General features: G+C 59.1%; 64 protein-coding genes, 1 tRNA gene and 1 pseudogene (1 of these 66 cut by a window edge). 37 read left to right on the forward strand and 29 right to left on the reverse strand.

Features of this window, described 5'->3' with window-relative positions:
* Positions 1–34: 34 nt before the first annotated feature.
* From BP846_RS03015 to BP846_RS03025, 3 genes are all read right to left on the reverse strand, one after another.
* Positions 35–358: a hypothetical protein gene (locus BP846_RS03015; RefSeq protein WP_292392566.1), complete on the reverse strand. Its 324-nt coding sequence runs from the start codon at positions 356–358 to the stop codon at positions 35–37.
* Between the two features lie 157 nt (positions 359–515).
* Positions 516–677, reverse strand: a complete 162-nt coding sequence (locus BP846_RS03020) for a hypothetical protein (RefSeq protein ID WP_292392567.1) — start codon at positions 675–677, stop codon at positions 516–518.
* A 162-nt stretch (positions 678–839) separates the two neighbouring features.
* The gene (locus BP846_RS03025; protein WP_292392628.1) at positions 840–1,085 is read right to left on the reverse strand and encodes a hypothetical protein; all 246 of its coding nucleotides are present in this window, start codon (positions 1,083–1,085) and stop codon (positions 840–842) included.
* Positions 1,086–1,266: 181 nt separating this feature from the next.
* Here BP846_RS03025 and BP846_RS03030 point away from each other — a divergent pair, with 181 nt between their 5' ends.
* From BP846_RS03030 to BP846_RS03065, 8 genes are all read left to right on the forward strand, one after another.
* The gene (locus BP846_RS03030) at positions 1,267–1,776 is read left to right on the forward strand and encodes a hypothetical protein (protein ID WP_292392568.1); all 510 of its coding nucleotides are present in this window, start codon (positions 1,267–1,269) and stop codon (positions 1,774–1,776) included.
* A gap of 76 nt (positions 1,777–1,852) precedes the next feature.
* Positions 1,853–2,989: an AAA family ATPase gene (locus BP846_RS03035; RefSeq protein WP_292392569.1), complete on the forward strand. Its 1,137-nt coding sequence runs from the start codon at positions 1,853–1,855 to the stop codon at positions 2,987–2,989.
* Positions 2,990–3,290: 301 nt separating this feature from the next.
* Positions 3,291–3,557, forward strand: a complete 267-nt coding sequence (locus BP846_RS03040) for a hypothetical protein (RefSeq protein ID WP_292392570.1) — start codon at positions 3,291–3,293, stop codon at positions 3,555–3,557.
* On the forward strand, positions 3,554–3,895 hold the full coding sequence (locus BP846_RS03045) for a hypothetical protein (protein ID WP_292392571.1): 342 nt from the start codon (positions 3,554–3,556) through the stop codon (positions 3,893–3,895). Before BP846_RS03040 ends, BP846_RS03045 begins: the two co-directional genes overlap by 4 nt.
* A complete protein-coding gene (locus tag BP846_RS03050) occupies positions 3,892–6,816 on the forward strand; it encodes a hypothetical protein (RefSeq protein ID WP_292392572.1) in 2,925 nt (974 codons plus the stop codon). Before BP846_RS03045 ends, BP846_RS03050 begins: the two co-directional genes overlap by 4 nt.
* Positions 6,817–6,993: 177 nt before the next feature.
* Positions 6,994–7,197 (forward strand): DUF234 domain-containing protein, encoded by a 204-nt coding sequence (locus tag BP846_RS03055; protein ID WP_292392573.1) that lies wholly within the window; start codon positions 6,994–6,996, stop codon positions 7,195–7,197.
* Between the two features lie 189 nt (positions 7,198–7,386).
* Positions 7,387–7,953 carry a nucleotidyltransferase domain-containing protein gene (locus BP846_RS03060; RefSeq protein ID WP_292392574.1) on the forward strand — a complete coding sequence of 189 codons (567 nt, stop codon included), beginning with the start codon at positions 7,387–7,389 and terminating at the stop codon, positions 7,951–7,953.
* Positions 7,946–8,356 (forward strand): HEPN domain-containing protein, encoded by a 411-nt coding sequence (locus tag BP846_RS03065; RefSeq protein ID WP_292392575.1) that lies wholly within the window; start codon positions 7,946–7,948, stop codon positions 8,354–8,356. The genes BP846_RS03060 and BP846_RS03065 overlap by 8 nt, the downstream gene beginning before the upstream one ends.
* 57 nt (positions 8,357–8,413) lie before the next feature.
* Here BP846_RS03065 and BP846_RS03070 read toward each other — a convergent pair whose 3' ends face one another.
* The 4 genes from BP846_RS03070 to BP846_RS03085 all read right to left on the reverse strand — a co-directional run bounded on the left by BP846_RS03070 (position 8,414) and on the right by BP846_RS03085 (position 10,690).
* The gene (locus BP846_RS03070) at positions 8,414–9,205 is read right to left on the reverse strand and encodes an amino acid permease (protein WP_292392576.1); all 792 of its coding nucleotides are present in this window, start codon (positions 9,203–9,205) and stop codon (positions 8,414–8,416) included.
* A 72-nt stretch (positions 9,206–9,277) separates the two neighbouring features.
* The gene (locus BP846_RS03075; RefSeq protein WP_292392577.1) at positions 9,278–9,568 is read right to left on the reverse strand and encodes an SHOCT domain-containing protein; all 291 of its coding nucleotides are present in this window, start codon (positions 9,566–9,568) and stop codon (positions 9,278–9,280) included.
* Positions 9,565–10,014: a DUF6325 family protein gene (locus BP846_RS03080; RefSeq protein ID WP_292392578.1), complete on the reverse strand. Its 450-nt coding sequence runs from the start codon at positions 10,012–10,014 to the stop codon at positions 9,565–9,567. Before BP846_RS03080 ends, BP846_RS03075 begins: the two co-directional genes overlap by 4 nt.
* Before the next feature lie 136 nt (positions 10,015–10,150).
* Entirely contained in the window at positions 10,151–10,690 is a 540-nt protein-coding gene (locus tag BP846_RS03085; RefSeq protein ID WP_292392579.1) for a small multi-drug export protein, read from the reverse strand.
* 251 nt (positions 10,691–10,941) lie between these two features.
* Here BP846_RS03085 and BP846_RS03090 point away from each other — a divergent pair, with 251 nt between their 5' ends.
* Positions 10,942–11,394, forward strand: a complete 453-nt coding sequence (locus tag BP846_RS03090; RefSeq protein WP_292392580.1) for a phosphate-starvation-inducible PsiE family protein — start codon at positions 10,942–10,944, stop codon at positions 11,392–11,394.
* A gap of 123 nt (positions 11,395–11,517) precedes the next feature.
* On the opposite strand, the gene BP846_RS03095 is transcribed toward BP846_RS03090, so the two are convergent.
* Positions 11,518–13,008, reverse strand: a complete 1,491-nt coding sequence (locus BP846_RS03095; protein WP_292392581.1) for an MFS transporter — start codon at positions 13,006–13,008, stop codon at positions 11,518–11,520.
* A gap of 519 nt (positions 13,009–13,527) precedes the next feature.
* Here BP846_RS03095 and BP846_RS03100 point away from each other — a divergent pair.
* From BP846_RS03100 to BP846_RS03120, 5 genes are all read left to right on the forward strand, one after another.
* Complete coding sequence (locus tag BP846_RS03100) at positions 13,528–14,079, forward strand: HdeD family acid-resistance protein (protein ID WP_292392582.1); 552 nt, start codon at positions 13,528–13,530, stop codon at positions 14,077–14,079.
* 217 nt (positions 14,080–14,296) lie between these two features.
* Complete coding sequence (locus BP846_RS03105; RefSeq protein ID WP_292392583.1) at positions 14,297–14,716, forward strand: hypothetical protein; 420 nt, start codon at positions 14,297–14,299, stop codon at positions 14,714–14,716.
* Between the two features lie 212 nt (positions 14,717–14,928).
* Entirely contained in the window at positions 14,929–15,297 is a 369-nt protein-coding gene (locus tag BP846_RS03110) for a DUF5518 domain-containing protein (RefSeq protein ID WP_292392584.1), read from the forward strand.
* A gap of 370 nt (positions 15,298–15,667) precedes the next feature.
* The gene (locus BP846_RS03115) at positions 15,668–15,865 is read left to right on the forward strand and encodes an SPASM domain-containing protein (RefSeq protein WP_292392585.1); all 198 of its coding nucleotides are present in this window, start codon (positions 15,668–15,670) and stop codon (positions 15,863–15,865) included.
* A gap of 340 nt (positions 15,866–16,205) precedes the next feature.
* Entirely contained in the window at positions 16,206–16,598 is a 393-nt protein-coding gene (locus BP846_RS03120; protein WP_292392586.1) for a hypothetical protein, read from the forward strand.
* A 102-nt stretch (positions 16,599–16,700) separates the two neighbouring features.
* On the opposite strand, the gene BP846_RS03125 is transcribed toward BP846_RS03120, so the two are convergent.
* Positions 16,701–16,997 carry a hypothetical protein gene (locus BP846_RS03125; protein WP_292392587.1) on the reverse strand — a complete coding sequence of 99 codons (297 nt, stop codon included), beginning with the start codon at positions 16,995–16,997 and terminating at the stop codon, positions 16,701–16,703.
* 26 nt (positions 16,998–17,023) lie between these two features.
* Here BP846_RS03125 and BP846_RS03130 point away from each other — a divergent pair, with 26 nt between their 5' ends.
* The 4 genes from BP846_RS03130 (at position 17,024) to BP846_RS03145 (ending at position 23,021) form a co-directional block, all read left to right on the forward strand.
* Positions 17,024–17,857 (forward strand): potassium channel family protein, encoded by an 834-nt coding sequence (locus BP846_RS03130; RefSeq protein WP_292392588.1) that lies wholly within the window; start codon positions 17,024–17,026, stop codon positions 17,855–17,857.
* A gap of 342 nt (positions 17,858–18,199) precedes the next feature.
* Positions 18,200–18,739: an LURP-one-related/scramblase family protein gene (locus BP846_RS03135; protein WP_292392589.1), complete on the forward strand. Its 540-nt coding sequence runs from the start codon at positions 18,200–18,202 to the stop codon at positions 18,737–18,739.
* A gap of 432 nt (positions 18,740–19,171) precedes the next feature.
* Positions 19,172–21,955 (forward strand): MGH1-like glycoside hydrolase domain-containing protein, encoded by a 2,784-nt coding sequence (locus tag BP846_RS03140; RefSeq protein ID WP_292392590.1) that lies wholly within the window; start codon positions 19,172–19,174, stop codon positions 21,953–21,955.
* 163 nt (positions 21,956–22,118) lie between these two features.
* On the forward strand, positions 22,119–23,021 hold the full coding sequence (locus tag BP846_RS03145) for an HdeD family acid-resistance protein (protein WP_292392591.1): 903 nt from the start codon (positions 22,119–22,121) through the stop codon (positions 23,019–23,021).
* A 55-nt stretch (positions 23,022–23,076) separates the two neighbouring features.
* Here the strand turns inward: BP846_RS03145 and BP846_RS03150 are convergent, their stop codons facing one another.
* A complete protein-coding gene (locus BP846_RS03150) occupies positions 23,077–24,390 on the reverse strand; it encodes a TolB family protein (RefSeq protein WP_292392592.1) in 1,314 nt (437 codons plus the stop codon).
* 451 nt (positions 24,391–24,841) lie between these two features.
* On the opposite strand from BP846_RS03150, the gene BP846_RS03155 reads away from it, so the two are divergent.
* From BP846_RS03155 to BP846_RS03175, 5 genes are all read left to right on the forward strand, one after another.
* Positions 24,842–25,198: a hypothetical protein gene (locus BP846_RS03155; protein WP_292392593.1), complete on the forward strand. Its 357-nt coding sequence runs from the start codon at positions 24,842–24,844 to the stop codon at positions 25,196–25,198.
* Positions 25,199–25,313: 115 nt separating this feature from the next.
* Positions 25,314–25,562: a hypothetical protein gene (locus tag BP846_RS03160; protein WP_292392594.1), complete on the forward strand. Its 249-nt coding sequence runs from the start codon at positions 25,314–25,316 to the stop codon at positions 25,560–25,562.
* A 654-nt stretch (positions 25,563–26,216) separates the two neighbouring features.
* Complete coding sequence (gene tnpB, locus BP846_RS03165; RefSeq protein WP_292392595.1) at positions 26,217–27,416, forward strand: IS200/IS605 family element RNA-guided endonuclease TnpB; 1,200 nt, start codon at positions 26,217–26,219, stop codon at positions 27,414–27,416.
* 60 nt (positions 27,417–27,476) lie between these two features.
* Complete coding sequence (locus BP846_RS03170) at positions 27,477–28,163, forward strand: molybdopterin-dependent oxidoreductase (RefSeq protein ID WP_292392596.1); 687 nt, start codon at positions 27,477–27,479, stop codon at positions 28,161–28,163.
* An 11-nt stretch (positions 28,164–28,174) separates the two neighbouring features.
* The gene (locus BP846_RS03175; protein WP_292392597.1) at positions 28,175–28,402 is read left to right on the forward strand and encodes a hypothetical protein; all 228 of its coding nucleotides are present in this window, start codon (positions 28,175–28,177) and stop codon (positions 28,400–28,402) included.
* A 75-nt stretch (positions 28,403–28,477) separates the two neighbouring features.
* On the opposite strand, the gene BP846_RS03180 is transcribed toward BP846_RS03175, so the two are convergent.
* The 5 genes from BP846_RS03180 to BP846_RS03195 form a co-directional block, all read right to left on the reverse strand.
* Positions 28,478–28,948, reverse strand: coding sequence for a DUF6114 domain-containing protein (locus BP846_RS03180; protein WP_292392598.1), 471 nt, complete (start codon positions 28,946–28,948; stop codon positions 28,478–28,480).
* A gap of 91 nt (positions 28,949–29,039) precedes the next feature.
* A complete protein-coding gene (locus tag BP846_RS13100) occupies positions 29,040–29,213 on the reverse strand; it encodes a DapH/DapD/GlmU-related protein (protein WP_394339951.1) in 174 nt (57 codons plus the stop codon).
* Positions 29,200–29,589: a sugar O-acetyltransferase gene (locus tag BP846_RS03185; RefSeq protein ID WP_292392599.1), complete on the reverse strand. Its 390-nt coding sequence runs from the start codon at positions 29,587–29,589 to the stop codon at positions 29,200–29,202. The genes BP846_RS13100 and BP846_RS03185 overlap by 14 nt, the downstream gene beginning before the upstream one ends.
* A gap of 214 nt (positions 29,590–29,803) precedes the next feature.
* The gene (locus BP846_RS03190; protein WP_292392600.1) at positions 29,804–30,139 is read right to left on the reverse strand and encodes a hypothetical protein; all 336 of its coding nucleotides are present in this window, start codon (positions 30,137–30,139) and stop codon (positions 29,804–29,806) included.
* Entirely contained in the window at positions 30,136–30,408 is a 273-nt protein-coding gene (locus tag BP846_RS03195) for a hypothetical protein (protein ID WP_292392601.1), read from the reverse strand. Before BP846_RS03195 ends, BP846_RS03190 begins: the two co-directional genes overlap by 4 nt.
* A gap of 141 nt (positions 30,409–30,549) precedes the next feature.
* Here BP846_RS03195 and BP846_RS03200 point away from each other — a divergent pair, with 141 nt between their 5' ends.
* Both BP846_RS03200 and BP846_RS13055 read left to right on the forward strand, forming a co-directional pair.
* Positions 30,550–30,834, forward strand: a complete 285-nt coding sequence (locus tag BP846_RS03200) for a nucleotidyltransferase family protein (protein ID WP_394339952.1) — start codon at positions 30,550–30,552, stop codon at positions 30,832–30,834.
* Between the two features lie 39 nt (positions 30,835–30,873).
* Positions 30,874–31,227, forward strand: a pseudogene (locus BP846_RS13055) (DUF86 domain-containing protein).
* 274 nt (positions 31,228–31,501) lie between these two features.
* Here BP846_RS13055 and BP846_RS03215 read toward each other — a convergent pair.
* Positions 31,502–31,894 (reverse strand): type II toxin-antitoxin system VapC family toxin, encoded by a 393-nt coding sequence (locus tag BP846_RS03215; RefSeq protein ID WP_292392603.1) that lies wholly within the window; start codon positions 31,892–31,894, stop codon positions 31,502–31,504.
* Positions 31,881–32,120, reverse strand: a complete 240-nt coding sequence (locus BP846_RS03220; RefSeq protein WP_292392604.1) for an antitoxin VapB family protein — start codon at positions 32,118–32,120, stop codon at positions 31,881–31,883. Before BP846_RS03220 ends, BP846_RS03215 begins: the two co-directional genes overlap by 14 nt.
* An 81-nt stretch (positions 32,121–32,201) precedes the next feature.
* On the opposite strand from BP846_RS03220, the gene BP846_RS13060 reads away from it, so the two are divergent.
* Entirely contained in the window at positions 32,202–32,471 is a 270-nt protein-coding gene (locus BP846_RS13060) for a Fic family protein (protein ID WP_349680750.1), read from the forward strand.
* The gene (locus tag BP846_RS03225; RefSeq protein ID WP_292392605.1) at positions 32,468–32,773 is read left to right on the forward strand and encodes a methyltransferase family protein; all 306 of its coding nucleotides are present in this window, start codon (positions 32,468–32,470) and stop codon (positions 32,771–32,773) included. The genes BP846_RS13060 and BP846_RS03225 overlap by 4 nt, the downstream gene beginning before the upstream one ends.
* A 73-nt stretch (positions 32,774–32,846) precedes the next feature.
* On the opposite strand, the gene BP846_RS03230 is transcribed toward BP846_RS03225, so the two are convergent.
* Positions 32,847–34,175: a hypothetical protein gene (locus tag BP846_RS03230; RefSeq protein WP_292392606.1), complete on the reverse strand. Its 1,329-nt coding sequence runs from the start codon at positions 34,173–34,175 to the stop codon at positions 32,847–32,849.
* 321 nt (positions 34,176–34,496) lie between these two features.
* Here BP846_RS03230 and BP846_RS03235 point away from each other — a divergent pair, with 321 nt between their 5' ends.
* From BP846_RS03235 to BP846_RS03255, 5 genes are all read left to right on the forward strand, one after another.
* Complete coding sequence (locus tag BP846_RS03235; protein WP_292392607.1) at positions 34,497–34,847, forward strand: nucleotidyltransferase family protein; 351 nt, start codon at positions 34,497–34,499, stop codon at positions 34,845–34,847.
* Between the two features lie 170 nt (positions 34,848–35,017).
* Positions 35,018–35,668 (forward strand): type I restriction-modification system subunit M N-terminal domain-containing protein, encoded by a 651-nt coding sequence (locus tag BP846_RS03240; protein WP_292392608.1) that lies wholly within the window; start codon positions 35,018–35,020, stop codon positions 35,666–35,668.
* Positions 35,658–37,199, forward strand: coding sequence for a helix-turn-helix domain-containing protein (locus BP846_RS03245; protein WP_292392609.1), 1,542 nt, complete (start codon positions 35,658–35,660; stop codon positions 37,197–37,199). The genes BP846_RS03240 and BP846_RS03245 overlap by 11 nt, the downstream gene beginning before the upstream one ends.
* A gap of 525 nt (positions 37,200–37,724) precedes the next feature.
* Complete coding sequence (locus tag BP846_RS03250) at positions 37,725–38,054, forward strand: nucleotidyltransferase family protein (protein WP_349680751.1); 330 nt, start codon at positions 37,725–37,727, stop codon at positions 38,052–38,054.
* 39 nt (positions 38,055–38,093) lie between these two features.
* The gene (locus tag BP846_RS03255; protein ID WP_292392610.1) at positions 38,094–38,414 is read left to right on the forward strand and encodes a DUF86 domain-containing protein; all 321 of its coding nucleotides are present in this window, start codon (positions 38,094–38,096) and stop codon (positions 38,412–38,414) included.
* Between the two features lie 173 nt (positions 38,415–38,587).
* On the opposite strand, the gene BP846_RS03260 is transcribed toward BP846_RS03255, so the two are convergent.
* A complete protein-coding gene (locus tag BP846_RS03260) occupies positions 38,588–39,727 on the reverse strand; it encodes a PDDEXK nuclease domain-containing protein (RefSeq protein ID WP_292392611.1) in 1,140 nt (379 codons plus the stop codon).
* Between the two features lie 799 nt (positions 39,728–40,526).
* Here BP846_RS03260 and BP846_RS03265 point away from each other — a divergent pair.
* The gene (locus BP846_RS03265; RefSeq protein WP_292392612.1) at positions 40,527–41,108 is read left to right on the forward strand and encodes a GrpB family protein; all 582 of its coding nucleotides are present in this window, start codon (positions 40,527–40,529) and stop codon (positions 41,106–41,108) included.
* Positions 41,086–41,481 (forward strand): hypothetical protein, encoded by a 396-nt coding sequence (locus BP846_RS03270; RefSeq protein WP_292392613.1) that lies wholly within the window; start codon positions 41,086–41,088, stop codon positions 41,479–41,481. The genes BP846_RS03265 and BP846_RS03270 overlap by 23 nt, the downstream gene beginning before the upstream one ends.
* Positions 41,482–41,543: 62 nt before the next feature.
* Here BP846_RS03270 and BP846_RS03275 read toward each other — a convergent pair whose 3' ends face one another.
* The 10 genes from BP846_RS03275 to cfbA form a co-directional block, all read right to left on the reverse strand.
* Positions 41,544–42,923: an McrC family protein gene (locus tag BP846_RS03275; RefSeq protein WP_292392614.1), complete on the reverse strand. Its 1,380-nt coding sequence runs from the start codon at positions 42,921–42,923 to the stop codon at positions 41,544–41,546.
* A complete protein-coding gene (locus BP846_RS03280) occupies positions 42,920–45,781 on the reverse strand; it encodes an AAA family ATPase (protein WP_292392615.1) in 2,862 nt (953 codons plus the stop codon). Before BP846_RS03280 ends, BP846_RS03275 begins: the two co-directional genes overlap by 4 nt.
* 129 nt (positions 45,782–45,910) lie before the next feature.
* On the reverse strand, positions 45,911–46,480 hold the full coding sequence (locus tag BP846_RS03285) for a transposase (RefSeq protein WP_292392616.1): 570 nt from the start codon (positions 46,478–46,480) through the stop codon (positions 45,911–45,913).
* Positions 46,416–46,742, reverse strand: a complete 327-nt coding sequence (locus tag BP846_RS13105; protein WP_394339953.1) for a transposase — start codon at positions 46,740–46,742, stop codon at positions 46,416–46,418. The genes BP846_RS03285 and BP846_RS13105 overlap by 65 nt, the downstream gene beginning before the upstream one ends.
* A gap of 588 nt (positions 46,743–47,330) precedes the next feature.
* Positions 47,331–47,403, reverse strand: a tRNA-Glu gene (locus BP846_RS03290).
* 90 nt (positions 47,404–47,493) lie between these two features.
* A complete protein-coding gene (gene ilvE / locus BP846_RS03295) occupies positions 47,494–48,363 on the reverse strand; it encodes a branched-chain-amino-acid transaminase (RefSeq protein ID WP_292392617.1) in 870 nt (289 codons plus the stop codon).
* 170 nt (positions 48,364–48,533) lie between these two features.
* Entirely contained in the window at positions 48,534–49,904 is a 1,371-nt protein-coding gene (gene cfbB, locus BP846_RS03300) for a Ni-sirohydrochlorin a,c-diamide synthase (protein ID WP_292392618.1), read from the reverse strand.
* Entirely contained in the window at positions 49,901–50,965 is a 1,065-nt protein-coding gene (gene cfbD / locus BP846_RS03305) for a Ni-sirohydrochlorin a,c-diamide reductive cyclase catalytic subunit (protein WP_292392619.1), read from the reverse strand. Before cfbD ends, cfbB begins: the two co-directional genes overlap by 4 nt.
* Before the next feature lie 2 nt (positions 50,966–50,967).
* Entirely contained in the window at positions 50,968–52,134 is a 1,167-nt protein-coding gene (cfbE, locus tag BP846_RS03310; RefSeq protein WP_292392621.1) for a coenzyme F430 synthase, read from the reverse strand.
* A gap of 17 nt (positions 52,135–52,151) precedes the next feature.
* Positions 52,152–52,559: a sirohydrochlorin nickelochelatase gene (cfbA, locus tag BP846_RS03315; RefSeq protein WP_292392622.1), complete on the reverse strand. Its 408-nt coding sequence runs from the start codon at positions 52,557–52,559 to the stop codon at positions 52,152–52,154.
* A 75-nt stretch (positions 52,560–52,634) separates the two neighbouring features.
* On the opposite strand from cfbA, the gene BP846_RS03320 reads away from it, so the two are divergent.
* The 3 genes in view from BP846_RS03320 to BP846_RS03330 are tightly spaced (each overlapping or abutting the next) and all read left to right on the forward strand, a layout consistent with a single transcriptional unit that may run on beyond the window.
* Positions 52,635–52,874, forward strand: coding sequence for a hypothetical protein (locus BP846_RS03320; protein ID WP_292392623.1), 240 nt, complete (start codon positions 52,635–52,637; stop codon positions 52,872–52,874).
* Complete coding sequence (locus BP846_RS03325; protein ID WP_292392624.1) at positions 52,796–53,134, forward strand: hypothetical protein; 339 nt, start codon at positions 52,796–52,798, stop codon at positions 53,132–53,134. Before BP846_RS03320 ends, BP846_RS03325 begins: the two co-directional genes overlap by 79 nt.
* Positions 53,131–54,067, forward strand: the 5' portion of a protein-coding gene (locus BP846_RS03330) for a methanogenesis marker 9 domain-containing protein (protein ID WP_292392625.1). The gene runs 200 nt beyond the window's last position; 937 of the gene's 1,137 nt are visible here — the first part of the coding sequence; the start codon lies at positions 53,131–53,133; its stop codon lies off the right edge, out of view. The genes BP846_RS03325 and BP846_RS03330 overlap by 4 nt, the downstream gene beginning before the upstream one ends.

A 54,067-nucleotide genomic window follows, 5' to 3' on the forward strand; every position in this document is an offset into this window, starting at 1 on the left:
CGAAATTAACCTGACGCCGATGGATTGTACTGTATCATCGCCGGAGATAGCGCTCCCAGAACGCTTCCGGCGTCATCGTTTCGGGTTTGAAGAACTTCGCGTCCTGGAGCTCCCGGGGAATCCTGTACCGGGTCAGGCCAACATCGTGCGTCAGGAAGACTGCACAGTCCTGTGACATGGCATACGCCAGGTGCACTTTGTCGGTCTTTTGCCCGATCATCCTCGAATCATCATAATTGGTGCTCATGCTGAAACAGAGCCGGCTTACGCTCTCGTCGGGAAACATGATCTCAGCATCCCAGCGGTTGAGGTTGGCAATGACCGAGATCACGAAGTCTTCAGCCAGGTTACTATCCACATGGCCTTGAAGAGTGTTTCACCTAACACGGTGATCGAGGTGACCAGTTGAAACCCATCACGGTTCGCTGCGTGATCGAGGATCCCCTTACAGCGAGAATCCTCATAGGCCGATATCAGGATGTCGGTATCTAAAAAAACAAGTTTTCTGGGTTGATTCATTCGATTGAGCCCAACCGGCGCATCTTATCATCGAACTGCTCGCGGCTCACAGCATACGTGATCATGCCCTTGCAGTTGACGCGGCCCCCGTATGGCAGCATGCCCTTCTCGTAATGCTGACCAATCACCGATGTGGGGTTAAACTCAGGTTGTGTCATCTGCTCGTCTCCTGACATCCTGATATACTGTTAGTATCCTGATTCAAAGGATATACCTTTCGTTATCCCCTTTACCGCATGCCGCTCGCACCCCTCCTGCGGAGTGGTAATAATGCACCCGAAACACTGCCTGGAACAGTCATTCCTCTAATCTTTCTGAACTTATCCCCCGCCGAGCACCCTCACCAGCACCGCCACCACCCCACCCACAACCCCCCCGGCCCCGGCGCCGAGCGTCGAAACTCTCCGCTCCTCGCCCGCCTTCTCCGCCCGCCAGCCCTCCAGCGCCCGGATCCGCGCCTCGAACGCCTCGTCCTGCGCCTCCATCCGCTGCAGGGTTTTGCAGATCCACTTCACATCCCGGTTCGTCTCGTAGACGAGCTCCCGGGTGGTCTTCTCCCCGGTCATTCCCATAACCCTCCTGGAGAACGATAGGACACCGAACCCAAAAAGCCTGACCGTAACGATTATATTCGAGAATCGGAGCCCAATTCAGGTCCCCCGATAAAGTCAGGCTGATATCCTCCCGCGCCGACCTTATGATCGTCTGTCATATTCCCGGGAAGTCTGGCAGGCAAGGAGAAAACCCATGGCAGACTTCGTGCAGAAGACCATAAACAAATCGGCGGTCCGGGACCTCACCGTCCCCATCGCCAGCGTAACGTCGTTTAACACCCTCATCGAGAGCGTCATCGCCGACAACCCCTTCGGGTGCGTCGACCATACCGGCCCTGACGGCAAGGTCATCGACGCGGTCATCCGGAACCGCGAGCACTACACCGCGAAGGTGAACTTCATCGACGAGAACACCGGCAAGCGGCTCGGGACCGTCTCGCTCCAGTCCCCCTCGATCGCCGCCTTCGATGCGAACGCCGCGGAGGTCCTCGCGAACACCCCCCTCGCAACCGCGATGGGCGGCGTTGCCGAGCGCAACTTCGGCGGCGAGTCCTACTACGCGCAGCTCAAGTGCCACGACCCGTCCGGTGACGACTACTACGTCACCTTCACCCGGCGGACCGTCCGGATCTCGTCCTACCAGGACGACGCGATCAAGACCGCCGTCGAGACCTGGGCCGACGGGGTGCCCGCACTGGCGTGAGAGGGGGCTCATCCCCTTTCACTTTCACCCCGCGCACGGCCACCCATTATACCGTTCCTCTTCTCCAGACTGAAGTATGGCACACCCCCCGTTTCTCCACCACGGCCAGACCCTCTTCCGCGACCCCGAGGTCTTTGAGCCCACGTTCGTCCCCGAGCACCTCCACCACCGCGATGCCCAGATCCGGGAACTTTCCTTCCTCATCCAGCCCGCCCTCCAGGGAGGAAGTCCGATGAACACCATCCTCCGCGGCCCGCCGGGGACCGGGAAGACCACCACCGTCCATCGGGTCTTTCGCGAACTCAAAGAGAGCACCCAGGAGATCGTCCCGGTCTACGTCAACTGCCGGCAGGACCACACCCTGCTCGCGGTCTACCGCTGCATCTCAAGCCACCTCTTCGGCTACACGCCCCCTTCACGGCACCTCGACGACATCAGGGAGGGGATCGCCGCCCGGCTCGGGGAGAAGGATGCACGCCTCCTGGTCTGCCTCGACGACGCAAACTACCTCATCCCGGCGGGCACCTACAACATCCTCCTCTACCAGATCCTCCGGCTCTACGAGAAGTGGGACGTCCGGGGTGCCGGGGTCTTTGCGGTCACAAGCGATCTTCGCCTGAACCTCTACGCCGAGGCCGATGGGCCGGTGCGGTCGATCTTTCGCCCCCACGAGGTGAATTTTCTGCCCTACACGGTCGGAGAGATCCGCGAGATCCTCAGCGACCGCATCCGGCAGGGGCTCTACCTCGGAGTGGTGCCGGCGCCGGTCCTCGACCTTGTCGCGGGGATGGCCGCCGGCGAACAGGATATCCGGGTGGGGATCGCCCTCCTCCGGCAGGCGTGCCTCCAGGCCGAGGGGGACGGCCGCCGCCGGGTCACCCGGAAGGATGTCATGGGCGTGGTCGCCGGGGTCGGGTCACCGGCGCTCGCCGCCCGGACCGCCGCGCTCTCGGAGGGCGAACGCACGCTCCTCTACCGGCTCGCGGAACAGTCGCTCTCCGGCGATGAGATGATGGCGGGGGCGGTCTTTGAGGAGGTGCAGGACTACCTCGCCGTCGGGAAGACGACCTACCATGCCCGGCTGCGGCGGCTCGCCGATGCCGGGATCGTCGACCTCCTCCAGACCGGGAAGGGGTATAAGGTCCTCCTCCGCTACGCTCCCGGCGAGGTCTTTGCGGCGTGTGCCCGGGGCAAAACCCCGTCTCCGGGATGATCCCGGTGAAAAAGGCTGAACAGCTCAACACTCCCAATTTTGCCTGCAATTCATGATCTCGGACTACCCCTCCGGAATTTTCTTTTTCGATAAAGAAACGTTTATATGGGGTCCGCTGCCCAATTCAGGACTTGTGGATTATCCTTTTAACCGGAGGTGCCCGAGAATGATGTATGCGCCGGGAAGAGTCCCGGTGCGAGGTAACGACCATGCAACACAACAGAAGAACCCCTGATGGGGGAGGACCCCGGGCCGCCGGTGGTAAAGTCAGACTGATAACGTTCCAGAGCGAGGAGACAGAATGCAACGCAGAGACAGGATAGACGGCAGCCCACGGGATGAAGCATGCGCCAACATCGATTCACACGGGACTGCCGATAACTCTTCTCCCTCCAGGGCAATAAGGGCAGCTACCGGGGAGCGACGCGCCGGTGTCGTCCCGCTCTACCTGATACCGCAGGCGGTCGCAGACGAGATCCGGCGGCACGGAAGAGCCGTCCGCGAGATCCACATCCACCGGACGCGGAACCACCACTACACGGTCAGCGTCGAACGGGGGCGGCCATGACCCCGGAACCGGGCACCCTTGCCTGCACCGCGGCGGGCGGGCTCATCGTCCACATCGAGGCGGAACGCTACCGAATAGCACCGGAAGACGTAAAAAGCCTGGTCTTTTCCGGCCGGCCGGCCCCGGTCGTCCGGGAGCGGGTGCGGCGAGCGAATGGCACCGTCACGGGGGAGGTCGCGATCGAGGGGCACGCGGCGCTGAACCCCGCAGGACGGGCGGTGGTGATCCGGACCCGGGAGGGTGTCTGGATCGTCCCGTTCGCCTCCTTCCAGCGGGTCGCCCGCGGGGAGGCGGCGAGCGCTCCGCTCTTTCCCCTGGTGCCGGGGGTGACGGGATGAGCGACGACCTGCACCATACGGTGAAGATCCTCGCCCCCGGCGGCGGGGTGGTCGAGGTCCGGGCGCTCGCCGACGGCGCCACGCACTCCGGCTACTTCGACGACTACGCGGCCCTCGCCCGGGCCGTCGAAGCCCTCGACGCCGACCCGGCGGTCGCCGGGGTCTACGTCACCCTGAACGCCGCAAACCCGGCGCTCCTTGCCCGGCGGGCGAACCGGATCAAGATGCGGCTCTCCCGGAAGGATGCCACCACGGCCGACGCCGACATCATCCGTCGGCGCTGGTTCCCGGTCGACATCGACCCGGTCCGGCCGAGCGGGGTCTCGTCGACCGATGCCGAGCACGCGGCGGCGCTCGATGCCGCAGAAAGGATCGCAGCCTACCTCGCCGAACAGGGCTTTCCCGCACCCCTCCGGGCGGACTCCGGGAACGGCGCCCATCTGTTGTACCGGATCGACCTCGAAAACGATGAGGCAGCCACATCGCTCGTGAAAGGAGCGCTCGCGACCCTCGACGCCCTCTTCTCGAACGAGACCATAACGGTCGACACCGCGAATTACAACGCCGCCCGGATCTGGAAACTCTACGGGACCGTCTCACGGAAGGGCGACAACACCCCGGAGCGGCCGCACCGGCGGGCGAAGATCCTCACCGTGCCGGACGAGATCGCCATTGTCCCGATAGATCGGCTCAGACACCTCGCCGGGCTCCTCCCCCGGGAGGAATCTCCCCGGCCGAAGAATACCGCCGGCATCGACCTCGCCTCATGGCTCGCGGAGCACGGGATCGCCGTCCGGAGCACACGGCCCTGGCAGGGCGGCACCCTCTTCACCCTCGATGAGTGCCCGTTCTCGGCGGCCCACAAGGACGGCGCTTTCGCTATCCAGTTCGCGAACGGCGCCGTCTTCGCCGGCTGCCACCACGCGACCTGCGGCGGAGGGGCGCAGCGCTGGCCGGAACTCCGGGGGATGTACGAGCCCCGGGAGAAGCAGAAGAAAAAGCGGGAGGTGATTTCAAGGACGGAGGAGGAGCCAACCCCTCCTCTTCTCCCTCCTGCTCCGGTTCCCGCCGAGGATGAGTGCCGCCGCCGGGCGCTTGCAATCCTCCAGACCGGCGACCCGCTCGTCTTCCTCCTCGACACCTTCAACAAAGCCCACGTCGGCGACCGGACCGTCGCCGAGTGCCTGGTGATGTCTCTTGCCTCCCAGTCCGTCGAGAACACAAATGGCCTCCACGTCGCCGTCTCCGGCAACTCCGGGAAGGGCAAAACTCACGCCTGCACGACGATGCAGAACCTCATCCCCGATGCCTACAAACTCAAGGGCACCGTCTCGGACAAAGCGCTCTACTACGACGACAGCCTCCGGCCCGGCACCGTCCTCCTCTTCGACGACGTCTCGCTCTCCGTTGATCTCCAGGAAGTCCTCAAATCCGCAACCGCGAACTTTCGGGAGCCGATCGAGCACCGGACCCTCACGACCGAGCGGAAGCTCCGGGTCTGCACCATCCCGGAGCGCTGCGTCTGGTGGCTCGCCAAAGTCGAGGAGATCGGTGACGACCAGGTGATGAACCGGATGCTCACCGTCTGGATTGACGACACCGTCGAGCAGGACAAACGGGTGCTCGACCACATGAAGGAGGCCGAGGCGGCCGGCCGCGGCCCGGAACAGGACGATATCCTCACCTGCCGGGCGATCTGGGAGGCCGTCAAAGAGGAGGTCCTCCCCGTCCGGATCCCGTTTGCCCGGCGGATAGGGTTCTCCACGACCCAGAACCGCCGGAACCCGGGCATGCTCTTTGACCTGATCAAGTGCCGGGCCCGGCTCTTCTCCCGCCAGCGGGATCGCGACGACGACGGTACGGTGATCGCCCGGCCGGAGGACTTCGCGGCGGCGGCCAAACTCTACTCCTCCCTCTCCGGGGTGGCCGGCGGCCAGGAGACCAAACTGACGAAGAACGAGGCCGCGGCGCTTGCGACGGCCGCGCAGATGGGTGTCGAGGTCTTCACCATACGGCAGCTCCAGAGCGCCCTCGGCCTCTCCTACTACCAGACCCGGCGGCTCCTTAACGGCTACGTCAGCCGGGGGACACCCTACTCCGGCCTCCTGGAGAAGTGCCCGGCGATCAGCCTCTACGACGCCACCGTGACGGAGGACGGCGGGTGCGGGGTCACGGTTCGCCGCCGGGAACAGTACTTCACGTTCGACCGTGAAGTTTACCGGGCCTGGGGCGGGGGAGTCTCGGTCTGGCTGGACGACGACCCGACGAGTGGCAGCAGTGCAGCAGATGTACAGCAGATGTACAGCAACTGCTGCCAACAAGAGACCGGTCGGAACGAGGGAGATTCCGGGAACAAAGGTCAGGATCCTGATATAGATCGATCTATGTACGTACATGTACAGCAGAATAAGAGAACGGAGAGCACGGACGGTGGGGCTTCCGGTGACGACCAGGGTGCCTATGTTTTCCGCACTGCTGTACACGAACCGGGGAACCCCTTGCGTCGGGGCGAAAAATCAGATCCCGGCTCAAATGTTGCTGCACTCATTGGCAGCACCTGCTGTACATATGCTGCCAACGCTGCCAACATCAACCCCGCGGACTACATCGCCCTCCCGGTGGAGAAGGACGAGCCCTGCCACGCCTGCGGCCGCCGGCCGACGTCATCGGTCAGACGCGGCGAGGGGAAGTATCTCTGCTATGACTGCCTCTCAAAAGCGAAGCGGCCCGGAAAGGTGCAGCCCCTGCCGGGGGTGCTCGACCACCGGGAGTTTCTCCGGGTGAAGGTCGAGCTCGGCCGGTGCGATCTCTGCGGGACGGGGAAGGCGGTCTACCGCTCGCGGGAGGCGCAGGCGAATATCTGCGAAGGCTGCTACGCGAGGCTGGTCCGGGAGTGGAACGGCCGGGCGGGGGTGCGGTGAGCGGCGATCACCGGGTCCGCCTCAGCAGCGCCCGGGTGCTCGTCGACAACAATCGGGTCTGTAATAAGCGCTCAGGGATCCACGGCCCCGATTCGCCTCTCTTCAGATCCGTAGCGCCCCGGCACACACCCGCACCGGCGGCGAAACCCCGGGTACTAATCCAGATTAGTACTAATCATGGTTAGGGAGTTCATCGGCCGCGAGACCGGGCTCGCCCTCTACCGCGGCGAGGAGATCGACCTCATCGCCGTCCGGGAGAGCGACGCGAGCGTCGTCTTTGGGGAGTGCAGGTGGGAGATCTCACGGAAAGAGAGGCCCGCGGCGTGCTCACGCGTCTCGTGCAGAAGGCGGAGCACGTCCGGCACGACCGCTACCCCATGAGCGCTTCTGCCTCGTCGCGGGGAAAGACCGGCTCCGTCATGAGGGGTTCCTCGTCTACGACCTTGAGGACGTCGAGGCGGCGTGCAGCACCCGGTAGGGCCCCGCAGGGTTTGTTGCGGGTCTGAAATGTGAATACTTTTTGTATCCGGATGAATACATTATTTATCCTAATGAATACAATATGTATTCATGCTTGAGGCGCTCATCTCCTCAAAGGTCCGGGTGAAACTCCTCACCCTGTTTCTCCTCAACCCGGAGAGCGAGTTCTACGTCCGCGAGATCGTCCGCATGACCGGCGAGAACATCAACGGAGTGCGCCGCGAGCTTGCAAACCTGGAGTCGTTTGGGCTTCTGATCGGGAGACGGCGGGGGAACCAGCAATACTTCACGGTCAACCGTGATTTTTTCCTCTACACCGACCTCCAGCAACTCGTGCTCAAGACGGAAGGGGTTGCACGAGTTATCCGGGAGAATCTCTCTTCCTTGCAGAATATCGAGTGCATGTTCATCTACGGATCGTTTGCAAAAGGTACCGCAGGGGGAAGGAGCGATATCGACCTCTTCATCGTGGGCGATGTGAATGAAGAGGTGCTGATCCCGCTCGTGAATACGAGCGAGCGCGCGATCAACCGTGAGATCAACTACACGCTCATGCACGGCAGCGAGTTTGCGCGAAGAAGGGAGGCTGGAGACCCATTCGTAAAGAATGTAATGGGTGAGAGAAAGATCATGATCATCGGGACCTGCGATGATTGAAGACCTTGAGAGGCAGGGGCTGATCAAGAGGCTCCCTCTCGACCGGAAGAAAGTGGACGACGCGATGGCTCTCGCCCGTCGGGATATTGATACCGCTCGTACACTTCTTTCGACCGACTGCGATTGGGCATACAACATCGCCTACAACGCAGTCCTCCAGGCCGGCCGGGCCCTGATGTTCGCAAAGGGTTACCGTCCGGACGGTGCAAACCAGCATATCTCAGTGGTAAAGTTTGCCGGGCTCTTCCTTGGTGAGGGTGACGTTCTCATCTTCGACCGTATGCGCCGTAAACAGCACAGTTCGGTCTACGACGCCGTAGGTGTAATATCTGCGGCCGAAGCGGAATTTGCGGTGAGTGCGGCTGAGGCCCTGGTGCAGAAGGTTGCGATGCTCCTTGGGTGACCTCATCTCGGCCCGGAGGGCGTCCTATCCCTCTCCGCCACCATCTTCTCCCGCGCCTCACCCCACTTCCCCCACCGCCCCCGTCCGGCGGCTTCCGTAGGCGAAATAGATGACAAGCCCGATCAGGAGCCAGACCACGAACCGGAGGTGCGTGACGGTCGGCAGGGCGACGATGAGGTAGGCGCAGGAGAAGATGGCGAGGAGCGGGACTGCCGGGACAAACGGGACCCGGAACGGCCGCGGAGCATCGGGCCGGGTGTGCCGGATGACGATCACCCCGGCCGAGACGATGATGAAGGCGGCGAGCGTCCCGATGTTCACCAGCTCCGCGACCGCACCGAGGGGGAGGAGGCTCCCGATGGCGGCGGTGACCAGCCCGACGACGAGGGTGACATTCACCGGCGTCCGGAGGGTGGGGTGCACCTTCCCGAACGCCGCAGGGAGCAGCCCGTCGCGGGACATCGCGAAGATGATCCGGGTCTGGCCGAAGAGGAGGACGAGCAGCACCGAGGTGATCCCGAGGAGCGCCCCGACGGAGATGAGCGCCCCGCCCCAGGGGATGCCGATCCGGTCGAGAGCAAAGGCGACCGGTGCCGGAACGTTCAGCTCAGGGTAGGGGACGATGCCGGTGAGCACCAGGGAGACCGCGATATACAGCGCCGTGGCGATGAGGAGCGAACCGATGAGCCCGATGGGGAGGTCCCGCCGGGGGTTCCTGACCTCCTCGGCCGTCGTCGAGACCGCATCGAACCCGATGTAGGCAAAGAAGACGATGGCCGCGCCCGTGACGACCCCGCCCCACCCTCGATGTAGCGGAGATTGCCCCGCAGGGAGGGGGCCGTCGGACACGCCCGCGGCAGAGAGGGTTCGGGGCGGCCCGGGCGCCGGACCCCGTGCCTAAAAATGGTGAATCCTGCAGTCCTACCGGGCAAGGAGTTTCTGCTTCTCCTGCTGGAACTCCTCCTCCGTCAGAGCCCCCATCTGCTTCAACTCCGCGAGTTCCCTGAGTTGAGCCATCTTCTCCTCCTGGGTTATCCCTGTCGGGGCAGGCGCCTGCACCTCGTATGGTGCTGTCTGCTGCACCTGCGCCGCCTTCTTCATCTCCCTCTCCCGCATCCTCTTATCGACAGCGCGGGTAGTCACGGTGGCTGTCCCCGCGACCACCGCTGTACGGGCCACGGTGCCGATAAGGCCCGGCCGGCCGCCTCTCATGGTGCCGCCCCCAGTGCTTCCTGCTCCGCTGGCCGCCATGCCAGCGCGGCGTCCACCCTCTCTTTTGGGATACGTTCGCCCGCGATCAACCTTCCATCGGCGGCGAGAACGGCGTCGCGGAACTTCGTTGCCCATACGTGCTCGAAGAGGAGCAGCGCCACGGAACTGTTGTCCTCCATGACCTCGCTGACCTTCTCCACGTCCTCTTCGGCGAAGAGCGTGCTCGCCTCCCGTGCAAGCGGGGCGAACGCGTCCGCCGCATCTTTCTGGAGGTCGGCAAGCTCCATCACGCTAACGTTGCCCTGATCGTCTTTCCTCACGAAAACGAGGTCGATGATGCGGATGATGCCCGCATCGACCACCTCGCGCAACGCCGGGATGATCTCGCCTTTGAACTGGTTTCCCGGAAACTCGATGACCATATACTCGACTGGACCAAGAGACATAGCGCGCCTCCGGAGCAGGATGCCGGTTCGACTATATAACTCAATCCGTTGTGCGGAGTCAGGGCTGCCCCTGCCCTTTCTGCACCGCTCACGTGACGGCGGAACCGGCGCTTCTTCTGGGCACTTCCCACCCTGATTAAAAGACCACCCGGACGAACCCGAGCGCCACGAGCAGGAGGAGCCCGGTGACGATGACCCATCCCAGCGTGACGAAGAAGACCGACTGGACCTTGTTCCAGCGCAGAAGCCACCCGATGACGACGCTTGAGTAAAGGCCGATCACCGGGAGCGCAGGAAGGATGATGAGCGTGACTGCGCCGTACTTATGTAAGATCGGGTACCTCGCCATCTTCTCTTCCGTGCTCTTCGTGAAACGCTGGACTCTCTCCGACTGCTCGGCAAACGTGTCCAAGATCTCGTAGATGGCGAGGACGATCCCGAGTTCCACGAGCGTCATGACGACCAGGATGAACAGTGGATGCAGGCCAAGTCCCATGCCGACGAAGGCGGCGTTTGCCTGGAGAACGAGAGTGGAGATGATCAGGGTAAAAATCTTCCCGGTCGGAACGGAGAAGAGAAACCCGAGGAGTACGGGGATCAGGGTGGCGATGACGAAGGCGATGGCGATTGCCATAACCCCCTTCCTGATTCCGTCGATCACCTTCGATCCATCCATCGTTCCACCCGAATGCCGCGAGAGGGACGAACCCCGAGTTCTTACCATGCCAGCGTGCCGTAGGATGCGCACTTTGCTATATGAACCTTGCCCCCAAATGTTTCGTGCCGTGCCCCCATGCATCTGCGGCAATCGTGGTGGTGAAAGCCCCTCTGCACCGCACGAGACCGGGAGGACGACGACAATCCCGGGGAAGGAAAACAGCGATGCTCTCGATATATTTTTATATGGGCTTGCAGGATGACCTGCGCATGCGCCGCTGGCTGGAGTTGTTTGAGCGTTTTACCTACATCGTGCTCATGGCCTTCCTGGTGGTGGTACTGCTCTTCGCACTCTTCGAACTGGGGTGGCTGTTGTTCGCAGGGCTGTTCGAGGGGCCTCTCTACCGGCTTACCAGCCAGAAACTCTTCGACCTCTTCGGGTACTTCCTGCTGATCCTCATCGGCCTGGAACTCCTGGAGACGATAAAGGCCTACCTCGAAAGAAGAGAGTTCCATGTCGAGATCATCATCCTCGTCGCGATCATCGCCATCGCAAGAAAGGTCATCCTCCTCGGCTCGGCGACCGCGGGCGAGCTCATCGGGATCGCGCTGATCATCATTGCTCTCTGCGGCGGCTACTACCTCATACGCCGGGCGGGAATGCCGCACTCACTCCCGCCGGACAACCACGGTCCTTCACCCGAAAGACGAGAGGAGCCCTGACCGGGGTTCTCTCGACCCCCCGGCAGGTGCGCATTCGAAGGCCTCCGGGTTGATGGTGCAGATATGGCTCTATGACCCGCTGGTATGGGCCACCCGGGGATTCCTGCGACCGCCAACATACCGTCATCGGGCGAGATCGGGCCCGGGCTCCGGGCTCCGGGGCACCGGACTCACGGGCAGCATGAACGCGGCTGCGAGACCTACCAGAGCAAACAGCACCAGAACAACCAGGGCGAGGGCGTAGCCCAGATTCCCCGTGACCAGATTGGACACGATGACGGTGCCCGCAATGGCCACGCCGAGCGATGAGCCCAGGTTTGAGACGCTGCGCGAGAGGCCCGATATCTCCCCCTGGTCCTCCTCGGGAAAACTGGACTGGACGACGGTGACCGAGGACGTCAGCATAACCCCGACGCCTATGCCGACGAGAAAGAGGCCCGGCACGAATGTAAGGACGGGGGATGTTTCTCGTACCAGCAACAGCAGGAGGAAGACGCCGGCTACCGTCACGATAAACCCCGCCCGGATCAGCGTTGCCTGGGAATACTTCCGCGCCAGTCTGCCCGCAGCCATCGAGGAGAGCAAAATACCGATCGTGGCCGGCGTAAGGATCAGGCCGGTCTCGATCGCGTTGTAGCCCCGCACGGTCTGCACATAGACGGAGACCACAAAGGAGAGGCCGAGCAGCACCAGCCACTGGATGTTCTGCGTGATGAGACCGAGGTTCGACGTGCGGTTCTGGAACATCCTGGTGTGCAACAGAGGCTCCTTGCCTGCCCGTTCCATGGATCGAATATGCCAGAAGAACCAGATCAGCAAAATCGCTCCGATGAGCACGAACAACCATACCGGCGAGATGCCGCCTTCCGGGATCACGACCGTATTGCCGATGACGAAATCCTGGCTGGCCCTGAACCAGCCGTACGTCGAAGCCTGCAGGATGCCGACCACCACAAAGAAGAGTCCCGTCGCCGAGAGGATAGTTCCGACGATGTCGAAAGCGGGTTTCTCGCCCTGCAATCCCGGATCAACGATCTTCCGGCTCTGTATGATGATTATGCCGACAACAAGGGCCTGCACGACAAAGGCTGCCCGCCAGCTGATCGCGGTGGTGATGATCCCGCCGACCAGGGGACCTGCCGCCGCCCCGATACCGCCCGCCGCACTGATCGCACCGAAGGCGCGGGCGCGTGAGGTGAGGTCGGGAGAGAAGACGGTTGCGAGGATATACACGGGCGGGATCAGCAGCGCGGTCCCGATGCCTTCGAGGAGCGAGTAGCCGAGGATCAGGATCCCGAGCCCCGGCGCCGCTGCCGCTATCAGCGCTCCCACGCCGTAGACGAGGAGGCCTCGCCTGAACAGGAACGTGCGGCCCAGGATATCCGTCAACTTGCTGCCCGGGATCATCAGGGCTGCCATGGTGAGTGTAAAAACGGCGATGGTCGTCTGGACGCCGCTGACCGTCGTCCCCAGGTCGGCGGCGATGTTGCTTATGGCCACGTTCATATTCGAGGCAGCGTAACTGCAGATGAACTGAGCCAGCGCAAGCGGCAGGAGCACGCCCTGCGGGGTTGCGGTCGATGCCCGGGGGGCCGGATCAGGTTCGCTCTCCATTCTATCAGCCCTCGAATAAAGTGCGTCAGAAGGACCCGGTGTATATTAATGTAATTGTTTGACCTGTTGCCGGGTAGTTTGTACCTTCTGTACGGGAGAACGGAGGGCCGATCCGGCGGCAGCGATGAGGGCGCCGCCCGGTCTTCGGGTACGCCCAAAAGTTCCAGGACGACCCCCACTGGCGTGACGACCTCCTCTTCTACGAGTACTTCCACGGCGACAATGGGACAGGGATCGGTGCCGGCCACCAGACGGGGTGGACGGGGCTCGGTGCCGGGATCATCCAGCTCTTCGGATATATGGCCCCGAACAGGTACTCGGGAAGGAAGCGCGGAAGTTCGTCTACAGGAAGGAGGGGTCTGCCCCCCCAACCGGTGCAGGGGCCTGCTGCCAGATAACAGATGCACCGGCCCAGAAAGACGGCAATCCCGGCGGAGCGCTGCTCGTTCCGTCGGACCGGGCCGGGCGGATGAGGGGGAAGCCTATATACTGTCACTGAGTCCTCCGCGTGGTGTTGTCATGGTTAACACACTGTCCGACGCCGGTTCCGTTAAGTCCGGCGCTGTTATGGCTCCGTCACGCTGGCCCGTGCTGCTGCTCGGCATACTCGCGGTCATCTTTGGCGTTCTCTTCTTCATTTACCCGATCCCGACGCTGACGCTCCTCGTCACGTTTCTTGGTTTCTACTGGCTGTTCAACGGTATCGTCGCGCTCATCGACCTGTTTCGAGACGAAACAGGCCGGGGCTGGAAACTGCTGGTCGCGATCCTCGGCATCCTTGCAGGCGTCCTCGTGCTCGCCTATCCCCTCTATAGCGCCGTTCTTATCCCGACCGTCTTTGCCATCATCATTGGCGTGGAGGGGCTGATCATCGGGGCTGTCTACACGGTGCAGGGGTTCTCCGGTGCCGGGTGGGGAACCGGGATCCTCGGTATCCTGAGCATCGTCTTCGGCCTGGTCCTGATCGCAAACCCGCTCGTCGCCGCTGTCGGCCTGGTGCTGCTCCTTGCGGGGCTCGCCATCATCGGCGGCATCGCGGCCATCATCTTTGCGTTCTGGCTGCCGGGGTGACCGGAGAGAGGGGCCTGATCGGTGATCCCGGTCTGCAGGCACGACCTCCCCCTCTCTTTGCCCGTAAAGAAGTGTATCCGGCTGCCGTTTTCTCCGGTATGGGGGCATGCGGGAGCGCCGTTGTATGATACCCGGTTCGCCGCAATGCATTGGGATAATTTTATATAAGTCGCGCCATAATCCGGCCCCGGGCAGCCATCCTGCCCGGGAGATAGGTATGAAGAAAATGGGGGTACTATTCATCGCGCTGGTCCTCATTCTGGCCTGTGCCGGTGCCGGATGCGTCCAGCCTTCGGAGCAGGAGGCGGAGGCGCAGCTCTGCCAGAGTCTCGCAGACCTCGGAGCAGCGCTTGAGAGCATGGAGAACACCAGCCTGAGATCCACTGTCGGAGATATTCGGGATGGACGGGACCAGGTCCAGTCCGCCATGGAGAATGTCAGGGAGTCCGCGAGCCAGGTCGCTAACGTCCGGATCGACAACCTCAATGCGGCATACGAAAACCTCAACCAGGCCGTGGAAAACCTCCCCAACGATGTGACCGCCGTTGAGGCCATTCAGACCATCCGCCCGCAGATACAGGCTGTCCGGGATGAACAGCGGAACCTTTCTGCAGACCTGAACTGCACGGCGCAATGAGCGCCGCGAGGGTTGGGTTGCAGCAGGAGACATGAAGAGCGACCCGGCGGGTACCCGGAAGGAACGGTGCCCGGGGATGGGGGTCATCGACTCCCATACCCGCCGGATGCACATATTGCGGCTGTAGATGTAGATCTCAGTGTGAATACTCACGTTCTTGCCCCGCAATAGCATCCAATCGAGTTTGCGTGGGGAACCGGGAGAGATGATACATGCCAGAGGGAGATCCACGGGCCTTCAGGGTCGGGGTGGTTATCGGGCTCATTGTCGCACTCGTCATCACGTACCTGATAGCGATCGGCGGTGCGTTTGTCGGGGGTCTTGTGGCGGGCTGGGTTGCCAGCGGAGGAAGAAGAAAATCCAGGCAAATCGGAGGAAGAGCAGGTGTGTATACGGGCCTCCTGGATGCGCTTGCCCTGGCAGCGGTCGTTGCGGTGCTGGGCATCGAAGCTGCTCCGGGCGATCTCGCCCTTCTCCGCTTCCTCGGTTCGACGCTCATCATCACCCTGATGTTCTTCCCGGTCCTCGGTTTCGTCGGCTACCTGGGAGGAGTGCTGGGGGGTGCCTTGAAGGAGCGGTGAATGCCTGAGCGGTTCGGAATATGAGGGTGATGACTCTCTCGGCGAGGCATGGTCGATTACGCCGGAAACAGGTCCCTTTCCGGTTTTAAACGCCTCCAGGCGGTGCAGCGGGAACGAGGTCGGCCGATGAGCGGATCCGGCGAGAGGGCGCCCCCCGCCTTCCACGTCATGGCGAGACCGACTGGTGCCGGTTCTTCCACGACGAACTCTTTGCACCGTACATCCAGTTCATTCCGATCGTCGAGCGGGAGAACAAAGAGAATACGGTCACCGCTCGATCCATCCGGCCGGAACAGTGGGGGCGGTTCCTGACCGGGATCTTCGATGAGTGGATCAATATTGTCCTGAACTTCGACTGGGCGCTCGCGGGATGGCAGGGGCGGTCTGCGTCTTCGCCCCTGCCTGCGGCCCTGGCGTGGCACTCGAACATAACGGCGACCTCTACTCCTGTGACCACCTCGTCGAACCGGACCACTTCCTCGGCAACATCCTCACGACACCGCTGGTCGATCTTGTGAGTTCGGAGGAGCTCCGAACCGTGAGCATGAGGTCCTTCGCTGACGAATGAACGATCGGGATGGTATGATCTGGAGGATGCGAAGGAATATAAGGCCTAATCCGCGAAATTCGACCATTTTATCTGGCGGTTTCTCATCTGGTAACGTATATATAAGGGATTAAATATTACTGACCTACCCCCTTCCGCATCGCGTCCGCCGCCAACAGACATTGCCCGGGCATCAGTGACAGCTGGATGGTCACCTCAAGCGATCATCTCTCCTACTACATCGAACCTCCGGCAGATGCAGGGGAGGCTATCGGGAATCACGCTTCAATCGGAGGTATACCATGGCAAACCGGAAGATTGTCCCCGACGCCGGGTGGTATATCGAAAAGGAGAGAACATAATGACGGAATATGCAGAACGACCCATTGGGGTCACCATTCTGGCCATACTGGCCGGTATTTTAGCAGTAATCAATGTCATCATCACGCTGCGGTTCCTGGGGTTCTTCCCCTGGCTGGGACTGCTGAATATACGCATCTTCAACCTCTGGTATGCGCTGGTCTACGGCCTGCTCGCCTACATCTGGTTCTGGGTTGCCCAGATGCTCTGGCGGGTTGATCGCCAGGGCTGGATATTCCTGCTGATCATCACGGTCTTCAACCTGCTTCTGAGTTTCACCACAATGCTGACCGGCGGTGCATGGTATGATAATAACATTGCCGTGCTCCTGAACGTCCTGATCCTGATCTACATCATGCTGCCGGGGGTGAGGAGGGCGTTCGGGACGGATTGAGGCCTGTATTTTCAATAGAAGGGATAGGAAAGCGATGAGTTGTGAAATGAAAAGAAGAACGAAATTGCCCACGACGCCGAATAGTACATCCTTGAGGCGGGCTTAAGCGATGCACGGGCTGCCGAGGCTGACGAACTCAACAGGGGGCTCACCGAAGTGCGCGAAAATACGGCAGGTCCCCCCGGCAGCATCCTCATCATGCGGGACAATAGGGCTTTCGGCGAGGTTGGAATCTCCCATGTCCGGAAGATGCGCGGTCTCGAAACGCCGGAGATAAACAGACTGGCGCCCGAAGGCGCTTGATTGGTCGGTAAAGGCGACCCGGGACGAACCCTGTTCCTGCAGGAGATGGATGGTGCGTCGAAAAATGATGGCTTTCAAGAATGGTGCGGGTATCATCACACACCGCACGTGCGGAGTCTTCTATGAAGGATGAGTCCGAATATCCGGTTGAATTCAAGGGGTCGGGTTATGAGGGGTTCATCCTGCTCCTCTCCGTCCTGTCGATCCTCAATATCATCTTTATCATCTTCCCCGGCCTCAGCCCCAATGCGGCCCGGGTTGTTCTCATCGTAGACCCCATCCTGTCGTTTATCTTTCTGCTGGACTTCCTCTTCCGGTTGATCACGGCCGAATCGAAGGTACAGTATTTCCTCCAGAACGTGGGCTGGGCGGATCTCCTCTCCGTGGTGCCGGTTCCCGGCATGAAGTTCTTCCGCCTCTTCCGGATTGTACACGACGTCCGGCTGATGCGCACGTTCGGAACCGAACGATTACGGTATGAGTTCTCCGAACAGAGGGCGGAAGGAGCGCTCTTCTCCGTCTTTTTCCTCATCATTCTCCTCATCGAAGTGAGTGCCGTGCTCGTGCTCGGTGCGGAGGGCACTGCCCCGGATGCGAACATCCGGACGGCGGGAGACGCACTCTGGTGGGCGTATGTTACGATCGCGACGGTGGGTTACGGGGATGAGTACCCCGTCACCGCACAGGGACGGATCGTGGGTGTCATCCTCATGACCGCGGGGATAAGCGTTTTCGGAACGCTCGCCGGGTTCCTCTCGAATAAGCTGACGGCACCCCGGAGGATACCGGCGGAGAAGATCACACCGGCGCAGGGCAAAGAGCAAGGGGCAGCGAACGAGCTTCGGGAGATGCTCGCCCGCCAGGAGGAGATGTATCAGGAGATTGTCACGCGGCTTGAGAAGATCGAGCAGGCATTGGAGATCGAGAAGGGCGAAGAGAATGAGCGTCTGCCGTGAGCGGTCGGCCTGTACGAGAACCTTGAAAGCATTATCCCGCCCCGCCCGCAACCAGCCCGGCAGCTTCCGTCGTCTCCTGCTCATGGGCGCCGGCATCCTGCAGGGCTCCGTTCTCTGGGCAGCCCGGCACCGTTCCGGTGCGATTTGCCGATTTCGCCACTATAATTCCAGGGAGATTTATTCTCACCGACAAATATAATTGCACCGTAATATAATCGGCGCCGACAGCTGTTCGCCCCGGCGTATCTCACCCGCTCGATCACCTGGCTTGTGGCGACCCGGCCCGGTGAACCGGAACGGGGTCGTGGGGACGACGGCTCGGCGGTATATGAGGTGATACCCATGATGCGAAGAAGAGCGGAAGGCGGCCTCGCGGGCCGTGAAGAGGCCGGCGGGGCACACAGGTACAGGATGCGCGAGAAACTCGTCTCCATCGGAGACGACTACTGGATCGAGGACGCGGCGGGAGAGCGGGCATTCAAGGTGGACGGAAAAGCGCTCCGGGTGAGGAACACCCTGATCATACAGAGCAAGGAAGGACAGGACCTCTACAAGATCCAGGAGCGGATGCTCCGGATCAAGGACACCATGGAGATCGAGAAGGGCGGAGGCGGCACGGCGGCCACGATCAAGAAGGCGCTGATCGCGCCGCTCCGGGACCGGTGGACGGTCAGCATCCCCGGAGGTGAGGACTGGGAGGTGCAGGGCAACATCCTCGACCACGAGTACCGGATCGACGCCGGGCGGAGGGAGCGGGTTGCCGAGGTCTCGAAGAAATGGTTCCGGATCCGGGACACCTACGGCGTGGAGGTGGAGCCGGGGCACGACGACGCGCTCGTCCTCGCCATTACGGCGGCGATCGACCAGATGGCGCACGATTAGAGGACATCTGTGACGCAGGTTCCGAAGGCCGGGATGGGGTCCTCCCATCCCGGGCTGTTCCTGCGCCAGGCCGACCGTCGGGGATGTCGGGAATCCTGGTGTGAGGATCGCGCCGATTGGGCCACTACGGTCAGACGTAATTCCCTGGAACCGGTGCGCATGCCGCTCACGGCAGGGTCCTGCAGAGGGCGCCTTTTTTCCCCGGCCCGCTGACTGAGCCCGGAGACAGGCAGGAGGTGGCGTTCTGGGTCTTCGGGATGGTGCAGACCGTGAGTTGTGATACGCTATGTACGATGCCCCGGAGAGGATCCGGCCCTCTATTGCCCCAAAGACCTGAACCGAGGTCAATCCATTGTGGTGGAACGGGTGGGGAAGCCCGGTCCTGTAAGGATGCCGAAAAGTATATCCCTTCCCTATCCATCCAACCGCCGCATGTCACCTGAGGATGTTACCCCCGCCACGCGGGAGGGAGAGCGGCTCTGGGAAGTCTATAAGCAGGGCGTGCCCTGGCGCAGGTGGGGCCCCTACCTGAGCGAACGGCAGTGGGGAACGGTACGGGAAGATTACAGCGATGACGGCGATGCCTGGGCATATTTTCCCCACGCCCAGGCACGCTCCCGCACCTACCTCTGGGGGGAGGACGGGATTGCAGGTCTCTCGGACGATTCTCAGCGCCTCTGTTTTGCGCTCGCCCTCTGGAACGGTGCCGACCCGTTCCTGAAGGAGCGGCTCTTCGGCCTTACGAACGCTGAGGGGAACCACGGCGAGGACGTGAAGGAGTATTACTATTACCTGGACAACACCCCGACCCACGCCTACATGAAGTACCTCTACAAGTATCCTCAGGCGGCGTTCCCGTACGATGACCTTGTAGAGACGAACCGGAAGCGCACCCGGGACGAGCCGGAGTACGAACTCATCGATACCGGCATATTCGACGATGATCGCTACTTCGACGTCTTCGTGGAGTATGCGAAGGATTCCCCCGAGGATATTCTGGTCCGGATCACGGTGTGGAACCGGGGGCCGGATGAGGCTACCCTGCACCTGCTGCCGACGCTCTGGTTCCGCAATACCTGGTGGCTCGAGAAGGGCACCAGAAGACCGCTCCTGAACCAGATCGAAGGCCCCCCCGGAACCAGCGTACTTCAGGCCAGCCATCCGACCCTTGGGAACCGGTATCTCCACTGTGAGGGATCCCCCGAATTGCTCTTCACCGAGAACGAGACCAACACGGAACGCATCTTTGGCACCCCGAACGCGGCCCCCTACGTGAAGGACGGCATCAACGAGTACATTGTCGCCGGGCGAACCGAAGCGGTGAACCCTGCCCGGACCGGGACGAAAGCCTCGGCCTACTTCCAGATGACCATTCCTGGCGGAGAGAGCCGGGTGATACGGCTGCGGTTGAACGAAACCTCTCCGGGTGCAGCCGGGGAGGGCGCTCTCTTCGGGAGCGGGTTTGAGGAGATACTGAGCGTTCGGCAGAAGGAAGCTGATGCGTTCTATGACAACGTCACCCCACCGTCGGTCAGTCCCGATGCGGCAGGCGTGATGCGCCAGGCGCTCGCCGGCATGCTCTGGACGAAGCAGTACTACTTCTACGACCTGGACCGCTGGCTCCGTCAGCACGGCTCCAACATGGCCATGGGCAATAAGCGTCCTGTCCGCAACAACCAGTGGTTCCACATGTATAACGCAGACATCATATCGATGCCTGACAAGTGGGAGTACCCCTGGTATGCTGCGTGGGACCTCGCGTTCCACCTGGCCGCCTTTGCGATGATCGACCCGGGGTTTGCCAAACAGCAGTTAGAACTGATACTGCACGAGCGCTACCTCCATCCCAATGGCCAGATCCCTGCCTACGAGTGGAACTTCAGCGACGTCAACCCCCCGGTCCACGCCTGGGCAGCCATGTTCATCTACCGTGTCGAGGAGGAGGTCTTCGGTACAGGGGATATCCGGTTCCTTGAAGCGGTATTCCAGAAACTCCTGATGAACTTCACCTGGTGGGTGAACCGCAAGGACCGCTACGGCCAGAACGTCTTTGAGGGCGGGTTCCTCGGGCTCGACAACATTGGCGTCTTTGACCGCAGCGCAACAATCCCATCGGGGGGCTACCTGGAACAGTCCGATGGAACCGCATGGATGGCGCTCTACTGCCAGAACATGCTCGAGATCGCTACTACTCTTGCTGTTCACAACCCGGTCTACGAGGAACTCGCCATCAAGTTCTACGAGCACTTCCTCTGGATCGCGTCTGCTATGAACCGCATGGGCGAGAACCAGGAGGGGATGTGGGACGAGTGGGACGGGTTCTTCTACGACCTCCTGCACCTGCCTGACGGGAGCGCAACCCGCCTGAAGGTGCGGACCCTCGTGGGGCTCCTCTCCCTCTGCTCGAGCACCGTCTTCCAGACAGATATGCTCGAGAAGGTGCCCGTCTTCCTGGAACGTGTGCGTGCGTTCAGCCAGACCCATCCGCTCCTCACCGCCAACATAACGTCGCCGGGCCGGCCCGGGTTCCAGGGTCGCCGCCTCCTCTCCCTGGTGAACGAAGAGAGGCTGCGCCGGATCCTCTCAAGGATGCTGGACGAGAAGGAGTTCTTGAGCGATTACGGGATACGGTCCATATCCCGTGCCCATGCCGATGAGCCCTATACCTTCATCCTGGACGGGCAGGAGTTCCAGGTCCAGTACCTGCCGGGAGAGTCCAACTCGAATATGTTCGGCGGGAACTCAAACTGGCGGGGCCCCATCTGGTTCCCGATGAACCTTGTGATCATCCGGAGCCTGCTCAACCTGTATGCATTCTACGGGAACAGTTTCACCATCGAGTGCCCCACCGGCTCGGGCAGGTGGATGAACCTCTACGAGGTGAGCGAGGAGATAAAGAACCGGCTCGAACGTATCTTCATCCGCGACGAGAACGGCCGGCGCCCGGTCTTCGGAGCTGCATCGAAGTTTCAGGAGGATCCGCACTGGCGCGATTACATCCTCTTCTACGAGTACTTCCACGGTGATGACGGTGCAGGGCTGGGCGCGAGCCACCAGACCGGATGGACCGGTATCATCGCCCGGCTCATCCAGGCGTATGCGTATATGACGCCGGAACAGCTCCTGAAACCGAAAGGAAGGCAGCTCGGCTACAGGAGGAGTGCGACTCCTCCGGCAACTACGGAGGCTCCGCCGGCGGCACCCCCCGCCCGGTGAAGCATTCTCTGGTCCCGCCCCTATTTTTCATACGATTACCCCGGAGATAGTGTTATTTACCGGCCGCCGGTAAACCGGTGCATCGAGAGATCTCAGTCCTGGAGACAACTCCAGAGTATCAGCGAGTCTTGAGGATGAAACAAGATGGTGAGGAGGATAGAGGTTGAGCACGCTTGAGTCATTTCTCGATGCATTGCACCAGGGGGTTTTTCAGGTAATCGTCCCGAAGGCTGTGGTGACCGAGCCGATCGAGCCGGACTGGAAACGGTCGGCCATCAATGTGCCGAGCCCCGATACGATTGCCAGTTACCGGAAGGGACAGTACCATGCCCACGAGACTGTCTCGGACTACCGTGTCCATATGGACCGCTACGATCCGGAGAAGAACCCTATCATGCACCTGATCGATGACGCCCCCCTGGCGCTCATGCTTCACGAGACCATGGAGACCGTTTTTGTAACCAGCAAAGATGCGACCCGGAGAGATCCCCTGCAACGTCTTGCTGACCAGCACATGAACTGGAAGTTCAGGATGGGCCTTGGCATCGTCCTGTTAGCGATAGGCGCCACACTCCTCCTCACGGCATTCTATGGCACAATATCCTTCTTCGCTGTAACCCTGCCTGCCCTCGTTCTCATTCTCGGTCTCATCGCGATCACTAAAGGCGTCCAGCAGAGGAACAGGAAGGAGCATGCAAACAAGGACATCATCAGGGGAGGCATCGTGGCGGTTGCAGGAATCGCCCTCTTCATCTTCTGGAAACTCTATCTCATCCTCATTCTGCTGGTCCTCGCGGTCTGGCTCTTCTCCAGCGCCGTTGTCACGCTGATGAGGGCGTTTCGGGAGAGGGCGGGTGTGACGAAGGGTTTCTGGTACACCCTCGGGCTGGGCGTAAGTTCGCTGGTCCTCGGGATTCTCGCCATTACCCTGCCGGGTGGGCTGGTTCGGCTCCTCATCTTCCTGCTCGCCGGGATAGTGCTCATGGCCGGTGCTTTCATGGTTCTGGATGCGTATGGGCTGAGAAACGCCGCCCGCCTGATGGAAGTGGGCGGCGTTTCCCGATGATGCCCCTGGCCCGGGAGAATACTCTCACGTAGGCTCCCGGCCCTCGTGCTCCGCGCTATCCGGCGGAGGTGCGATAGATGTCCCACCGACCGGTATTGTTGCCCATCCAGACGATCACGCCGCCTGAGACGTCAGGGTAGGATTGGTCATACGGGTCCTGCGTCACCTGCGTCTCCGTTCCGGTGGTGATGTTGTACATGTAGATATCATGGTTTCCGCTCCGCAGGTCTGAGTAAACCACGAGGTCTCCGTCGACCGCAACGGAGTCCGGATGGGCTGATTCTCCGGTTATCCGCGTTGCGTTCCCCTTCGCCACGTCATAGAGGTAGACGGCGCTCCGGTTCTCGATGAACTTGATCCAGGCGACGTACTGGCCGTCGCTCGATACATCAGGATAGAGGTCGTCACCGGGTTCGCTCAGGATGACTCCTCCCGACCCGCCGAGGGGTGATATAGCGATGTCGAAGTCGCCTCCGGTCGTGTTATCCACCCAGGCCGTCGTGTTTCCGCCGATGGCCGTCTCCATCTGGTAGGATGGAGCGGTGACCAGGGGTGTGGTGGTTCCACTTGCAATCTTGTAGAGGTCGACATCGCTCGACCCGTCCGTAAGGTTCGTCCATATGATGTAGTCTTGCGAGACACCGGGGTCCAGCGGCGTTCCGGGCCCGTCTTTCGTCACCTGCTGCAGCCTGGCCGTAGCAATATCGTAGAGATAGATGTTGACGCGTCCTGTCTGCGGGTTTGTTCCCGACCAGACGGCGTTGTTTCCAGCGATGGCAAGCTGGCGGGGCATGGCGAGGGGCACCGACGCAGGGGTGGATATGGTCGAGTTGTTCCCTGAGGGTATATCGCAGAGCTGCACCGAGACCGACCTGTTCATCGAGTCGTTGCTGACCCAGATGACGTTATTCCCTGATATTGCAGGGTACATCTTGTCCACCTGGCCGCTGGGTGCCGGCACCCCGCCTGCCGGGCTGTTCTGCTGGGGCTGCGGGAGTGCGACTGCCGGCGGTGTCGGCCGCGGGGGTATCGCCGGCGTCCGGGTCTGCGTCGGCGTGACCGTCGGCGCCTGGGTCTCGGTTGCCGTGGTCGTCATGGTCTCTACCGGGGTTGTCGTGGTTGTCGGGGTCGTGGTGGTCGTCGGCGTTGACGGTCCCGGTGGCTCGAAGACTGGCAGTTGCGACACTGAGACGACCGGCGGTCGGATATGCGTGACCGTCGGCGTTGGCGTTACCGTTGGCGGGAGTTCGACGACTGGCGGTTGATCCGGCTGCACGACGGGTGGGAGTGCTGACGCGAGTCCCGTCACACAGATTATGGCGATGACGATAATTGCGGCGACAATCGTCCCGAATGTTGTTATCCTCATACTTCACCTTCCTTGGTTTGCCGGCTCTCCGCCTCCCTTTGGGGGAGAGGGGCCTTGTGCATGCGATCACAATCCCGCGTGGATTGGTCTTGTGATGATCCCACGCCGCGGCGGGGATAGTGGAGTGGGTATATATAGCTGCCCGCGGCGGGCTGGGCCGCGATGGATGAGAACGCATAGGGGTCCGGGCGAGCGACCGGACGCGGTCTGGAATGTGAGCCCTGACCTCGCTACACTTTCCAGTGAGGGGTGACCTGATGGCCCCACGCACCAGGACTCAACCTCCCCGTATCAGGCGTGGTCGATCAGATTGTGTGGTGCATTGGTCGCCTTCCGGGTCAGGCAGGTGCTTACCAAACGTATATATGTTTGAATATATATTCCAGGCAGAATGTATGCACGACCGAATTAGAGGAACCTCGAATCACACGAGGTTGTAAACATGGGAGGGATGAAGATCGTTCTCGGCGTCGTTCTTACTCTTGCTCTCTGCTACGGGGCGGTCATTGTATCGGGAGAAGTCGAGTCCTCTGAGGAGAGCGATGTAGCAGCGCTCAACTCTGTGAGTGCGAACGGCCCGTCCCTTTCATCGTCGGCTACGAATAACGCCACGGATGTGACTGCAAACCCCATGAAAATTCCAGGTAACTCTCCCGGGGAGCAGGATTCAAGCATAGAACCTACGACGACCATCTTGCTACCAGAGGCCGGGCAGTCTTCTTCCTCGAAGTCCTCGTCCTCATCATCGGGAGCGACGCCGACGCCGACACCGGACCCGACCCTGGAGAATGAGACAGAACCCTACTAACCCCTTTCAAACACGTTTTTACCCAGGTGTCCCGCAGTGTAGAAATCATATCGGGCTTTGGATTGGAGACGGCACCTCGAATCCACACGGCTCCACTCTGGTCCACCCTGGAGGGGTGCGTGCGGATACGGGCCATTATGCGCTGTGGGACTCCACCGTAGCGGTGGGGATGGCACTGGGGCTGGTCACGCTCTTCCGCGACCGGTTCGATTACTCGGGCAGGTTTGCCAGGTTTTTGTCCCGGCACTCCTATGCGGTCTATGTCATCCATGCCCCGGTCATTGTCTTTGTAGCCGTTGCAATCTCCAACTGTGCTTTTCCAAGGAGGGAGCGATTTGTCTACTCCCGATACCAGAGGATATAAGAGAATGGATATCATCCAGGTGTAACGATGCATCCCCTTGCCCTGATCCGGGAAAACCTGCGCACCTGTGGTGCTCGAACTCCTGCCGGTAGAGCCAGTCGCACCCCCCGGACCCTCCCCGAGTGGGGATAAGCGACGTTCCGACAGGGAACAGAGCTCAAGCATCGAAGGTGCGATACCCAATGGAAAGCCGTTTCACTATCTTTGCCCATGATAGGGTTCAGATGGTAGAGTCCTCGGAGGAAAGCGTTCCGATCCGGGTGTATCGAAGGTACATAGATCTTTACGAGACGACCTCATGGGTACCATCGGCGAGGAGATCTCTTCTTCAGGCGGCGTCGCCGGGGAGCCCGGGAAGCAGGCGGAGGCACCACAGAGGTGGGGAGCGGAGAGATGAGAGCAGTGTTCCATTTTCTTCGCCTCCAGGGGGGAACGATCGAGAGTGGATTGCCGGAAAGAGGACGTACATCGCCGGGAACAGCGCAACCGGCCTGCAGATCTCCTCGCCGGAGGACTGCAGTTAATTTATTTTGCGGGGGTGAAGGGGGCGGAGCGGGAAGACCCCACCCTGAAGGGTGGGGATGAAAGCGGAGCCGCCCTTCGTCACACGATTACCAGAAACTATACATTATTATAAGGTGTGATAATGGTTGTATGCTTCAGGCCTACAAGTATCGGATGTATCCTTCTCCGGAGCAGATCTCGCTCCTCATGCAGCACATCCATGCCTGTCGGTTTGTGTATAACCATTCTCTGGAGCAGAAGATCCGGGCATACGAACAGGAAGGGCGAAAACTCTCCTGTTTCGACCTGAACAACCGCCTCCCCGCCCTCAAAGAGGAGCATCCGTGGCTCAAAGAAGTCAATTCCCAATCGCTTCAGAGTGCAAACAAGAACCTCGACAATGCCTTCACCCGGTTCTTCCGCGAGAAGAAAGGGTTTCCCCGGTTCAAGTCAAAGAAGAATCCGGTACAATCCTTTCAGGTACCGCAGCATTACACCGTGGACTTCGAGCAGGGTCGGGTCAAACTCCCGAAAATTGGAGAGATTAAGACCGTCTTTCATCGCCTCTTCACCGGGAAGATGAAGTATGCGACGGTCTCGGTGACCTCCACTGGGAAGTGGTTCGTCAGCATTCTGGTTGAGGATGGGGTGGAAGAGCCGGAACCGGCACCGTTTGCTCTGGATACCGCCATCGGGATCGATGTCGGCCTGACGAGTTTTGCCACCCTATCAACGGGTGAGAAGATTGAGAACCCCCGGTATCTGAAAAACTCCTTCCAGCGCCTGAAGGTGTTGCAACGACGGGTGTCCCGGAAGAAGAAAGGATCGAAGAACCGGCAGAAGGCAATCCAGAGACTTGCCCGGTGCCATGAGAAGGTCGCCAACCAGCGCAACGATCTCCTGCACAACCTCTCTTTTCGCGTTGTGAGCGAGAACCAAGCCATTGCAGTCGAATCGTTGAATGTCGCTGGAATGCAAAAGAACCATTGCCTCGCGCAGAGTATCAGCGACGTGTCGTGGAGCACGTTCTTCGCGATGCTGGAGTACAAGTGCCGGAGGTATGGGAAGACTCTTCTGAAGATAGGGCGGTTCGATCCATCATCGAAGATATGCAGCAAATGTGGGTATCTCAAGCAGGATCTCGCCCTTTCAGACAGAGAGTGGGTCTGTCCTGACTGCGGGGCGACCCACGACCGCGATATCAACGCGGCGATCAATATCAAGAAATTCGCCCTGCAAGAGCAGAATCTTGTCGGGGTAGCAGGTGCGGAACGCACCGTCGAGCCTGTGGACTCGCTCCCGATGGGGAGGAGAATGAAGCAGGAAGCCCCGCCCGAGAGCGCGGGGTAGTTCACACGAACCGGGCGCCACACACCAGCAGATCCAGGAATCATATATGGGGGTACTTTCATGCGGCGAGGACGCCGTACCGGTCAGATCATAGTCATACTGCTGGTCGGCGCCATCGCCGTCCTCTACGCCCTCGATCTGGCGGAGAACAGGCAGGGAGCGACGGAGCTTGCACCTGCGGAGGTGCGGGAGTACCAGGGGGAGCGACTCTCCTCGATTGCGGATTTCCGCGAGAACTCGATCCGCGGCCCGCAGCACGTGAATGCAAGCACGTATACGCTCACCGTCGATGGGCTGGTGGAGAACAGAGAGGAATACTCCTACAGTGCGCTCATGGAACGGTTCCCTCACTACCGCAAGGTCGTTACCCTCTACTGCGTGGAAGGCTGGGACGTCACTATCCTCTGGGAGGGGATACGGGTGAAAGATCTCCTCGAGGAAGCGGGGGTGAAACCGGGGGCGAATACGGTCATCTTCTACGCGGAGGACGGCTACTCTTCCTCGCTTCCCCTCGCCTACATCGAGGATAGGGACATCCTGCTCGCCTATGCCATGAACAACGTCACCCTGCCGGCGGAGCGGGGATTTCCCTTCCAACTGGTGGCTGAGGACCGCTGGGGCTATAAGTGGGTGAAGTGGGTGAACCGCATTGAAGTGTCCGACGATGCGAACTACCGCGGCTACTGGGAGAGCCGGGGGTATGCGAACAACGGGAGCCTCGACCGATCTTTCTTCGATCAGGGGTAGGGAGGAACGGGATGGTGCGGTTCACCTACCGGAAACTGGTCTCCTGGACCCTCCTCGTATTAACGCTCCTCTTCCTGATCAGCGGCTTCGGGATCACGGAACCATGGCTCGTGCGGTCCCTGACGTTCGGGCTCCTCGACAAGGCGCTCTCCCAGCAGATCCACTCTCTTCTCTGGGGCCCGTTCCTGATCGTGCTGGTGCTGCACATCTACTACTCCTGCGGGATCTTCAGGAGGTGATGCCGGTCATCGCGGCTTACGTGGATCTCACGCTCCCCCCTTCGTTCCTGCCGGATGCATCCTCCCTGAAACCCGTTACGCCGATTCCTTCGCTCCCCCCTCAGGGTACGGCGGCTTCAGGACGATCGCCAGGATCCCGCCGATAACGCCGAGGATCAGCCCGATGACAAAACCTCCTCCTTCGAAGACGCTCAGCAGAGAGAAGATGAGGATGACGATGCCCCACGCCGCGTGGGATGCCGGCCGGGAGTAGAGCATGTACGACCCGATGAGAATGATGATCCCGCATACGATGCCCCAGATCCCGATGCCTGCCGCCACGAACGGGAAATATCCTGTGGGATACCGATATCCGTCCATCGGACTCCCGTACCCGCCCATCATGCCCTCGTGGTATTCGCCCATCATGCCGGGGTAGTACCCGCCCATCATGCCGCTCATGAAGGCGGTTCCCAGCATGAGGATCACGATGCCGGAGATGAGAATGAGAATTCCCGCAACCAGCGAGAGAGCAAACGCAACTGCCTGGGTTCCTTGTTCCGCCATGGCGGTCGCATGGCGCTTAAGGGTGAAAAATCTATCTGCCGGGACTGCACGTGGTGGCGCGACGGGGCCGCTCCCAGCATGTGGCAGCGCCTTAGTTCTCCCCGTGCTGCGTCTTTTTTCCTGTCCTTTTTCTTGCGGCTAGCCCCTCATTCTTCGTCACGACAGAGCCCGAACCGATTACCACGTTATTCCCGACTGTTACGCCGGGATTGATGACAGTATCCGCTCCAACCAGACACTGTTGCCTATCGTTATTGGTTTTCATACTCAAGGTTCGCGTTTCTCACCCCTGCGTCAATCGGATGTCCGGCAGTATAAACGCCGACACGAGGGCCGAAAAAGACATGATCGCCTATGGTCGCATCGCAAACATCGATAATGATGCAGTCATAGTTCGCATAAAAATTGTCGCCAATGTGAATGTGGCAGCCGTAATCACAGCGAAATGGCGGCTCAATAAAGATATGTTCACCTGTAGATTGAAAGAGATTCTTTAGTAACTCTGTCCGATATTCTAATTCTTCTTCTGTCGTTCCATTGAATAATCGCGTCAATTTTCTGGCTTTCAGGCTATCTCGCTTCAACTCTTCGTCCTGTGCGGCATAGAGTTCTCCTCGTAACATCCTCTCTTTCTCCGTCATAGCCGGTCTCCGTGTATGGATAACATTTGAGGATCTGTAGAAAAGTTTGCTCATGAACCATTGACCGCCCTGGCAGGATATGGGTGGCGGGGTATCCGCGCTGTCGGGCACATCATAGAGGACGACCCTCGCTCCGGCCGTGCACCAGAGTGAAAGGGCAGGTCGGAGTGCTTGACCCGGGACCCCGCAGCCCGGTACTGTTTCCGGAAGCCTGCTATCCGTACCCGAACCGGCGATCGTAGCCGGTATGGTCCAGCCACTCAATGATGACCGCGATGGTGTCGCCGTCGCTGGCCACGGTGTACATCAGTCTCCAGGACCGAGAGAGGTTGTACTTCCAGAGGTTCGTTATCGGCGGGTATCGCTGCAGGTAGAGCTTCGGGATCTGCCTCTTTGGAACCTGCGTGCCGCAAAACGCGTTGGCGGATATCGCCGTGATGGCTTTGTCGAGGAGGGCGGCCAGTTCCCGATCTTCTGTATGGGGCGAGACCTTCAGGGCCTTGAAGGCTTCCCTTACCTTTGCGTCTGCGAAATAGATCGCGGCCTTCATCTGATCCGAAGATCCTCGCGGGCCCGGTACCATTGGATAAGGTCGGGATCATGGATCCAGCATATCTTCCCGTGTGCGTCGATGGCGATCTTATTTGATTCCAGGAGGTATTCGATGATTGTCTTGAACGTCTGGTACATGACCTTTCGCGGCAGGCGCTCCCACAGCGCCCGGCGGCGATATTCGCCGCTGTGCTCCAGGATGAAGGCCTCGACCATTCGGATCGTATCGAGTGTGGGGGAATGGGCGGATCCGGCGCTTGCAGACATGATCTCATGGTTGTTGTATGAAGATATATAACAAACGGATCCGACCGCGGTCGTAACTCCCTTGCAGGTCGCCCACTCTCCTGGTGCTGCTCCCGGATATCGGAGGGTATAAGACAATGGATGAAGTACTCAGGAGTAACGATGCATCCCCTTGCCCAGATCCGGCAGAACCTACTTGTTATCCGGGAGCGCTACGGCGTGGCCCGTATCGGCATCTTCGGGTCGGTGGCGCGGAACGAGGAGACGCCGGCGAGCGACATCGATATCCTGGTGGAGTTCCAGGAGGGGGAGGAGACCTTCGACACTCGCAGCCTCGCGGTGCTCGAGCTCCTGCCCTGCGGCCAGTCGCACATTTTATGGACCTCAAGTTCTACCTCGAGGATCTTCTGGGGCGGAAGACGGACCTCGTCATCGCCGACACGTTGAAGCCCCGGATCCGGGATGCTGTCCTCTGCGAGGTTGTCTATGCCTAGGGACCTTCTGCTGTACCTTGAGGACATTCGCGACGCCGCTGTGGCCATTCGTTCCTATGTTGGGGACCGGGCGTTCGAGGAGTTCGTGGGGAATCGCATGCGCCTTGGCGCCGTCGTGCTCCGGTTCATCACTATCGGGGAAGCGACGAAACAGATCCCGGCCGAGATCACCGCTCGCCACCCGGAGGTCGAGTGACGAAAGATTGCCGGGCTCCGGGACATCAGCGTTCACTCTTACTATGCCGTGAAACCGACGATCCTCTGGGACATCATCCGGACCAGACTCGGTCCCCTGGAGGATGCGGTAGAGGCGATGATCCGGGAAGAGGAAGAGCGAATACGATAGAGTTAGCCTCTTTCCGCTTCCCTCCGTGCTCAGGCGCAGGATCCCATCGTTCTGTATCGTCTTCATCGTCCCGACGGTCGCCGGGCGCGGCAATCCGATCATATTGCGCGGGAAAGGAGAGCGCCGAGGATTATCCACCATTTTTTGAACAAAAGTTCCCGACCTTCGGCCCATCGCTCCCCGCGAGACAACACCCTGTGGGAAGCCGTGTTCACGATTCTGACCCCCGGTATGGCTCAACTTTCCTCCAACTTGTGTGAGGGTGCCAGGTTCCCTAATAGATCCTGACTCTCAGCCCGGGAACCCGGGTAAAGTGGCGGTCCCGGGTGACGATCTCGCCGTCGCCCGCGAGCGTGATTGCGGCGATCACCTCGTCGAAGTCTCCGATAGGTCTACCGTTTTCCCGAAGTTCGGCAGCGAGAGCGCCGAAGATCCGGTAGGTCTCATCCGTGACCGGAAGTTCGATCAGCGCCTGAATGATTGCTTCGACTTCCCGGATATTCTCCTGCGCCGATGCCGAGAGGAACGCTCCGCGGTAGAGCTCGAGGATGTTGATCGATGTGGTTGCAAGGGGCAACCCTTCCTGCTCCATCGCCTCAAGTGTTCTCATCGCCTCCGTGTCGTGCCGGATAAGGTCGATAAGCAGGGACGTGTCAAGCGTCGGCATCAAAGTCGACCTCTCGCATCGAAGCCTTCCTCATCTCGCATGAGGCTTCCTTGACCGAGTCGGCCAGCGCGGGGTTCGGCCCGAACTCCTTGAGGATCTCCGAGAGTTTCTTCTTCGGCGGGGTATACTTCAGGATCACTTCAGAAAAACTCATGTTGGAGGGGCCTTTCAACCGCGAAAGCCTCTCATATGCAGCGTCGCTGATGCTGATCGTCCTGGTTCCCATGGCTGTGTATGTGTATGTGCATGTATTTAGGTTCTCCCGCATCGAGATCTCATTCCTTATAGGACGGCCGACGCTCCGGCCATGCACCAGAGTGAAAGGATCTTGAACCCAGGGACCAAGTGGGGACCAGGTTGTGTGCTGCGTGCCTGCGTGACGGAGAGGTCCATCTCCGAACTCATGGATATTGTCGGCAGGACGAGTCGAACCAAGTTCAGGAACTCCGTGCTGAAGCCGTTAATGCAGGCTGGACTGATCGAGATGACCATCCCGGAAAAGCCTCAAAGCAGCAATCAGAAGTACCATATTACGGATATGGGCCGCGCCCTGCTTGCCGGGAGGGAGACGTCGTGACTGCCCACATCACGCAGCAGCTTGAATCCTATCTCTGGGGGGCGGCCATGCTTCTCCGTGAAACCATCGATGCCGGCGACTACGCCGTCGTCTGCCATCCCATGTACCTGGAAACGATCCTGATGTTTCTCGCAACATCGCTCGCCCTCGGATCCTTCTGGGCGCTCTTCGTGTTTCTCCCCGTGCCTGCACTCATCATTCTCCGGATCCGGAACGAAAAGGAGGTTTTAGTGAGGGAACTCCCGGGATACGCGAAGTACCGGCAGAAGACGCGCTACAGGCTGGTGCCCGGGGTGTGGTGATGTCGTCGCCGGTAGCAGCGATGATCATAATGCGAGGGAAAGGAGAACGCCGGTAAAAGAAGATGATAGTCTTTTATCTCCCTGATCGACGTCGTACGAGAACGATTGCCGAAATGCCGAGGGCGGCAATCAGTGGCCACAGGGAGAGGGGGGTCGAGGGGCCGGACGCCTGTGCAGAGAAATTCGCCTCTTCGGGGAGAAGTCCGGCCTCCTCATCTCCGAGGGTGAAGAAACAGACATTCCCTTGCTTATCTAACCCGGTGACAGCGATCCCCCCGACGACGGGCTGAAGGTCGATGGTGCTGCTCACATTCTCAATGGTCATCTGCCACAGAGTCTGCCCCGTGCCATCGAGGCGTACGAGCCGCTCGCCCTGGCCTGAATACGGACGCTCCGCAATAATGCATCCTCCGTCCCGCGTGGATGTCACGGCATGGAACAGACCCGGGTTCTTCTCGCCGATGCTCTGTATCCAGTCGAGGTCCCCCGACGGCAGGAGTTTTGCGACCACGGAAGAGCCGTTTCCGCTACGCGACGACAGGTCGCCATCTCTTGAGAGTGTAACGCCGAGGATGATGTATTCGCCGTCCGGCGTCCGGGCGGCCCCTGCCGCTCTGTCCAGACTGCTTCCCCCGATCGCCTTCTGCCATGCCAGGTTTCCGCCGGAGTCCACGTTGAGTATCCAGATGTCCCTTGATCCGTGGCTGCCGGACACGTCGCCGTCCATCGACCGTGCGTCCCCAAGCACGACGTAACCGCCGTCCCCATCCGGAATGATGGCATAGGCCAGTTCGCTGTCTGTCCCGCCGTACGTCTTCTGCCATTCCACCTCGCCCTTTGAGTCCAGTTTCACGATCCAGATGTCAAGGTAGGACGACATGGCCACTTCGGCAAAAAGTTCATCCGGAATCGATGAAATCGGCAGTCCCTCCACCATCTCCTTTTTCTTATCGGCGCTCATGAGAGAGTTCGTATAGTCGTCCCTGTCGAGAGCGTGCCCGACGAAAACGTACCCGCCGTCCCGGGCCGGAACAATCTCGATCCCCATCCCGTAATCGATGTCGCCGATGGCATCCTTGCGCCACTGAATCTCACCGTTCGGGCTCAGCTTGACCAGCCACGTCTTGCTGCCGGTGGCGACGTCCGTACGGTACTTCCCGTAAGATTCGTTGTAGCCGAGGACCAGGTATCCGCCGTCGACGCTCTGGATCAGGGACCTCGCATACACCGGCGTATTACCGAGTGTCACCTGCCATAGCGCCTCACCGGCTTTGCTCACCTCTCCCGCTACGACGTCCCGCGTCAGTTCACCCTGATCGTCGATAGAACTCTTTGTGTACCCCAGATACACGTATCCGCCGTCCGGCGTCTTAAGGAGGCTGTCCAGGTAGACTTCAGGCACGCCGGCGACGGTTTCCCAGGACGTGACCTCGGGGGTATCAGACGAGTTTGCCGGGGATTGATCCGGTGCGGCAGATGCAGACTGAACGCAAACAAGAAGAAGTACGGCCAGGACACTGGCAATTCGATAACAGCGATATCTCAAGCGAAATTTGTCCATGAAAATTTTTATCCGTTTTTAGATAGCAAAAACCTTTCCAAATGTAGGCGGTTTCAGGTTGCAGCACCCATTACCCATGCCGGCATCGTAGTTCTCCGTGGGGATTAAACTTCTATCGTCGGCGTGAGCGGAGTGCTCCAGGGTATCGGAGGGCTTAAGACAATGGATGGAGTACTCAGGAGTAACGATGCATCCCCTTGCCCGGATCGGCAGAACCTGCTTGTTATCCGGGAGCGCTACGGCGTGGCCCGTATCGGCATCTTCGGGTCGGTGGCGCGGAGCGAGGAGACGCCGGCAAGCGACATCGATATCCTGGTGGAGTTCCGGGAGGGGGAGGAGACATTTGATCACTTTATGGACCTCAAGTTCTATCTCGAGGATCTCCTGGGGCGAAAGACAGACCTCGTTATTGCCGATACCCTGAAGCCCCGGATCCGGGATGCCATCCTTGGGGAGGTTGTTTATGCCTGGGGATCTTCTCCTCTATCTGGAAGATGTTTGGCAGAATATTGAGAGATATCCAGACACAGAAGATGGTAGTTAATATAGTCCCAATCCAAAAAAGGTAATTAAGTGCTGGAACGGCCGTAGAGGAGAGACACAGGCGGCATATACGGACAGAACTGTTCCGCCTTTCCCCTCCTCTCCGTTATCCGCTGCACTGCTTCTCTTGAGGTTACGCTATGGATGCTACGACAACAACCCTCGCTCAACTCGAATCACACCTCTGGGAAGCCGCAAACATCCTGCGTGGGCCTGTTGACGCAACTGACTTCAAGACCTACATCTTCCCGCTCCTCTTCTTCAAGCGAATCTCCGATGTGCATGATGCGGAGTATCAGGCAGCTCTTGCAGAATCTGGAGGCGATGAGGAATACGCTCGATTTCCACAGAACCACCGATTCCAGATTCCTCAGGAACGTCGTTGGAACGATGTCCGCACGGTAACGACAAACGTCGGGCAGGTCCTCCAGAAAGCGATGCGCTGTATTGAAACAGCCAACCCAGAAACCCTCTACGGCATCTTCGGCGACGCACAGTGGACGAACAAAGACCGCCTCTCCGATGCTCTGTTGCGCGACCTTATCGAGCGGATTGTCGGGGCTTACGAAGCGTTTTCGGACGAACAGGGGTTTGCAGGTGTGACGGCACCGGAGGAGATCCATGCTCGGGACGGGAACCTTAGCATCCCGTTCTACGTCACGAACGGTGTATCCGCCGAAGGCGGCGGAGGCGTGCCTGCATATCCGGATCTGGCAGAGACTCTTTCGTCCTGGCTTGAAAGTGCCGTCGGTCGCTGGATACCCTTTTCGAGGTCGGCCGATGAACCATAAACAACATGTCTTCGTCAGTTCGGTGCAGAAGGAGCTCGAGGATGAACGGGTCGTTACTCAAAACTTGTTGAACACGGACCCGTTTCTTTCGGGACACTGTACGCCGGTGCTGTACGAGTTCGAGCCTGCGTCACCGGACCGAGACCTCGAAGGATGCCTCAAGGCACTGGATGCAAGTCAGGTATACCTGCTCATCGTAGGATCGCGGTCCGGCAGAGAGATTGACGATATCTCTGTTACGCATCTGGAATATCGACACGCAAAGGAGAGAAAACTGCCAATCCTCATATTCATCAAAGGGGACCGAGGCGTACACCGTGATGCCGGCACCGGTCGTCTGTTAGAGGAGATCGATGCTGACGGATATAAATACAAACGCTTCGGCAACGTCATTGATCTTCAAAAAGAGGTCCGCGTTGCGCTTGTAAAAGTGCTCGAAGAATGCTTTGGGATAGCCCCGTCGTCGGACGAAAATGAGATTGCACAGCAGACCATCGAGGCTACATCTCCCTTTGAATCGCACCTGATGAGACGAGCCCGCTGGATGGACCTCGATCACGACATCGCCCGACAGATGATCGCTGCAGCGGAGGGGCGTGATCCCGCAATGGTTTCTATGCCCGATCTCCTCACCGCCGCTTCACTCCGTGGTTTGGTTTGGCGCGACCCGGAGAGTGGGGAACATTTTGCCACGGCTGCCGGTGTTGTCCTGCTGGCGAAGGATCCTTCCGGGGTCTTTCCCCAGTGCCGCATCCTTGCCGATGCCTACCGCAGCACCGAACCGGACGGCGATCCTCGCGATCACGAGGATATCCGCGCCCCGATGCCAGTGGCAATCGACCGCGCCATTGCCTTTATCGACCGCAACACCCGGCACCCGATGACGGTTGTGGGCCTCAATCGCGTCCGTCTTGATGAATATCCCGTCGAGGCGTTGAGGGAGGCCATGGTCAATGCCGTGGCGCATCGCCAGTATGAGGATGCAGGGAGGAAGATCATGCTCGAAGTATTCTTTGATCGCGTGGTCGTCTCCAGCCCGGGTCTGCCCCCCGCCCCGATCACGCTTACCAGTCTCCGGACAGGGAGGTATCGGCCGTGTTCGCGCAACCCGGTGATCGCCCAGTGTCTCTCGTACTTCCACCGGATCGAGGAGCGCGGTAGCGGATTTCGTCGTATGCGGGAGCAGATGCTCAACCACGGCCTGAATCAACCGCTTTTCGGCACCGATACCGGCTACTTCCAGGTGATCTTTCCTGGACCTGCCGATGATCTCGATCGCCTTCGCGTTCCGGCTTTTGCCTCGGGTGTTCTCGTCACCCCGGCGATCGAGGCCCAACTCAATGAACGGCAGAGGAAGATGGTTGCGCTGCTCGCGACCGGGGAGACGCTGACCAGCCGCAGGTGCGAGGAGGAATTCGGCGTCACCAGGGACACGGCAACGCGGGATTTTGGTCTGTTGATGAAATTGGGGCTGGCCGTCCGGAAGGGCCGGGGGCGCTCGACTGGCTACGTTCTGGCGGAGAGAAAATGAGAAACGAATCGTCAGATAATCGTCAGGCCAAAACCTGTAATCGTCAGATGGATCGCCGCCGCCTTTCGGTGCCGGATCGTAGATAATTGTCTGGTGCGTCACCGGTACCGTCAGGGCGCTGATGGCAGCCACGACCGCTATCAGGAGCACGATGGTGAAGGTGAGGGCGCGGAGAGATTGCCGTCATTTTAAGCCGGAACGGAGTGGCATGACCGGTCGTGACGGCATCTCTCGTTTCAGGTCGAATCCTGGCCGGGTGACCCTCCCGATATTCGACCGGACGATTTAGCGAAACGCTTTTCCGACACTGTCTTGACGATTGAGACGCTGGGACGACTTTTCCCTATCATCCTGTCGGAGTATAACCCGGACTGGCCGGTCCCATCCCCAATGCGAGCAGCCGGGCGATCTCGCGGACGGAGTAGCCGTCGCGGTAGTGCCCCTCCGGGAACCGGAGCAGCGTGAACAGGGTGCTCTCGGGTATCGGAGGGTATAAGACGGTGGATGGAGTACTCAGGAGTAACGATGCATCCCCTTGCGCAGATCCGGCAGAACCTTCGCACCTGCGGTGCTCGAGCTCCTGCCCTTCGGCCAGTCGCACTCCACACCATCCGGGAGCGCTACGGTGTGGCCCGCATCGGCATCTCCGGGTCCGTGATGCAGAACGAGGAGACGCCGGCAAGCGACATCGACATCCTGGTGGAGTTCCGGGAGGGGGAGGAGACCTTCGACACCCGCAGCCTCGCGGTGCTCAAGCTCCTGCCCTGCAGCCAGTCGCACACTTTATGGACCTCAAGTTCTACGTTGAGGATCTCCTTGGACGAAGGACGGACCTCGTCATCGCCGATACCTTGAAGCCCCGGATCCGGGATGCCGTCCTCGGCGAGGTTGTTTATGCCTGGGGATCTCCTGTTGTATCTTGAGGACATCCGCGACGCTGTTGCGTCCATCCGTTCCTATGTCGGGGACCGGACGTTCGAGGAGTTCGTGGAGGATCGCATGCGCCTTGACGCCGTCGTGCTCCGGTTCATCACCATCGGGAAGGCGACGAAACAGATTCCCCCGAGCGTCACCGCCCGCCACCCGGAGATCGAGGCCGGGCTCCGGGAGATCAGCGTTCACTCCTATTCTGCGGTGAAATCGACGATCCTCCGGACCAAACTCGGGCCCCTGGAGGACGCGGTGGAGGGGATGATCCAAGAAGAGGGGCGGTAAGGGGGGTGCCTCCGCATCGTAACTGGCTCCCCTATTGAAAAGCCACTTCGGTTTACCGTCGGAAGAACGGGGCGGCAGTGGCAGCTCCCACCGTGCGCCCCTGTTTAGCAACCATCCGCTTGCACGGATTTTGATTAATGCATACACTTCAGGAGTATGGCCCTTGTCGTCGGCTATTCTTCTCCCGTCTTCGGTGATTTCACCGTATTTATGTCATATCGCATCTCCAGTTGTTCCCGCGCAACAGAGATTGCTGCCTTCAGCCTCTCCTCCAGCACGACCTTGGGCGGCAACTCGGTCAGGTATTCCGCCACGCGGATCCCGCTTCTGCCGAGTTGGAGCAGTTCGATGTGCTCCGCGGACTTTCCAGCGCACAGGATCAAGCCCATCGGGGCCTCTTCTTCAGACCGCCGCTCATATCGGTCGAGCCAGCGCAGGTACAGTTCCATCTGACCTTTATCGGCTGCCTGAAACTTCCCGATCTTCAGATCGATTGCCACCAGCCGGCGCAGCCCGCGGTGGTAGAAGAGCAGGTCGATGTAATAATCCTCCCCATCGATGATAATCCGCTTCTGACGCGCGATAAATGCAAACCCGGCTCCGAGCTCCAGCAGGAACCGCTCGAGTTCCCGGAGGATCGCTGTCTCGAGGTCCCGTTCGCTGTAGGTGTCGGCAAGCCCGAGGAAATCGAGCAGGTACGGATCCCGAAAGACCAGGTCCGGCGTGACACGGCCTTCCTCTCGCAGCACGGCAAGTTCCTGACGGGCAAGTTCTTCGGGTTTTCGGGAGAGAGCGGTGCGTTCGAACAGCATTCCCTGGATCTGGGAGTGAAGCTCCCGCACGCTCCAGCGTTCGATCCGGCACATCTGAACATAGAATTCACGGGCAACGACGTCCTCGATCTGGAGAAGTTCTACGAAATGGGACCAGCTCAATTCTTTCGACACTGTCGAGACAATTTCTTCGGATGGGAACTGCGCTGCAAAACGGATCATCCGGGTCAGATTCGGCTGGCTGTATCCGGGACCGTACTCTGCTATCAATTCTTTCGACAGCGTCGAAAGAATTCTCTTACCGTATGGTGCTCGTTCTTCCTTGAGAATATCCCTGCCGATTCGATCGCCGATATGCCAGTACAGCAGGACCAGTTCGACGTTTACTGCAGTCGCAGCACGGCCTTTGGCTGCCCGGATCATGTCACGGAGTTCTGAAAGGAGGAAGGAGATGTCCTGTTCCGAAGAGTGAATCTCGCTAACCGGTTGCAGCGCTCTGTCCCCGGCGGGTGTATCATGCCGTCTAGCCTTCCGTGTCATCTGCGATCGATCTCCTGGATATTCTCCATGCCGATGTGCGTGTATGGGCCGTCCATTGCGGAGGATATACTCTGGAGAATAGTAAATGCGAAAGAGCACGGAAAAAGATAGTGATCCGACCACGCGTGATGCGGGACTGTCCGGCCACGGTGGCAGGATGCGAGCTCCCGGGTATCGGAGGGTATAGGACGGTGGATGGAGTACTCAGGTGTAACGATGCATCCCCTTGCCCGGATCCGGCAGAACCTCTGTACTATCCGGGAGCGCTACGGCGTGGCCCGTATCGGCATCTCCGGGTCTGTGGGAGACGCCCGTAGGCGATATCGACATCCTGGTGAAGTTCCGGGAAGGGGACCTTCTACTCGAAGCCTGATGGCTTCTTACGCTCCGCACTGCACCTGTCCTTTGTGCTTTGCCCGGATCGACCGTTCGATACTCTCTGTAGCTGAAGGGCTGCGGCTGTTTGAGGTGCTGAATGATGTTGTCGTTCCTGAGGGGCGGAGGTCACGTGCCGGGGTTGCGGCGGTACCGGTTGTCAGCATAGGGGCCCAAAAGAGTACAGAAGTAAGGCCGGGAATGTGGGACAACCTAATGCGTTGATGCTGAGAAGTGCCTCAAAGTTGTATAAACCCCGAAAGCAACGGAAGAAAGACGGGATCGGACTCGTGGAGAAGCAGAGCAAAGCAGTCCGGATTGATTTAACGAAACGTTTTTCCGACATTGTCGGGAAAAATTACCGTAAGCGCAGGTTCCATGGTGCCTTACCGCGTATGCCTCGTTAGATTGCAATACTCGGGTGATGAACTTGGTAAAACCGCTGAATGAAATGAGTCTTGAAGAACTGGGACGACTTTTCCCTATCATCCTGTCGGAGTATAACCCGGATTGGCCGGCGATATATTCCACTGAAAAGGAACTTATCGAACACGCTGTCGGCAGGCACCACATCAAACGGATCTCGCATTACGGCAGCACCTCCATCCCCGGGATCATCGCAAAGCCGACAATCGATATCCTGCTCGAAGTGAGCGACAATTGCGACAATGAGGAGTTGATTCGCAATTTGGTGGACATCGGGTACCTCTACGACCCCCAGCCACGCGATCCGCCGCCTCACATGATGTTCATGAAGGGGTATACGCCGGAAGGGTTTGTGGGACAGACCTACCATATCCACGTCCGCTATGGCGGCGACTGGGATGAGCTGTATTTCCGGGATTATCTTATTCTCCATCCTGATGCTGCGGAGGAATATAGCAAACTGAAACGCCGTCTCAAAGAAGAGTATCCGTTCGACCGCGAGGCCTATACACAGGGAAAGACGGCATTCATACGGTCCGTTGTAAAGGAAGCACGGAATGAACCGGGCAGAATTGAGTGATTGTACCATCGGCCCGGTGCTGAAGGGTCTTGTCGACAGCGGGCTTCTAACGAGGGAGGTTGCCAGGTTCGAGAATAAATGGAAGATGTTTTACAAACCGACCGGTCTGGGGTTGCGGCTGTTTGAGGTGCTAGACGATGTCGCCATTCCAAAGGGGCGGGGGCCTCCGGAGCCGCGGGCAGGGGTTGCGGGGACCTCAATCTCCGGCGCAGGCGCGGGAAGGAACGCAGGAATCCGCGGAAAGTGCGCTAGGCAACCTGATACGCCGGCCTTGAGGTGTGCTGCAAATACGTATAGACCCTGGAAAGGCACGAGAGAGAAACGAGACCGGACCTCCAAGAAGGGTAGAGTAAAACGTTCTGGATTGGTTTAACCAAACTGCCAATCTCGATCTTTACGCAGTATATGCAAAATCCAACCCCGCTTGACCTTGGTCTACCCTGTTACTCCCGGGACAGCGGGTCTCGTGACCTCCTCTTCTCGGCTCCCTGCTCCAACGATCACACGCATCGCCTCGGCCAGCGATCTCCGGAATGCTGCCCAGCCTTCGTCTGTGTTCAGGTTTTCCGAGAGGTGGACTGAGCAGATGTAGAGCGGTATAGTGCGCATTGAGCCATCTTTGTCTGTGTAAGCAAAGAGAAATGTGCCATATTCTACGGCTTCGGTTTCAGGATAAAGGAGCATGGCGCCGGACGCATGGAGTTTGGTGACGTAGGCATACATCTGATACATGTCGGGCTGCTTGACTTCGAATCGGGGATCATCGAAGTTGAGCAACTTGTACTTTGTGTCGATGATAGCCGTGGCAGCACCATCCCGTATAGTGATATCTGGTATGAGCCTGAATGCTTTTCTTCCGGTGGTGGCATTCTCTGCCAGATGCCCTATCGGCTCCTGTGGTTGGACCTCCACTTGCTTTCCGAAGAAGTAGACAGGGTCGTCCAGCAACACCTGGGCGACGAACTCCTCAAAGAGCCTCTCCATCGGGAGCAAGAGGGAGAACGTTTCTGCATGGGATGCCCGAAGCGTGAGAGTAGAATGCGCAAGAAATATCCGGCAAACTCGGATGAACGGCTCGAACCGCTGGTTCAGTCGGGTGAACCGGATCCGGTCGACCTCGGTAAGGGTCACCGGTGTGAGACTGACGGGTTCAAGCACGTTGTTAATATATTTGAGGAGCCGGAAGTTCTCGGAACTTCTTACCATCCGAGACATGAGGTGGCAGGTGTATTTGAGCGTCCTGTTCAAGGTGTTGTCTCTGGAAAATTCATGAAAGATGCAGGGGACAATGTGAAGTTTGGCAGGATTTGTGTAACGCCGTGTGTCAATCCGCTCCCGGACGAAATGTAGTTCTTCGCTTCTTCTAACGTACTCCCGGACTTGGTTCGATTTGATGGGCTCAGCGAGGTTCTTCGCGAATAGCCAGACAAAGACCTCAAAGAATTCAAACTCCTCGGTGTCGAGATCTGCCGTATCAATCTCGGTGATCGGGAGTGATTCGGTGTAGGAGAGCATCTTGAGGACGTTGCCGGCGATGACAGATTTATGAGCTTCATACCTGTCATTCTTGAAGAGTTTGGGAAGAATCTGGATCGTGAGATCTCCAACCCTGACTACGCCGATGTAGTTCAGGGGTTTGAGCGTTTTCCGGCCGATATCAAGGAAGTATTTCGTCCTGTTGAGACACTCGAGTTCCTGGAGGGTCTCCTCCGTTAAGTACAGCACATTCTCCGTTGCAGAGAATGAATCGGTCTCTGAGGCCGGTTCGTACCGGTAGGAGACATACTCAAAGAGTGTCGCAACCGTCTTGCTCACAGCAGTCCACCAGTTGGTTCTGCTTTGGTTTTCTCGATGAGCCGGGAGCATGCCTGAATGAAATCATCACCACACAGCGGGTCTCTGAACCTGAATGATCGGCCATCGACCTCCACGAACTCTTTGCCGAGGAGCTTCTCAAGTTTTGCAGGAGCGTCGTAGAAGTACTCCTGAAGCAGTGGGAGAATCTCATGATACCAGGTGAAGATGAGCGATTCTATCGCCTCGTCCACATTTGTTGCCTCACTCATACGCATGAGATAACTGTGCCCGATCTGATGATCTCTATCATAGAGGGTGGTTACTTGCTGGTTGATGTAGGAGAGGAGATCGATCGAGAGTGAGTAAATCTCTCGCAGGTCTGCATCTTCACTCGTGAGAATCTGTTTAAGCACCTCATAATCAGGCATCAGCTCGATGAACCCAAACCGCCGGCGGAGAGCGATGTCAATGAGGGCGATACTCTTGTCTGCCGTGTTCATGGTGCCGAGGATGTAGAGATTCGGCGGGATGCCAAAGGAGGTCTTTGAATACGGCAATGTTGTAACCATCTGGTTCTTTGCCAATAGTCGCTTGTCAACTTCGATAAGCGTGATCAGCTCCCCGAAGATGCGGGAGATGTCACCACGGTTGATCTCATCGATTGTCAGGTAAAAGGGAACACTATCAATGTGTTCTCGGGCTTCCTGCTCCTCGTCAGGGTGCAGTGTTGGCATCTTTCCCTTCTCATACCAGACTTTCTGTATCCCGGCTTCTTGCATAAGGGCATTGAAGGCCTCCCGACAGAGCCGCTTGAAGATTCCCTCCTGGATCACGTACTGGATCTGCCCTTCGTCCGTGTTGACCGGCCGGAGCCCCTCGATGAACTCTTCATACGAGAAAGATTGGTGGAACGTGACAAACTCGTAAGGTTTTACCGTCTCATCTTCTTCGGTAAGTGTCAGGTGCAACTCATCAGGATCGACCTGTGTGAGTGAAAGCAACTGAAGTGCTTCATCATATTCAAGGGGAAAGAGCGTTCCACGGAGGTTTACCTTGACCGGTGCTGCATCCGAGAGAAGATCATCGGTTTTTAGCGTTTGCCAATCGGGGCCTTCAACTCCCTTTATGCCTTTGATGAAGACCTTCGGGTAGCCGTCAATTCCGGGCTCTTTCCGTACGCATTGGGCGATTGCATAGACTTTGTGGTATTTCTTCCCGGCATAGACGAAGACGATATCATCCTGTTGAATCTCTTCAAATGCACTTCTGTACTTCCCGGGCCAGAGTTCTGTCTCTTCTCTCCAGAGATTCTCCGGATCCCATCGTTCGGGGTTAATGGTGAGCCAGAAGAATCGTGTATCTTCCAGAATGTTTTTTCTCTTGACTGTTGTTGCACCGCGCTGCTGGACAAACTCCTTAACTACCCATGTCTTCCCGGTTCCCGGAGGGCCGTAGAGGATTATCTGATTTTTCCTTTTCAGTAACGATCTCATGTGCTCAAAAAGCGGATTGATCCTTTTTCCATCCCCATTGGACATGAGATGAAGTATCGTCTCAAAATCATCTTTCGAAAGTTCGATAATGGTATTCCGCCAGTTTCCTTTAATCGATCCGGGTTTGTCTGCCACACCGCCGGTGATTATCCAGTCTACGTTCCGATAAAATGGTTGTTCCAGATTTTCATCGATCTTTGTAGGCGACTTCACTATGCCGATGCCAAGGATCTTCTTCATGCCCTTGTTCGCAACGATGTAATCGCCTTCCTTCATCTCGTGTGTGAAGTTCCAGAACATTTCGGACTGGATCCGGAAGGCTCCTGGCTTCCGGAGATAATCGTATGCAGGGTTTGCTGAGTTTTCATCAGCTATTTTCTGAATTTCGGACTGGAAAGACTTGAGTTCTGGGGCGTCCCGAAGCCTTTCACCATAATATTCTGTGAATTCGTTGAAATCTACACTTGCAATGCCCTGAGGCATCCACACGCTCTCCCAGTATACTGCGTTCCAACCAGGAGCAACTTTCCAGTAGCGTACACTCTGGGAAAGATCGTCATATCTCCACCACAGGGCATCCAGTGTCCAAAGGTCAATAGCCAGTTCGTCGGCGAGCGCCACCAGAACATTGTTGATAGCACGGTACTGTTCACCAAATGATGCGCCTCGGCGAAGCTCTGGCCATAATCCGGCTTTCCCAAGACCGTTTTCTGATGTTCCATTCCAGATCCCATATGTTTCCGGGAATTCTATCAAGAGAATTGCGGTGAGAATTGCCTTTCCGAGCCCTTTTACCGGCTTGTTCTGCTTGGGATTGACCCGATCTAAGCGTTCACTGATGGGTTGTGATTCATCGGCCAAGACGGTGAGCGCCTGCCTCAGCGACTCCATATTGGCCGTAACGGATGGTGTCTGACGATACAGATTCGTCCAGTGCTTGTTGTTCTCGAAGAGAAGGAATTCCGCGAATCTCTCTTGGGAAAGGTTCTGGATGTTCGATGGTGCAAAGACCGGCTGATATTTTGCGATTACTTCATTTCTTGCCTGAATAATATCCTGTAATTCCCCATCCGTGGCAGACTGTCGAAGGAGTTCTTTCAGGCGCTTGACCACACGCTCAAAATTTGAACGCACTACTACAGCAAACCCCAGATTTCGCAGATATGTATTTGCTTCCTCTCCTCCGCTGAACTCCGACGCAGGGAGATCCTCACCGTTCGCATATCGATTTGCTATGGAGAGGACATATTTTGGTGGGAAGAAATGTTTGTTGAAGATGAGCTCAAACCTTGTCGCTTCACGGTCAGAAGGTATAGTCCCTGGTTTAATGTCATTTAACGCTTGAAGCACATGCTCCCGGGTAATGTTCTTTGGAATTCCCACCTGTCCATCTCCATGTTCCTATGACATGGGATGTCATCACATCGGTATTTAATCGCTTTGAAATCATTTTAGGTCTTTTGGAGATGAGTAATTGTTTGTAATGTTATAATGAGCCTTTAATTGTGCCTTCTATAGGATCTGGGGTGCCACCAATATTCTCCCGATCATGACCACACATGCCAAGTGAATCAGTCCCATTAATGAGTGCTCATATCGCTCGTATCGGGGAGTAATCTTCTTGAACGCCTCAATCCAACTGAAGAACCGTTTTACCGCACTGCGCTTCTTGTAGAGTATCGGATCGAACCAGATAGGTCTTCCTTGCTTCGGGTGTTTCCAGAATCTCCAGTTTACCGGGATAGTTCTCTTGATTCTTCGTTTTCGGTTGTACTGGCGAATTTCCCGGGCATCGTAGGCTGCATCTGCGGAGATGATTGCAGGACGTTCTTGCACTTCGGAAATCTCAAACGCTTCGAGAGTTAACTTGTAGAGCCGGGAATCATGGACATTTGCCGGCGCAACTGTGCAGGCAAGGGGAAGACCGTTCCGATCGACCAGAGCACTCAGTTTGTTCCCGTTTACTTTTTTATAGCCATCATAGCCGATCGATCCCCTTTTTTCGCCAGGATATCCTTCATATCTGTCGCACAGTGGGGGAGATCGCTTTTTTGATCTCGTATCCGGATCGGAGAAGGTCAAGGGAGATTGCCTGGTACACTCCTTTCTCGCAGAGTTCGAGGTGGTACCGGTGAACCGTTGATTTCGTACCATATTTCGCTGGTACATCAAGCCAGGTACACCCGGTCGTGAGAACATACAGGATGCCGTTGAACAACCCGCGGGGGTCACACCGTGGGCGGCCAATGTGCGGCTTCGTTGGCGGGAGGTATTTCTGAACAATCTCCCAGAGATCATTGTCAATTTCTCGAAATGCCCCAATTTCCGATTTTATTTGAGAGATCCCATATTTTTGGGATTACCTTTAGGACAATCACTATGACCTGGGATCCATCCGGTCTCTGATGTCAGCTGCCCTTATGAACACGAGGTGTGATGCCACGATTCCGATAATTGCCATTATGCCCGCAATTGAGATGACAATTTTCCGGCCCGCCGGTACATAGAATGACTGGTGTGGATCGGCTACCATGATGGGCTTCCCACTGGCCGCGGCCCCCATTAACTCGACTGCTTGACCAACTAAGTTGCTTCCCACAACATTCGCATCTACCCCCAGCTTTCCTAAATGCCTGTTCTATTTCCTCAGGAGTAAATTCATAGCCATTCGCCATAAACAAATCACCTGAATTCAAATTTTCCTGATTTTACGATAAAGCTTTCTTTGACTAGATCTTATGTGCTAACGACGAAGATGATCTTCTCTTTTTCGTTTTTGAGTTATCACATGATAGAAAATAAAAAGTCTAGGATATATTTATCAATCTCACCTTGTCCTTACTAACAGAGTTTAATCACAATGAACGCATAATCAAAAATCAGTGTATTCAAAAAGAGCCCAAGACGATAATGGAATAAGTCAAAAGCAGTATGCTGCTAAGGGGATTCGAACCCCTGTCGTCGGCGTGAAAGGCCGACATGATTGGCCTCTACACTATAGCAGCATGCACGATGTGCCATACAACTTCAACACCCGGGGATAAAAAAGTTGTGCCGAAGGAGGGCCCGGGGGGCCGGCCGGAGACCGGAGTTCCTCACTTGTTGATCGGGGTGCCTTCCTTCTGGGTGACGGCCTTGTAGGCCGCCATCAGCTGCCGGGTGATGGGACCGGGCTTGCCGTTCCCGATGACCCTGCCGTCGATCTCGCGGATCGGGCCGATCTCCGCCGCGGTCCCCGTGACGAAGACCTCGTCGGCCGCATAGAGGTCGAAGTAGCCGAGGTTTCGCTCGACGACCGTGAGCCCCATCGACGCCGCGATCTCCAGCGTGACCAGGCGGGTGATACCGCGCAGGTTGTTCAAGGTCGGCGGGGTGATGAGTTCCCCGTTCTTGACGACGAAGATGTTGTCCCCCGACCCCTCGGCGATGTGGCCCTGGGTGTCGAAGAAGATAGCCTCATCCACGCCCATGTGGTTCGCCTCGATCTTCGCGAGGATGTTGTTTAAGTAGTTGAGACTCTTCACGTTCGGCGGCATCGACTCCGCCGGGGTGCGCCTGACCGAGACACACATAGCCCGGAGACCCTTCTCGTAGAGGTCGCCGTACATCGCGCCCCACGTGACGGCGACGACGATGACCGTCGGTTTCGCGCACTTCCGGGGGTCGAGGCCGAGGTCGCCCTTGCCCCGGGTCACGATCGGGCGGATGTAGGCATCCTTCAAGTTGTTCCGTCGCAGCGTCTCCTTGATGGCCTCGGCCATCTCCTCTTTCGTGATCGGGACGGCAAGGTCGATCGTCTTTGCCGAGTCGTAGAGCCGTGCGAGATGCTCGTCAAGACGGAAGACCTTTCCGTTGTAGGCGCGTATCCCCTCGAAAACGCCATCGCCGTAGAGGAGGCCGTGGTCAAAGACCGAGACCTTCGCCTCCTCTTCGGGGACGTATCTGCCGTCAAGGTAGATGATCATAGAACTAGTGTGGTCTCGGTTCGTTTGTATGTTTTGCGTTTCGTGCTCCGAACCGCCTCGCGGTGACCCGGAATGGTACGGCGGCGGGGACCCGGTCATCGCTCACACTCGCCGCCGGGGCCCTGCCCGACGGTTGCGGGAAAAGTACTGCCGGGACGACCTTTGCCGCGTCAGGTCCGGCAGCAGTCCACGAAGTGCCCGAGCATCACCCGGCTCGTCACCGGGTGGAGGTGCGTGTAACTCCCGATCGTCCGGTCCCGGACCGCCCCGTCGTTCCCGTCCCCGATGCCGCTCCCCCGGGTCAGCCGGTAGGCGTAGCGGGTCTCCGGGGCAAGCCGGACACTGCTGTAGTGGAACTCGTGGCCCCGGAACGCCGCCTCGCCCATGGGAGTCCCGGCCGCGCTCGTCCCCACCACATAGCCGAGCATCCGCCTCTCCGGCATCCGGGCCTCGCCGGCAAAGACTCCGGCGAGTTCGTAGGTCTCCTCCCTCTTCGATCCCGCAAACTCCGGGGCGAGCACCATCCGGTCGGTGAGGTATATGAGTCCCCCGCACTCCGCGTAGACCGGCGTGCCGTTCCGGGAGGCCTCTAAGAGCCCCTCCCGCACCGCGGTGTTCGCCTCGAGTTCCGCGCCGAAGAGCTCCGGGTAGCCGCCGCCGAGTATGTAGCCGTCAGCCTCCGGCAGCCGGTCGTGGATCGGGGAGAACGGGACAACCTCGGCCCCGAGCGACGCCAAGATGTCGAAGAGGTCTGCGTAGTAGAAGTTGAAGGCCTCATCGAGCGCGACCCCGATCCGGACGTCCGATTCTCCGGGCGTCGCGTAGATGGAGCTCCCCTCCGGAGGCAACTCAACCTCCCGGGCAAGGGCGAGCAGGGCATCCAGGTCGACGTGCTCCCCGATCATACGCTTCACCGCCTCGATACGCTCCCGGAACTCCTCGTGCCCCTGCCCCTCCCGGTAAGGAACGAGGCCGAGATGGCGCATAGCAAGTTCCATCTCCGTCGTCCGGGGAATGGCGCCGATGACCGGGATACCGCAGTAGTGCTCGATTGCACGGACCGCCTTCTCCCGGTGGCGGGTGCCGGTGACCTGGTTGAGGATGACCCCCCGGATATCAACGCCCGGGTCGAACGCCTGAAAGCCCTTCACGATCGCCGCCGCGCTCCGGGTGATGCTCCGGGCGTTGACCACGAGAACCACAGGCAGGTCGAGTTGTTTTGCAACCGCGGCCGTGCTCCCGAGGTCGGTGAGGGCCTCCGCGCCCTCGAAGAGCCCCCGGACGCCTTCCACGACAGCAATATCGGCCCCCCGGCACCCGTGCGAAAAGACTGCCCGGAGTTCGTCTCTGCTCATAACGTAGTCGTCCAGGTTCCGGCAGGGCCGGCCCGTCACCCCCGTGAGGTAGGACGGGTCGATGTAGTCCATCCCCACCTTGAAGGTCTGGACGGCCCGGGTGGCCGAGAGGAGGGCCGAGAGCGCGAGGGTGATGCTTGTCTTCCCGCTCCCGGAGCGGTCGCCGGCGACGAGGAGGGACTTCATCGCATACTCCGCAGGACCGCCCCGAACTCGCTCTCGACGATATCCCGGACACCGAGGGTCTTTGGGTGCAGGTCGATCTCGACCACGACGTGCCGGTGCCCCAGCTCCCGGAGCGGCGCCACCTGCCGGGGACCGTTCGTGACCGAGAAGCACTCAATTCCTTCCGTGTACTCCGCCGGGACGGCGTGCGGCACCCCGACAAGGAGAGCAAAGTCGGGGGCGAGTTCCCGGAGCCGCTCCCCGACCGCGGAGCCGTTCGCCCCGTACTCGTCCAGCGCCCCGAGGAGCTCGGGGTCGACCCCTCGCTCCCGCATGCCGGCGAGGATCCGGGCGGCATCCTCCCGGACCTTCGGGAGACCCCGGTCTTCCAGGTTCGCGACGTAGGTGATCGCGGCGTCCGGACAGACATCATGGAGAGCCAGGAGTTCGTCGGCGAACATATAGGCGGTCTCCTTCTTCGCGTTCATGACCGCGACCCCCGTGGCACCGTCGTCGGCGAGTTCCACAAGGCGCTGTGCCGCGACGTGCTTGAGGTCGCCGCGTGAAGGCTCGATGTAGTTCCGGGACGCCGCCCCCCGCAGCCGCTCCACCTCGTTTGCTTTCCCGAGGTGGTAGCGCTGGCGTTCCAGTTCATCGCTGCTGATCCAGCCGGCGGCAGCGGCCGGTTCGAGTGTCGCGATCACGCCGTCGATGTTCTCCCGGAACCCGGCATGGATGTCCACGGCAATCGCCGGTGTTGTGATCCCGGCGTCGTGGATGGCGGACTGGAGATCTTCACCGATGATCATCGCGACACACGTCCCGATGACCGCTATCCGCCGGGGTGCGAACTCCTTCTCCGCGTAGCGGAGCACCCGCATGAGCGGGTCATGCCCGCCGAAGATAAACTCGTTGTCGGCGAGCGATGTTGTCAAAACCCGCATGCCATCCTCTTCGAGGAGGCGGGCGTGCTTGAACGAACAGCCTGACGGGCCGTGGAGGATCGCCACGTCCACGCCCAGGTCGCGGGCGGTGTAGAGCCCCGCTACAATTGAACTCGGTCTTGGTTGAATGTATTGCATTATTATCTCCACGTCTTTACCGCGAGGATGATCGCACCTTCTGGAGTGATGCTCCGGGCGAGATCCAGTCCCTCGTCGAGTGAGGCTGCAGTATGCTCCTCTCCGGCCGTGCACCACGCCTCCCCGACGTAGACGATTCCTGTCGGCCCGACGGCCGATACCGCCCGCCGGACGTCCTCCGGGGAGAAGCCCTCGCAGACCGCCCGTGCCTCCTCGCCGATGACGAGCGTCAGGGCGCCGTTGCCCGCGAGAGTCCTCGCGTAGCGTGCGGCATCAAGGGTGGTGGCCACGTTCGTCCCGCTGTTCGCGTTGTCTACGATCAGCAGGTCTCCTTCCCACCGGGTCGCCATCCGGCCGGGCAGGGCGGTAAACTCTGCAAGCGGCGAAGGGTCGACCCCGATCACGCAGGCGGTCGCGGCCGCAAGCGAGAGCGCCGCACGGTAGCCCGCAAGGGTGCAGAGTGGGTTAGCGAAGGTGCCGACGATCCCCCGTCCCGAAAACCGGCAGACCGGGCCGTCGAAGGATACCATCTCGTCGGCGGCGACCGTCTTTCTCGGGAGGTCGATGCCGGGCGGGAGCACCACGATCCGTGTCCGGGAGATCAGCCGGCACTTCTCGGTGATCGCACGCTTTCTCCCTGCCGCGATCGGATAGTCCTCCGGCGACGTCAGCACCGCCACGTCCCCGGCGCCCGTAACTCCGAGCGACTCTTCCGCGACCAGCCAGCCCCCGATACGCCAGGCCTCATGCGCCGCCGGGATCAGGGAGGCGGGCGTGATGCTCCTCTTCCAGAGGCGCACCCGTTCCGGGTAACGGTAGGTCCCGGTGGATGTGTGCAGGATGCCCGGACCCGGCAGCAGCGAGGCGAGAGCGTGGGCGGTGGTGGTCTTTCCGCGTGCTCCGGTGATCTCTATGAACGGGCGGGGGAGATGGGCTCTGAGGACCCACCCCACCATCTCGTGGTGCGAGACCGCGGGCCCGTGCTGCCGGAGGAGAGGGTGATCCGGGTCGAGGTGAACGGGTGCGGTGACCAGGTCGTAGGTGCGGACGAGCGCCTCCTCTACAGGGATGCCGCCCTCTCCGCGGTAGACGTCCACCTCGTCCACCTGGTGGCCGGCACCACGGAGTGCCGCGGCGAGTTCCGCCCCGCCGTGGATAGTATCCAGCACCAGGATTCGCATAGCCGTCAGGAGTTCAGTTCGGCGATCGCGTCGGACGCGTTCTTCAGCATCAGTTCGGCAAGGAGGGGGTCGCTCCCGATGGGGCTTGCGTAGACGAGCGGAACCGTCTTCCCGTTCAGCCGGAACGTGCCTTTCCGGGTCCCCTCGGGGAGGCCGAGGATCTCGGGGATGTCCTGGTTGATGTGGACGCCTCTCGCAAGGAAGAGCGGGACGACGACCAGCATATCGATATCCTCCTTCCGAAACGCCTCGAGCTGTTCTTCTACCGTCGGCGTGTTGAGGCTCATGAAGCCGGGTTTGATAACATACTCATCGGTTTTTCCGGCGATGATCCCTGCGGTGGTCTCGATCAATTCCTTATTATAGGGGAGCTTGCTGCCATGCCCAACCAGTAACATTCCTTTTTTACCCATATGTTACAAGGTACTACGATACTATATTAAAATAATTACCGATTGTTTTTAGGGACCCGGTCCCGGATCGATGTGATGGCAAACTTCGAAGGGGAGAACACCTGCCGTATCAACCGGTTCTTCGCCCACCGGCGGGTTCAGGGGTTCGCCTACCGGCTCAAGCAGAGCAAATGCGATACTCAGTACGTCGATGTCCTCGTGGACTCCCTCGACCCCCGCTACCACCTGGCCATCGAGTGCAGGTCGATCTCCGGAAGAAGATCTTCTACTTCTCCCGGCACTTTCACTCCGATCAGAACAACGTCCACAAGGTAGATTCGATAACCGATCTTACCCGGAAGATCGGACGCCGGGGGTTCCTTGCCGTCGAGTCCCGGTTCGGCGCGGGGAAGCCGAAGGAGGCATACCTCATGCCCTGGAGTACGGCGCCCGAATACTACGAGGCGGTTCCTGGAATCTCGCTCGATGATTTCCGGCTCTGTTGTGCGCTCGTTCGCTCCAACGAGGAGTATGACCTCCCCGGGCTTGACACAAATCAATATCCCCTCTCACCACCAACGGAGATGGAAGTATGATGGAAGCATATGATCGTTTTGAACTCCTCGTAAACGATCGGGTCGTAAAAACACCGGTAGCGATCGCATCCATGGCCGGGATTGTGGATGCGGCTTACGTTCTTGAGCGGGCGGCTCATGTCGGGGCCGCCTTCATCGGTGGCTACTCCATCGACGGTCCCACCCTCGAGGCGAGCCGGCAGATGGCACAGGAGGGCCGTAAAGAGTTTTTATACGACGATCCCCTGGAAACGTTGGAAAGAGAGATCGATGTCCTGAAACAGAGCGACGTTGTCATGGGCATCAACCTCCGCGGGAGCACGCCGGCTGCGTACGCTGAGGTTGCCGGGGCGTTTGGGGACCGCGTGGTCTATGAGATCGACGCCCACTGCCGGCAGCCGGCGATGCTCGAGGCCGGGTGCGGTGAGTACCTCCTCGAGCACCCGGCAAAACTCGTGGAGATCATCCGCGCATTAAAGTCGGCGGACGTGACCGTCTCGGTGAAGATCCGGGCCGGTGTCGCCGCCGACGACCGTGACCTCGCCCACACCGTCTGGAAGGCGGGGGCGGATATCCTCCACGTGGACCTGATGGACTACGGGCACAACAAGGTCCGCCAGCTCCGCAACGCCTCTCCCCTGATGCTGATCGCAAACAACTCCATCAATACGTTCGACCGGGCGATGGACGCCTTCTCCCATGGTGCGGACCTCGTCTCGCTTGGGCGGAAATCCGATCCCTGGACGCTCGCCGGCCTCGATGCCGCCATCACCCGGTTCGCCGATGAAGGCGGCTGGTACAACGCCCCGAAACAGCTCTGCCGTGGCGGCGACGTCAGGGCGCTCGCCTTCTGCTGCATGCCGGTGAAGGCCTGCCCGCTCATCCCGGCCCTCGAGAAGATCGGGCTCTCCAGAAACGAGTACCTGAAGATCAAGCAGGAGGCGGTGAAGGGAA

The sequence above is a fragment of the Methanoculleus sp. UBA303 genome (genome assembly GCA_002501655.1).
Taxonomy (GTDB): domain Archaea; phylum Halobacteriota; class Methanomicrobia; order Methanomicrobiales; family Methanoculleaceae; genus Methanoculleus.

Bases quoted from the DNA above. Each gene is read 5' to 3' on its own strand.
- BP846_RS03020 (WP_292392567.1), bottom strand. From the start codon at position 677: ATGACACAACCTGAGTTTAACCCCACATCGGTGATTGGTCAGCATTAC.
- BP846_RS03025 (WP_292392628.1), bottom strand. From the start codon at position 1,085: ATGACCGGGGAGAAGACCACCCGGGAGCTCGTCTACGAGACGAACCGG.
- BP846_RS03030 (WP_292392568.1), top strand. From the start codon at position 1,267: ATGGCAGACTTCGTGCAGAAGACCATAAACAAATCGGCGGTCCGGGAC.
- BP846_RS03035 (WP_292392569.1), top strand. From the start codon at position 1,853: ATGGCACACCCCCCGTTTCTCCACCACGGCCAGACCCTCTTCCGCGAC.
- BP846_RS03040 (WP_292392570.1), top strand. From the start codon at position 3,291: ATGCAACGCAGAGACAGGATAGACGGCAGCCCACGGGATGAAGCATGC.
- BP846_RS03045 (WP_292392571.1), top strand. From the start codon at position 3,554: ATGACCCCGGAACCGGGCACCCTTGCCTGCACCGCGGCGGGCGGGCTC.
- BP846_RS03050 (WP_292392572.1), top strand. From the start codon at position 3,892: ATGAGCGACGACCTGCACCATACGGTGAAGATCCTCGCCCCCGGCGGC.
- BP846_RS03055 (WP_292392573.1), top strand. From the start codon at position 6,994: ATGGTTAGGGAGTTCATCGGCCGCGAGACCGGGCTCGCCCTCTACCGC.
- BP846_RS03060 (WP_292392574.1), top strand. From the start codon at position 7,387: ATGCTTGAGGCGCTCATCTCCTCAAAGGTCCGGGTGAAACTCCTCACC.
- BP846_RS03065 (WP_292392575.1), top strand. From the start codon at position 7,946: ATGATTGAAGACCTTGAGAGGCAGGGGCTGATCAAGAGGCTCCCTCTC.
- BP846_RS03075 (WP_292392577.1), bottom strand. From the start codon at position 9,568: ATGAGAGGCGGCCGGCCGGGCCTTATCGGCACCGTGGCCCGTACAGCG.
- BP846_RS03080 (WP_292392578.1), bottom strand. From the start codon at position 10,014: ATGTCTCTTGGTCCAGTCGAGTATATGGTCATCGAGTTTCCGGGAAAC.
- BP846_RS03085 (WP_292392579.1), bottom strand. From the start codon at position 10,690: ATGGATGGATCGAAGGTGATCGACGGAATCAGGAAGGGGGTTATGGCA.
- BP846_RS03090 (WP_292392580.1), top strand. From the start codon at position 10,942: ATGCGCCGCTGGCTGGAGTTGTTTGAGCGTTTTACCTACATCGTGCTC.
- BP846_RS03095 (WP_292392581.1), bottom strand. From the start codon at position 13,008: ATGGAGAGCGAACCTGATCCGGCCCCCCGGGCATCGACCGCAACCCCG.
- BP846_RS03100 (WP_292392582.1), top strand. From the start codon at position 13,528: ATGGTTAACACACTGTCCGACGCCGGTTCCGTTAAGTCCGGCGCTGTT.
- BP846_RS03105 (WP_292392583.1), top strand. From the start codon at position 14,297: ATGAAGAAAATGGGGGTACTATTCATCGCGCTGGTCCTCATTCTGGCC.
- BP846_RS03110 (WP_292392584.1), top strand. From the start codon at position 14,929: ATGCCAGAGGGAGATCCACGGGCCTTCAGGGTCGGGGTGGTTATCGGG.
- BP846_RS03115 (WP_292392585.1), top strand. From the start codon at position 15,668: ATGGCAGGGGCGGTCTGCGTCTTCGCCCCTGCCTGCGGCCCTGGCGTG.
- BP846_RS03120 (WP_292392586.1), top strand. From the start codon at position 16,206: ATGACGGAATATGCAGAACGACCCATTGGGGTCACCATTCTGGCCATA.
- BP846_RS03125 (WP_292392587.1), bottom strand. From the start codon at position 16,997: ATGATACCCGCACCATTCTTGAAAGCCATCATTTTTCGACGCACCATC.
- BP846_RS03130 (WP_292392588.1), top strand. From the start codon at position 17,024: ATGAAGGATGAGTCCGAATATCCGGTTGAATTCAAGGGGTCGGGTTAT.
- BP846_RS03135 (WP_292392589.1), top strand. From the start codon at position 18,200: ATGATGCGAAGAAGAGCGGAAGGCGGCCTCGCGGGCCGTGAAGAGGCC.
- BP846_RS03140 (WP_292392590.1), top strand. From the start codon at position 19,172: ATGTCACCTGAGGATGTTACCCCCGCCACGCGGGAGGGAGAGCGGCTC.
- BP846_RS03150 (WP_292392592.1), bottom strand. From the start codon at position 24,390: ATGAGGATAACAACATTCGGGACGATTGTCGCCGCAATTATCGTCATC.
- BP846_RS03155 (WP_292392593.1), top strand. From the start codon at position 24,842: ATGAAGATCGTTCTCGGCGTCGTTCTTACTCTTGCTCTCTGCTACGGG.
- tnpB (WP_292392595.1), top strand. From the start codon at position 26,217: ATGCTTCAGGCCTACAAGTATCGGATGTATCCTTCTCCGGAGCAGATC.
- BP846_RS03170 (WP_292392596.1), top strand. From the start codon at position 27,477: ATGCGGCGAGGACGCCGTACCGGTCAGATCATAGTCATACTGCTGGTC.
- BP846_RS03175 (WP_292392597.1), top strand. From the start codon at position 28,175: ATGGTGCGGTTCACCTACCGGAAACTGGTCTCCTGGACCCTCCTCGTA.
- BP846_RS03180 (WP_292392598.1), bottom strand. From the start codon at position 28,948: ATGGCGGAACAAGGAACCCAGGCAGTTGCGTTTGCTCTCTCGCTGGTT.
- BP846_RS13100 (WP_394339951.1), bottom strand. From the start codon at position 29,213: ATGAAAACCAATAACGATAGGCAACAGTGTCTGGTTGGAGCGGATACT.
- BP846_RS03185 (WP_292392599.1), bottom strand. From the start codon at position 29,589: ATGACGGAGAAAGAGAGGATGTTACGAGGAGAACTCTATGCCGCACAG.
- BP846_RS03190 (WP_292392600.1), bottom strand. From the start codon at position 30,139: ATGAAGGCCGCGATCTATTTCGCAGACGCAAAGGTAAGGGAAGCCTTC.
- BP846_RS03195 (WP_292392601.1), bottom strand. From the start codon at position 30,408: ATGTCTGCAAGCGCCGGATCCGCCCATTCCCCCACACTCGATACGATC.
- BP846_RS03200 (WP_394339952.1), top strand. From the start codon at position 30,550: ATGCATCCCCTTGCCCAGATCCGGCAGAACCTACTTGTTATCCGGGAG.
- BP846_RS03215 (WP_292392603.1), bottom strand. From the start codon at position 31,894: ATGCCGACGCTTGACACGTCCCTGCTTATCGACCTTATCCGGCACGAC.
- BP846_RS03220 (WP_292392604.1), bottom strand. From the start codon at position 32,120: ATGGGAACCAGGACGATCAGCATCAGCGACGCTGCATATGAGAGGCTT.
- BP846_RS13060 (WP_349680750.1), top strand. From the start codon at position 32,202: ATGCACCAGAGTGAAAGGATCTTGAACCCAGGGACCAAGTGGGGACCA.
- BP846_RS03235 (WP_292392607.1), top strand. From the start codon at position 34,497: ATGGATGGAGTACTCAGGAGTAACGATGCATCCCCTTGCCCGGATCGG.
- BP846_RS03240 (WP_292392608.1), top strand. From the start codon at position 35,018: ATGGATGCTACGACAACAACCCTCGCTCAACTCGAATCACACCTCTGG.
- BP846_RS03245 (WP_292392609.1), top strand. From the start codon at position 35,658: ATGAACCATAAACAACATGTCTTCGTCAGTTCGGTGCAGAAGGAGCTC.
- BP846_RS03250 (WP_349680751.1), top strand. From the start codon at position 37,725: ATGCATCCCCTTGCGCAGATCCGGCAGAACCTTCGCACCTGCGGTGCT.
- BP846_RS03255 (WP_292392610.1), top strand. From the start codon at position 38,094: ATGCCTGGGGATCTCCTGTTGTATCTTGAGGACATCCGCGACGCTGTT.
- BP846_RS03260 (WP_292392611.1), bottom strand. From the start codon at position 39,727: ATGACACGGAAGGCTAGACGGCATGATACACCCGCCGGGGACAGAGCG.
- BP846_RS03265 (WP_292392612.1), top strand. From the start codon at position 40,527: ATGAACTTGGTAAAACCGCTGAATGAAATGAGTCTTGAAGAACTGGGA.
- BP846_RS03270 (WP_292392613.1), top strand. From the start codon at position 41,086: ATGAACCGGGCAGAATTGAGTGATTGTACCATCGGCCCGGTGCTGAAG.
- ilvE (WP_292392617.1), bottom strand. From the start codon at position 48,363: ATGATCATCTACCTTGACGGCAGATACGTCCCCGAAGAGGAGGCGAAG.
- cfbB (WP_292392618.1), bottom strand. From the start codon at position 49,904: ATGAAGTCCCTCCTCGTCGCCGGCGACCGCTCCGGGAGCGGGAAGACA.
- cfbD (WP_292392619.1), bottom strand. From the start codon at position 50,965: ATGCAATACATTCAACCAAGACCGAGTTCAATTGTAGCGGGGCTCTAC.
- cfbA (WP_292392622.1), bottom strand. From the start codon at position 52,559: ATGGGTAAAAAAGGAATGTTACTGGTTGGGCATGGCAGCAAGCTCCCC.
- BP846_RS03320 (WP_292392623.1), top strand. From the start codon at position 52,635: ATGGCAAACTTCGAAGGGGAGAACACCTGCCGTATCAACCGGTTCTTC.